This window comes from Micromonospora sp. NPDC049240 (genome assembly GCF_040647835.1).
GTDB lineage: Bacteria > Actinomycetota > Actinomycetes > Mycobacteriales > Micromonosporaceae > Micromonospora.
Window position 1 is genome coordinate 249,161 of sequence record NZ_JBEZCX010000002.1, and the last position, 57,671, is coordinate 306,831.

Sequence of the window (57,671 nt, forward strand, 5' to 3'; positions counted from 1 at the left end):
CTGCGGGACTCCGCTGCGCTGCGTTCCTCGCGCTCATCGGTGCTCACCTTCATTCGCGACTGCGGGACTCCGCTGCGCTGCGTTCCTCGCGCTCATCGGTGCTCACCTTCATTCGCGACTGCGGGACTCCGCTGCGCTGCGTTCCTCGCGCTCATTGCTCCCCCCCGATCCGGAGCTGCACGGCGGCGATCCGCTGGCGGATGCCGGTGGTGACGACGGCGGCGAACGCGAGCGCGGCGAGCAGCAGACCGGCGGCGGTCAGCCCGACCGGCGGCCAGGGCACCGTGAAGACCGCCTCGGGCACCGGCCGGCCGGCCGCCGGGGTGAGGATCACCAGCGGCACCATGGTCGCCGCCACCACGGCTCCGACCAGCAGCCCGACGCCGACCCCGATCGCGGCCAGGAACGTCTGCTCGGCCAGGTACGCGCGGGCCAGCAACCGGCTGGTCGCGCCGAGCGTGGTGAACACGGCGAACTCGGTGAGCCGGCGTCGGGTGGTGGCCCACCCGTCCACGGCCAGGCCGACCAGGGCCAGCAGCACCGACCCGAGCGCGGCGGCGAGCAGCCCGGTGCGGGCCCCCCGCCAGTACGGGTCCCGGGCGGCCTCCTCGGCCACCTGTCGCCGGTCGTGCAGGACGGCGCCGTCGGCCCCGGTGAGCGCCCGCGCGGCGGCGGTGTGCCCGCCCGGCCCGGTCCGCAGCCACCACTCGGCCACCGACCGTACGCCGCCGCGCTGCTGGAGCATCTGGCCGGCGGCGGCGGGCAGGTCGAGGAGCACCCCGTCGCCCTCGGTGCCGGGGACCGCGGCGACCTGACCGACCACTGTGACGTCAAGCGTCACCTCGGCCAGCGACAGTTTGAGCGAGTCACCGGTGCGTACGCTCAGCGCCGCCGCCACGCCCGGGGTGATCAGCACCGGCACCGGCGGGGCGTCGGACCCGGGCACCACCGCGAAACGGGACGGCGGCGTGCCCGCGTACTGGAGGAGCCCGTCGGGCACCCGGAAGCTCCGGGTGGCGTCCACGCTGGTCGGGGTGGCCTGCGCGCCGCCCTGCGGCCCGGCCGCCGGATCGACCACCCGCCAGGCGCCGGTGAGGGGCAGCGGCAGCGCGACGCCCCCGGCGTCGGTGAGCCGCAGCCCCGCCACCAGCAGCCGGTAGGAGCGGCCGACCACGTCGCCGCCGTCGGCTTCGAAGCCGACCAGCCGCAGCGGCACGCCACCGGTGTCGGGCAACGCGACGGAGAAGCGCACCGGCCGGCCGTCGCCGTCGGCCTCGGCCAGCCGCAGCCGCCAGGCGGCACCGGCGTCGGTGGTGAACAGCGCCGTCACGGCCACCGTGGGTGGCGTGTACCTGGTGTCGACCGGGGTGCTGACGGTCCCGGACAGCGTGCGCGCCGCCGCCGGCAGGAGGGTCCCGGCGGGCGTGCCCCGGCCGCCCGCCAGCCGGTCCAGCAGCGCGGCGGTGGACGCCCCGCCGTCGGCGTCGTCGAGCCGGAGCATCCCGCGCGCGGCGGCGGCGTCCAACGCGACCGCGGTGGCCGGGCGGGCCTCCCGACCGACCCGGATGTCGTCGCGCCAGGCCGGCAGCACCCGGTCCAGCCCGGGGGCGGCGGCCAGCGCGGCGGCCCGGCCGTCGGGGGCGGTGCCGTCGCGTTCGGTCAACCGCAGGTCGGTGCCGACCGTGTGCCAGGCCTGGTCCCGCTGCGACCGCTCCCAGGAGGCCACCAGCGACCAGGCCAGCGTGCTGCCGCCGACGGCGAGCGCGAGCAGCAGCACCGGCCCGGCATGCGGGCGGCGGCCCGCCTGCCACATGCCGAACATGGTCGCGTTCCACGGTCGCCGGTCGACGAGCCGTTCGGCGAGCCGGGTGGCCGGCGGCAGCAGCCGCAGCGCGATCACGGCGCCGGCCAGCACACCGATGGTGGGCGCGGCGGCGAGCAGCGGGTCGATGCCGAGGCTGCCGTTCGCGCCGGCCAGCGGCGACGAATACTGCCGCAGCTGGGTCCAGGCGAGCACGGCCAGCGCCACCAGGGCCAGGTCGACGCTGGCGCGTTGCACAGCCGCACCCCGACTCGGCCGGGAGCGGGCGGCCATGTCGGCGACGTAGGTGCCGGCCCGGCGCAGGGCCGGCACCACCATGGCGAGCAGGCAACCGACCGCGGCGGCGAGCGCCACCAGCCAGACCCGGGCGGCCCCGCCGTCGGCCAGCCCCAGGTCCGCGCCGAGGTGCCGGACCGCCTGCCCGGTCAGCACCGGGGCCAGCAGCACGGCCGGCGCCACCACGAGCGTCGCCTCACGTACGGCGAGCCCGGCGAGCTGGCCACGCGCGGCGCCCCGGGCCCGCAGCAGCGCGGTCTGGGCCCGCCGGTCCTCGTTGAGCAGCGCGGCGACCAGCACCAGCGCGTACCCGCCGAGCACCACGATCAGCAGCAGCGGGGTGAGCAGGGCGGACCGGCCCACCAGGTCGGCCCGGCCGAGCCGGTCCACCAGCCGGTCCAGGTGGCTGACCTGCTGCGCGGAGGAACCCAGGCCGGTGGCCGTGGGCAGCCGCTCGGTGACGTCGGCCAGCGCGGCGGTGACGGCTGGCAGCCGGCCCGGCTCGACGCCGGTCAGGTCCGGGACGGCCAGCCAGGCCGCCGAGACCGAGCCCGGGAAGGTACGCGCGAAGTCCGCCGGATCCAGCGCGAACGGCCCGTACGAGGTGCTCGCCGCGTCGCCCTGACTGTCGCCGACACCCGGGGCGAGCCGCCAGTACGCGTCGGCCGCGTCGCGGGGCCGCCACGTGCCGACGACGGTCACCGCGCCGGGCCGTTCCGCCGCCCGGTCGAACAGCGGCACCCGCTCCCCGACCACCAGGCCGAGCCGCGCGGCCACCTTCTCCGGCACGGTCACCTGCAACGGATCGGCGCCGGGCGTGGGCCACGTCCCGGCGGTCAGCTCGGCGCGCGCCGGCAGGCCGTCAAGGGTGGCGAGGTTGGCGAACATCGGGTCGTCGTCGGTGCGGGCGGCGCCCACGTCACCGGTCAACTCCCGCCCGGTGCCGTAACGGGCGGCGGCCACGGTGACCGGCACCCCGCCCAACCGGCCGGCGAACTGCGCCCGGACCGCGCGGTCCCGCCCCGCGAACGCCGCCGCGTCGGCGCCGCCGGAGCCGCTGACCAGCAGGCTGCGCTCCTCGGGCGGGGCGGCGTCGAGCACCGCCCGAGCGCCCGCCTCGACCGCCCGCCGGTTGTAGTCGGAGAGCCCGGTGACCAGCCCGACCGCGACGAGCGCCGCGACCGCGGCGGCGAGCAGCAGCCCGCGGGCCTCGACCGCCCGCCTCCACACCAGCTTCATCCGACGTCCTTCCCTGGCCCGGGTGAGCCGATGACCAGGAAGACCCGCCACCCCCACGAAAAGGTTCGCGCCCGTTACATGATCGTTACCCCAACCCCACCCCACCCACCCACCCCACCCCGCCCGCCCCGCCCGCCCCGCCCGCCCGCTCCGCCTCGTCGATCTTGGAGTTGTGGTGCCATGGAATGCGTTTCATGCGGCTTTTGCGAGGTGCCACAACTCCTAGATCGACGAGGCGGGGGCGGGGTTGTCCACAGGGGCGGACGGGGAGACGGGAGGCGCGGGAGGGTGGCGGGGTGTGGCGGTACGAGGAGTTGCGGGCCGGCGGGGTGAGCCGCGGGGCGGTGCGGCACCGCGTGGAGTCGGGGCGTCTGGGCCGGCTGTCGAGGGGTGTCTACGGACGTGCGGACGACGAGACGGGCCGGCTGCGGGCGCTCTTCCGCCGGTTGCCGCCCGACGCCGTGGCGGGGTTTCACACCGGTGCCCGGCTGCACCGCTTCGGTGCCGTGTCCGGCGACAAGGTGCACGTGGTCGTTCCGGCCGGTGGCCCGGTGCCGAGCATCCGGGGCGTGGCCGTTCATCAGACCGTTCTGCCGGTCAGGGACGTGGTGGAGGTCGCCGGGGTGCCGTGCGCGCCGGCCGCCCGCTGCGCCGTCGACCTGGCCCGGGTGCTCCGTCGGCCGGACGCGCTTCCGGTGCTGGACCTGTGCCTACGGGTGGGCGCGTGCCGCCGGGCGGACCTCTTGGCGGAGGTGACCCGGCACGCCGGGCTGCGCGGGGTACGCCAGGCCGGCCGGCTGGCCGAGCTGGCCGACCCGCGTGCGGAGTGCCGGCAGGAGAGCCAGCTACGCCTGCTGCTGATCGACGCCGGGTTACCCGCGCCGGAGCCGCAGCTCTGGGTGCCGGACGAGGAGGGCGTGCCGGTGTACCGGCTCGACCTGGGTTACCGCCGGCAGCGCGTCGGCGTGGAGTACGACGGCCGCTCCCACCTCGACCCCGACCGCCTGCACCACGACCGCTCCCGGCTGAACTGGCTGGCCGAGCACGGCTGGCGTATCCGGATCTACACCGCCGCCGATCTCTACCGCCGCCCGAACCACATCCGGAGGTCCGTCCGGGCGCTCCTCTGAATGCTGGGCGGGGGACGGGGTGGTCAGGACGGTTTCGGGCGGTCGCGGTCCTTGGAGGGCTGGACCCGCTTCGGCTCGCCGGGCATCTTCGGGTATTCCGGCGGGTACGGCAGGTCACCGAGACCGTCGGCGGCGTCCCGCTCGGCCCACTCCAGCAGCGGCGTGATGTCCCACGGGGCGTCGTCGATGCCGGCGTGCGGGTCACCCCGCTCGGCGAACCGCGCCGGCACCGTGCCCAGGTGGAAGTCGTCCGGGTCGACCCCGGGCAGCTCGTCCCAGTCGACCGGGGTGGAGACGGTGGCCCGCCCGTTGGCCCGCAGTGAGTACGCGCACGCGATGGTGCGGTCCCGCGCCATCTGGTTGAAGTCGACGAAGACCCGGCGGCCCCGCTCCTCCTTCCACCAGGCGGTGGTGACCAACTCGGGCCGGCGCCGTTCCAGCTCCCGGGCCAGCGCGATGGTGGCCCGGCGCACCTCGACGAACGTCCAGCGTGGCTGGATGCGCAGGTAGACGTGCACGCCCCGACCGCCTGAGGTCTTCGGCCAGCCCGGCACGCCCAGCTCGTCCAGCAGCCCGCGCAGCTCACCGGCGGCGGTCGCCGCGTCGGCGAAGTCGGTGCCGGGCTGCGGGTCGAGGTCGATGCGCAGTTCGTCGGGACGGTCGGTGTCGGCGGCGCGCACCGGCCAGGGATGGAAGACCACGGTGCCCATCTGCGCCGCCCAGGCCACGTGGGCCAGGTCGGCCGGGCACAGCTCCTGGGCCGTCCGGCCGCTGGGGAAGCTGATCTCCGCGGTGCGGATCCACGGGGGTACGCCGCGCGCGGGCACCCGCTTCTGGAAGAACATCTCCCCCTCGATGCCCTCGGGGAAGCGTTGCAGGGTGGTGGGCCGGTCCCGCAGGGCCCGGGTGATGCCCTCGCCCACCGCCAGGTAGTAGTGGAAGACGTCCGCCTTGGTGAAGCCGCGCTGCGGGAAGATCACCCGATCCGGGCTGCTCAGCCGCACGGCCCGGCCTGCGACCTCGATCTCCTCGACCGCGCTTCTGCTGCCCGCCATCAGGCGACCATATGCGATGCCACCGACAGTCGACGTACCGTGGAGCGGTGAGTCTTTCCGACAATGAACTGCCCCGCACCGAGGACGAGTGGCGGGTCCGGTTGAGCCCGGCGGAGTTCCGGGTGCTCCGCGAGGCCGGCACCGAGGCGCCCTGGACCGGTGAGTACGTCGACACCAAGACCCCCGGCGTCTACCACTGCCGGGCCTGCGGGGCCGAGTTGTTCCGCAGCGACGACAAGTTCGATTCGCACTGCGGCTGGCCCAGCTTCGACGACGCCATTCCCGGCGCGGTCAAGGAGATCCCGGACAACACGCTCGGCATGCGGCGGGTGGAGATCCGCTGCGCGCGCTGCGACAGCCACCTGGGGCACGTCTTCGAGGGCGAGGGCTTCACCCCGAAGGACACCCGGCACTGCGTCAACTCGATCTCGGTACGGCTGGAGCCGAGCGGCGGCTGACCGCGCGGTCCTACAGGCGCAGCAGGCTGCCGGCCTCGTCGACCCGGTCGGCGCTGTCGTCGTCCAGCCACACGCCGCCGGTGGCGAGGTAGCGGAAGCGGTACTCACCCGGGCCGAGCCGTACGGTCACGGTCCGGGTGCCGTCCCGGCGCGGCACCAGCTCGTGCCGGCCGGGCTCCCAGCCGTTGAAGCAGCCGACCACGCTCACCGTGCCGGCCGGCGCGTCGCGGGGCAGGGAGAACGTCACCCGGGTCTGGTTGCCGAAGAGCTTGTTGCGTTTGATCACGGTTCCTCCTGATTCTCGCCGTCCACCCGGTCAACGCGCGACACGCCGGCTGCGACACGCCGTCGGGGCCGCCCCGGGTTCGCCGTTCCGGTCGCTCCGGCGCGTCCGTTGCCCGACCCTGGGATCACAAGTCCGTTTTCGGGGGGTTTCATATGGCTGCCTGCGAGGTCTGCGGCAACGACTACTGGATGGCGTTCGAGGTGCGCACGGTGGACGGGGCCCGACACACGTTCGACTGCTTCGAGTGCGCGGTGCACAAGATGGCACCGATCTGCGAACACTGTCAGATCAAGATCGTCGGACACGGCGTCGAGGTCTCCGGCCGCTTCTTCTGCTGCGCCCACTGCGCCCGCGCGGTCGAGGGCGACCAGGGCGCCGAGATCCGCGACGCGGTCGGCGCCCGCCCCGCCTGACCGGACGGCCCGATCCGGGAGCCGGGCGTCCGCCACGCCGCCCCGTGTCGATCGACCGCTAGCATCCTCCGGTGAACCGACGGATGATCGCCGCGACGGCGATCCTCGTGACGCTGGCCGGCTGCGCCCCGACCCCCGCTCCGAGCGGGCCGACCGGCGCCGCACCGGCTCTCGCCGCACCGGCGCCCACCGACGGCGGCATCGCCCTCGCACTGCGGGACCGGCATGCCGCCACCGGCAGCCTCGCCGGCCTGGCCGAGAAGCCCGACCACGCCAGCGAGCGGCTCGACTCGGACGGGATCGCCTGCGGCCGGCCGCTGCCGCTGCTCGACCGGAGGTTGGTGGCCTCCACCCGGGTCTTCGGCACACCGAAGGGCGCTCCGCCGGAGGAGTTCGTCGAGCTGGCCCAGGAGACCGTGGTCTACCCGGACGCGACGGTGGCCGCCGACGCCGTACGCCGGATCTTCGAGGTGCTGGCGGCGTGCGACCGCGACGAGGAGGCCGGGCAGGTGACCGCCGGGCACTCCGCCGTCGACCTGCCCGCCGGGGTGGGCGTGTCGGGCCGCGCGGTCGCCGCCACCATGACGCTGCCCGACGGCACCCGTTTCCCGCACCGCTACGGCTGTCTGCACCGGGGGCGGGTGACCCAGTGCGTGGGGGTGTGGACCCGCTCGGCCGCCGCCACCGCGACGTGGTTCGACCGGGCCGCCGTCGCCACCGGCGCCGGCCTGCGGGCGGCGGCGCGCTGACCGTCCGCCCGGCGGGTCGGACCGGCGTGGATCACCCGCGGACCGCGGCCTAACCTGGCGGCATGTCCGTCGAGTTCCACCAGGCCGGCTTCGCCGAGCTGGACACCCGCACGTTCCACGACCTGCTCCGGCTGCGCATCGACGTGTTCGTGGTGGAGCAGTCCTGCGCGTACCCGGAGCTGGACGGTCGGGACGTCGAGCCCGGCACGCGCCATCTCTGGCTGGCCCGCGACGGCGTCGTCGTGGCGTACCTGCGGATCCTGGCCGACCCCGACGGCGTGGCACGGATCGGCCGGGTGGTGGTGGCGCCGACGGCCCGGGGCGCGGGCCTGGCCGGCGCGCTGCTGACCGAGGCGCTGGCCGTGGTGGGTGACCGGCCGTGCGTGCTGGAGGCACAGACGCACCTGGTGGGTCTCTACGCCGGCCACGGCTTCACGGTGAGCGGGCCCGGCTACGTCGAGGACGGCATCCCGCACACCCCGATGCGTCGGAATCCCAACTAATTGACGCCTGTCGTTTTCTGTGGCAGCGTGCGGGTCGAGCCGCCACGCGGGAGAGGGCAACTCCCCGACAGTCCGGGCGTCGTGCACCGACACCCACCCCGGAGGCTTCCCATGTCCACTCCGTACCGTCGCCGCATACCGCTCGGCGCGGCGATCCTCGGCGTCTGCGCGGTCGTCGCGGCGCTGCTCACCACCGCGTTCTCCGGCCCGGCCTCGGCGCACGGGTCGGTGGTCGACCCGGCCTCGCGGAACTACGGCTGCTGGCAGCGCTGGGGCAGCGACTTCCAGAACCCGGCGATGGCCACCCAGGACCCGATGTGCTGGCAGGCCTGGCAGTCCGACCCGGCCGCCATGTGGAACTGGAACGGCCTGTTCCGCGAGGGCGTCGCCGGCAACCACCAGGGCGCGATCCCGGACGGCCAGCTGTGCAGCGGCGGGCGCACCTCCAACGGCCGCTACAACTCGCTCGACACGGTCGGCGCCTGGAAGACCACGCCGATCTCCAACAACTTCCGGATCAAGCTGTACGACCAGGCCAGCCACGGCGCCGACTACATCCGGGTGTACGTGACCAAGCAGGGCTTCAACGCGCTGAACTCGCCGCTGCGCTGGAGCGACCTGGAGCAGGTCGGCCAGATCGGCAACACGCCGGCCAGCCAGTGGACGCCCGAGACGTCGGGCGTGTCGATCCAGGTGCCGGCGAACGCGCCGGGCCGGACCGGCCGGCACATCGTCTACACGATCTGGCAGGCCAGCCACCTGGACCAGTCCTACTACCTGTGCAGCGACGTCGACTTCGGCGGCAGCGGCCCGTCGCCGACCGCGTCCCCCACCACCTCGCCGACCGCGTCGCCGACGACCAGCCCGACCACGTCGCCGACCGCCACCCCCACCGGTGGACCGACGACGCCGAACCCGGCCGGGGGCTGCACCGCGACCTACCAGATCACCGGTCAGTGGGGCGGCGGCTTCCAGGCCGAGGTGAAGGTCACCAACGGCGGCGGTGCGATCCGCGGCTGGTCGGTGAGCTGGAACTACCAGAACGGCCAGCAGGTCACCTCGGCGTGGAACGCCACGGTCACCACGAGCGGAACGCTTGTCACCGCACGCAACGTGGCCTACAACGGCGCGCTCGCCCCGGGGGCCAGCACCTCGTTCGGCTTCACCGGCTCGTCGAGCGGGACCAACCCGGTGCCCGGCATCCTCTCCTGCACGACGACCGCCTGACCGCCAGCCGGTAGGCAAGGAGGGGCCCCCTTTTGACACTCCGGTGTGAGAGGGGGCCCCTTCTCTACCGCAGGCGTTGAAAGGGGGCCCCTCCTTTCACACCAGGCAGGTGACGATGTCGGCGACGGGGCGGCGGCGGCCGGTGTAGAACGGGATCTCCTCGCGGACGTGCCGCCGGGCCCGGGACGCCCGCAGGTCGCGCATCAGGTCGACGATGCGGTGCAGCTCGTCGGCCTCGAACGCGAGCATCCACTCGTAGTCGCCGAGCGCGAACGAGGCGACCGTGTTGGCCCGCACGTCCGGGTAGCCACGGGCCATCTTCCCGTGCTCGGCCAGCAGCTCCCGCCGCTCCCCCTCGGGCAGCAGGTACCACTCGTACGAGCGGACGAAAGGGTAGACGCAGAGGTAGGCGCGCGGCTGCTCGTCGGCCAGGAACGCCGGGATGTGGCTGCGGTTGAACTCCGCCGGCCGGTGCAGCGCCATCTGCGACCAGACCGGGGTGAGCGCCCGGCCCAGCGTGGTGCGGCGGAACCGCAGGTACGCGTCCTGGAGCGCGTCGCTCGACGACGAGTGCCACCAGATCATCAGGTCGGCGTCGGCGCGCAGCCCGGCCACGTCGTACGTGCCCCGGACCGTGACGTCCTTGCCGGCCAGCTCCGTGAAGAGCGACTCGACCTCGTCGACGACGTTCTCCCGCAGCGACGGCAGCGGACTCGACGCCCGGTACACCGACCACATGGTGTAGCGGATGGTCTCGTTCAGCTCCCGCAGCCGGGCCGCGTTGGTCTGCTCGGTCATGTCGCCGATCCTCCCAGTGCTGTGATGATCTCTTCGGCCGCCGTCTCGCCGGAGCGGACGCAGACCGGAATGCCGACCCCGTCGTAGCCGGCCCCGGCCAGCGTCAACGTCGGGTGCGCGGCGCGCAACGCCGTCCGTGCCCCGGCCACCCGGCCGGTGTGCCCGGGCGGGTACTGCGGCAGCGCGCCGCCCCACCGCTGCACGTGCCGGGCCACCGGGTCGGGCAGCGTCGTGCCCAGCGCCGCCGACAGCTCCCGGCGTACGGTGGCGGCCAGGTCGTCGTCGGTGAGCTGGAGCGAGGTCTCGTCGCCGTAGCGGCCGACCGAGGCGCGCACCAGCGCCAACCCGTCGGGCCGGCGCAGGTGCCCCCACTTGGTGGTGAAGAACGTGGCCGCCTTGATCAGCAGGCCCTCGCCGGCCGGCACCAGGAACCCGGACAGCTCCGGCAGCTCCGGCGCGGGCAGCGCGAGCGTGACCAGCGCGACGCTGGCGTAGTCGAGCGCGCCGACGGTCGCCGCCACCTCGGGCGCCTCGCCGGCCAGCAGCCGGGCCGCCGGCCGGGCCGGCACCGCCAGCAGCACCGCGTCGACCTCGACATGTTCGGCTTCGCGGGTCGGGCCGACGGTGAGTCGCCAGCCGTCCGGGGTGCGCCGCAGCTCCCGCACCGCCGCGTCCCGGCGGATCGTCGCCCCGCTGGCCCGCGCCGCCGCCTCGACCAGCGTGCTCAGCCCGCCGGCCAGGGTGCCGAAGACCGGGGCGCCGGGCGCGCGCGGCGCGGCGGCCTGCGCGGCGCGTACCGCACCGACGAGCGTGTGCTCCCGACGGGCCGCGCGGGCCAGCGCCGGCATGGTGGTGACCAGGGAGAGGTCGTCGGCGCGGCCGGCGTACACGCCGCCGAGCATCGGGTCGACCAGCCGGTCCACCACGGCGTCGCCGAGCCGCTCCCGGACCAGCCGACCGACCGCGAGGTCCTCGCCGGGGGCCAGCAGCGGGCGGCCCGCGTCCCGGTCGGCGTCCGCCGCCGGCCGGGCCACCGCCGCCACCTTCGCCAGATCCCCGGGTACGCCGACGAGCGTGCCGCCCGGCACCGGGCGCAGCCCGCCGTCGACAAGCAGGGCGGCCTGCCCGACGGTCGGGTGCACGAGCTGCGCGGCCAGGTCGAGGCGACGCGCGAGGACCACCGCTGCCGACTCCCCGCCGGCCGGGTCGCGCATCAGGAACGACTCGGCCCCGAACTCGACCGGCCCGCCGGCCAGCTCACCGGTACGCAGTTTGCCGCCGAGCCGGCCGGACTGCTCGTACACGGTGATCTCGGTGCCGGCGGGGGCGCGGTCGCGCAACCGGACGGCGGCGGCCAGCCCGGTGATCCCGCCACCGACGATCGCCACCCGCCACGGCCGCGCCACGGCTCCCCCTAGCGGGCCGGTCGCGCGGACAGCTCGTGCACCAGCGCGACCACCCGGGTCAGCACGTCGGGGTCGGTCTCCGGCAGGACACCGTGGCCGAGGTTGAACACGTGGCCGGGCGCGGCGCGGCCCTGCTCGACGATGCGCCGCACCTCGGCCTCGACCACCGGCCAGGGTGCGAGCAGCACGGTCGGGTCGAGGTTGCCCTGCACCGCCTTGTCCGGCCCGATCCGGCCGGTGGCGACGTCCAGCGGCGTACGCCAGTCGACGCCGACCACGTCGGCGCCGGCCTCGCCCATCGCGGCGAGCAGCTCGCCGGTGCCCACCCCGAAGTGGATGCGCGGCACGCCGGCGCTTTCCAGACCGCCCAGCACGTACGCCGAGTGGGGCAGCACGAAGCGGCGGTAGTCGGCCTCGGAGAGCGCGCCGGCCCACGAGTCGAAGAGCTGCACCGCGGAGACGCCCGCCTCGATCTGCACCCGCAGGAACGACAGCGTCACGTCGGCCAGCCGGGCGCAGAGCGTGTGCCACAGGTCGGGGTCGCCGTACATCAGCGCCTTGGTCTTCGCGTGGGTCCGCGACGGGCCGCCCTCGACCAGGTAGCTGGCCAGCGTGAACGGCGCGCCGGCGAAGCCGATCAGCGGGGTGTCGCCCAGCTCGGCGACGAGCAGCCGGACCGCCTCGTCCACGTAGGACACCTCGTCGCGGCCGATCGGGGTGATCCGCTCCACGTCGGCGGCGGTGCGCACCGGTTCGGCCACCACCGGCCCGGTTCCGGGCACGATGTCCAGGTCGATCCCGGCCGCCGCCACCGGCACCACGATGTCGCTGAACAGGATCGCCGCGTCCACCCCGTGCCGGCGGACCGGCTGGAGGGTGATCTCGGTGACCAGCTCGGGGCGGCGGCACGACTCCAGCATCGGCACGCTGGCCCGGATCTCGCGGTACTCCGGCAGGGACCGGCCGGCCTGGCGCATGAACCAGACCGGGGTGTGCGGGACCGGCTCGCGCCGGCAGGCGCGCACGAACGGCGAGTCGGCCGGCCCGCCGCGGCGGGGTTCTCCGTCTCGGGCGGCAGTGCCCGTGGTGTCGGTGGTCATCGCCGCAATCGTGCCACGCCCCCCGCCCACCCTCACGCCCCCGCCCCCACATGTGACGTGAAAGGAGGGGCCCCCTGTTAACGCCTCCGGTAGAGGCGGGCGCCCCGCTCAACACCGAGGCGCCCGCGACGCGCCCGGCGCGGCGTCACCCACCGCGCGGCGGAGGCGGCATAGGCTGCCGGCATGGCCCCCCCGATCGCGCTCCCGGAAACGTTCGCCCGCGCGGTCGCGGGACTGCGGTCGGCCACACCCCGGCCGGAGATCCTGCTGGAGGAGGTCGGCGCTCCGCAGCGGCTGGCCCCGTACGCGTTCGCCCTCTCCGCGGCGGTCATGCGCGACGACGACGAGATCGCCAGTGGCCGGCTGATCCTGCTGCACGACCCGGCCGGGCACGAGGCCTGGCAGGGCACGCTGCGCCTGGTCACGTACGTCACCGCCGAGCTGGAGGTCGACCTGGCCAGCGACCCGCTGCTGCCCGGGGTGGGCTGGGCCTGGCTGACCGACGCGCTGGACGCGCAGGGCGCCGGGCACCGGGCGATCGGCGGCACGGTCACCCAGACGCTCTCCACCCGGTTCGGGGAGCTGGCCGGGCCGCCCGCCGCCGGCGACATCGAGATCCGCGCCTCCTGGACGCCGCTCCGCGCCGACCTGGGGCCGCACCTGCTCGGCTGGTGCACGTTGCTGGCCTCGACGGCCGGTCTGCCCCCACCCGGGGTAACCGCGCTGCCCACCCGCCGCTCCGCCGGCGCCGCCTGACCCGGGCCCTTCGGCCAGCCCTGTCGACCATGAAGTTGGCGGCCGCTGTGGAGATCCAGCCGGCCGCCAACTTCATGATCGATCAGGTGGGTGGGGCTCAGAGGTAGTTCTCGGCCTCGTCGCAGATCTTGTCGAGCCCCTTGTTGGCCGCCTCGAAGCCCGCCTTGTCGCCACGAGACGCCGCGGTGATGGCGGTGGTCAGCTTGTTCAGGCAGTTCGCGATGACCTTCTTCTGCCGGGCCTGCTCGTCCCGGTCGTTCTTGGTGCCGGTCAGGTCCTGCTCGGTGTCGGCCAGCCGCTCCTGAACCGCCTTGACCTCACCCTTGAGCTTCTCGATCTCCCGCTGGTTCGCCGAGATGGTGCCGTCACGCTGACTGACCTGCCGCTCGGCGCTGGTCAGCTTGCCGTTGGTGGTGACGTAGAGACCGGTCATCACGCCGCCGAGGACGAGGAGCAGCCCGGCGACGAGGGCGAGGACCAGCGTGGTCCGGCCCCGGCCACCGCCGGCCGGCGTACCCGTCGGCGTGCCGTAACCGGCCGGGCCGTACGGGGGCGCGGCGCCGGGCGGACCGGACATCGGCTGGGGGCCGAACCCGGGCCCGGCGACCGGCGGCCCGGACATCGGCTGCGGGCCGAAGCCGGGCCCGGAGACGGGCGGCGCCGACATCGGCTGCGGGGGGTAGCCGGCGCCGGAGACCGGCGGCGCGGACATCGGCTGCGCCGGGACGGAGGCGGCGCCGGGCGCGTAGGCACCTGGGGCGGGACCACCCGCGCCGTACGCGCCGGAACCGTACGCGCCCGGGCCGGAACCGTGGTCGCCGGGGCCGGACACGGGCGGCTGGGGCCGGGTGGGGTCGGGGTGCGCCGGGCCGTACGGCGGGGGCGAGGGCTGGCTCCCGTACGGGTTGCCGTAGACCGTGCCGCCCGGCGGCTGGGGCGGGTGGCCCTCCGCTCCGGTGGGTGGCTGGGACATGTCGTTCCTCCAGTTGTGCTGGTCCCCGCGGGGTGGCCCGGTGGGCCGGGGTCGAGGGGGCGTGGTCGGGGCCACACCCGCACGGCGCGCCGCGCTGAGCCGCGACTCAGCAGAGTCTGAAGCGGTCGCAGGCGGTCTTGATCGGCACCGCCAGCCCGATGCCCTCGGCGTCACGGGCCTTGGCCGTGGCGATGCCGACGACCTCCTTCGAGCCGTTGATCACCGGGCCGCCGGAGTTGCCGGGATTGATCGGCGCGTCGAACTGGATCACCGGGCCGGAGCCTCCCTCGTCCTTGCGGAACGCGCTCACCACCCCGGTGGTGACGCTGTCCTGCAGGCCGAGCGGGGCACCGACCACCACGATCTGCTGGCCGGACTTCACCGGCGTCCGGGCCGCGATCAGGCCGCCGAACGTCGCGGTGGTGCGCAACTGCGCCAGGTCCTTTTCCTTGTCGGTGTCGATGATCGTCGCCTCGAACCGCTGGTCGGTGCGCTCCAGGAACACCTTGCGCTCGCCGGCGGCGAAGACCGACTCCACCACGTGGAAGTTGGTGAGCAGCGTGGTGCCACCGCCGGCCGGCGCCTTGCCGACCGCGAACGCCGTGCCGGTGAACTGGCCGGCCCGGACCCGGAACACGCTGGGCAGCACCGCGCTCGCCACCGCTTCGGGATTGAACGCGGCGCCGGCCTGCTTCTCCAGGCTTCCGGCGCGCTGCTCCAGCCCGTCGAGCCGGCGGGCGTCCGCGCCCTGGGCCTCGGCCGTCCGTCGGTCGGCGGCGGCGAGTCGGTCGTCGAGCCGGTGGATCTGGTACGCCTGCACGCCGGTGACCACGGCCAGCACACCGGCCAGCACGAGCGCCACCACCGGCAGCCGGCCCCGGCGGCGGGACGGGTCGGGGCCACCGGCGAGCGGCGAGCCGCCGAATCCGGTCTGGCCGGATACGCCGGCCGGATACGCCGACCCCGGTGTGGGCTGACCCGGCCAGGCCGACCCGGAGCCCGACTGACCCGGCCAGGCCGGCCCGGACGTCTGCTGACCGGGGAACGCCGGACCGGACGGCGACTGACCGGGAGACGCCGGACCAGACGGCGACTGACCCGGGAACGCCGGGCTCGACGTCGGCTGACCCGGATACCCCGGACCGGACGGCGACTGACCCGGGCTCGACACCGGCTGACCCGGATACGCCGGACCGGAGACCGGCTGGCCCGGATACGCCGGACCGGACGGCGACTGACCGGTCGACGGCGCGGCCGGGGCCGGTCGGAACGGGTGGGCCGGCCCCGCCGCCGGCTGGCCCGACCAGGCCGAACCGGCATTCGGCTGGGTCGGCACGGGCGATGCCGCGGGTGCCCCGCCGAACGGCGGGTGACCGGCGTGGCCCGCCCCGCCGCCCCAGGCCGAATCCGGCGTGGCAACGCCCCGACCCGGGTCGGGCGCGGCGGCGTCCCAGGCCGAGCCGGACGCGGCGGCGTCCCAGGCCGGGCCGGGCGCGGCGGCGCCCCGGGATGCTCCAGGCGCGACCGCAGTGCCCCAGGTCGGACCGGACGTGGCGGCGCCCCGAGCCGCTCCGGGCGCGGCAGTGCCCCGGGCCGGTTCCGGTGCCGCGACGCCCCGGGAGAAGTCTGGGCCGGTGGGCGCACCGGGGAACGGGGCCGCCCGGCCGGGCGGAGCGATGCGTGGCGGCAGTGGCCCCGGTCGGCCGGCCGTTCCGTCGCCGCCCTGCCCCGGCACGCCGTCGCCGGTCTCGTACCCGCCTGACATGATCGCCTGTCCTCCCCCGCCGGCTCCGCCGGCGCGCCGACCGTTACCCGGCCGCCCCCGCGCCGCCCACGGCTCGATGGACCGTACCGGCGGGAACGGGGTTTGTCTTCCCCGATGTCCGACCCTCTCACCCCCGCGCAACCCGGCGCGTTCCGGACACCTGGCGGACATCTCGTCGACACGCAACGGACCGGCTGCGCGCACCGGATCGTCCGGCCTACTAGGGTTGTCAGGTGACCGACGAACCACCCCTGCGCCGTCGGGCCGCCGAAAGCCGTACGGGAGAGGTGTCTCCGCATCCGTCGACGGCCGTGCCGGAGCCGGCGGGCGCGGGGACCGAGACCGACGCGAGCGCAGCCGTCCCGCTGACCGCACCGCGCGACGGCACCCCCGCGCCGGTGGCCACCCCCAGTGAGCTGGACGCGGTCGTGGCCCGCTTCGCGGCCGGCACCGGCCCGGTGGCCCTGGACGCCGAACGCGCCTCCGGCTACCGCTACAGCCAGCGCGCCTACCTGGTGCAGCTGCGCCGGGCCGGCGCCGGCACCACGTTGATCGACCCGCTGCCGCTGCCCGACCTGTCCGCGCTCGACGCGGCGATCGCCGAGGCGGAGTGGGTGCTGCACGCCGCCAGCCAGGATCTCGCCTGCCTGGCCGAGTTGGGGCTGCGCCCGCGCCGACTGTTCGACACCGAACTGGCCGCCCGGCTGGCTGGTTTCGAGCGGGTCGGCCTGGCCGCGCTGACCGAACAGCTGCTCGGCTTCAGCCTGGAGAAGCACCACTCCGCCGCCGACTGGTCCAGCCGGCCGCTGCCGGAGTCCTGGCTGACGTACGCGGCCCTGGACGTGGAGCTGCTCGTCGACCTGCGCGACGCGCTCGACGCCGAACTCGACAGGCAGGGCAAGTCCGGCTGGGCGGCGGAGGAGTTCGCCGCGCTGGTGCGCAACGGCGCCCGCCCGCCCCGGGTCCGCGCCGAGCCGTGGCGACGCACGTCCGGCATCCACCGGGTCCGCGGCGCCCGCGCCCAGGCCCGGGTGCGTTCCCTCTGGTACGCGCGGGACCAGATCGCCGCCCGTCGGGACGCCGCGCCGGGGCGGGTGCTGCCCGACTCGGCCATCGTGGCGGCGGCCGAGCTGGACCCGAAGGACGAGAAGACGCTGCTGACCCTGCCCGGGTTCGGTGGTCGCTCGGTGCGCCGGCTGGCGCGTACCTGGTTGGCGGCGTTGGACGACGCACGCCAACTGCCGGACGACGCGTTGCCGGTGAGTCCGACGGTGGAGGGCCCGCCGCCGCCGCACCGGTGGGCGGAGCGGGACCCGGTCGCGGCGGGCCGGCTGGCCCGCTGCCGGGAGGTGGTGGTCGGCACCGCGTCGGCGCACCGGCTGCCGGCGGAGAACCTGATCGCGCCGGACTCGATCCGCCGGTTGGCCTGGCAGCCGCCGGAGGAGGTCACCGACGACACGGTGGCGGAGACCCTACGCACACTGGGTGCCCGCGAGTGGCAGCTCGGCCTGCTCCTGCCGGCGCTCACCGAGGCGTTGCGCATCCCGGCGTCCTGAGCCGGCCCGACGCGGGTTGTGAGGTGGGCCACACGGGGGGTGGTGACGCCGCTGGTTACTGGCGAGTAGCATCCGGAGAAATGGCCAGTGCCGAGGGAGGCTCCAAGTGCCCCGTGAAGTCCGAGATGTCGTCTTCGTCGACGGCGTCCGAACGCCGTTCGGCAAGGCGGGTGGGATGTACGCCAACACCCGCGCCGACGACCTGGTGATCCGCTGCATCCGCGAGCTGATGCGCCGCAACCCGCAGCTGCCGCCGGAGAAGGTGGAGGAGGTGGCGATCGCCGCCACCACCCAGATCGGCGACCAGGGCCTGACCATCGGCCGCACCGCCGCCCTGCTGTCCGGCCTGCCCAAGACCGTGCCCGGCTTCGCCATCGACCGGATGTGCGCGGGCGCGATGACCGCCGTCACCACGGTGGCCGGCGGCATCGCCATGGGCGCGTACGACGTGGCCATCGCCGGCGGCGTGGAGCACATGGGCCGCCACCCGATGGGCGAGGGCGTCGACCCCAACCCGCGGATCGTCGCGGAGAAGCTGGTCGACCCGTCCGCCCTGGTGATGGGCGCCACCGCGGAGAACCTCCACGACCGGGTCCCGCACATCACCAAGGAGCGCACCGACGCGTTCGCGCTCGCCTCGCAGCAGAAGACCGCCAAGGCGTACGCCAACGGCAAGCTCCAGGGCGACCTGGTGCCGGTGGCCATCCGCGACGCCGACGGCGGCTGGGGCCTGGCGACCGTGGACGAGGCGCCGCGGGACACCTCCCTGGAGAAGCTGGCCGGCCTGAAGACCCCGTTCCGCCCGCACGGCAAGGTCACCGCGGGCAACGCGGCCGGCCTGAACGACGGCGCCACCGCCGCGCTGCTGGTCGCCGAGGAGACCGCCCGCGAGCTGGGCCTGCCGGTCGGCATGCGGCTGGTGTCTTACGGCTTCGTGGGCGTCGAGCCCGAGGTGATGGGCGTCGGCCCGATCCCCTCCACCGAGAAGGCGCTGCGCATCGCCGGCCTGAGCATCGACGACATCGGCCTGTTCGAGCTGAACGAGGCGTTCGCGGTGCAGGTGCTCGCGTTCCTCGACCACTTCGGCATCGCCGACGACGACCCCCGGGTCAACGCCTGGGGCGGCGCGATCGCCATCGGGCACCCGCTCGCGTCCTCCGGCGTGCGGCTGATGACCCAGCTCGCCCGGCAGTTCGCCGAGCACCCCGAGGTCCGCTACGGCCTCACCGCCATGTGCATCGGCATCGGCATGGGCGGCACGGTCATCTGGGAGAACCCGAACTGGAAGGGTGAGGACAAGTGAGCGCGCTCGCGGCACCGAACGAGGTCGTCACCAGGGCGCTGCTGCGTCAGGTGGCCGTACCGGGGCTGGACCGCCCGGCCGCCCTGATCACCCTCGACAACGGCTTCGACCACACCAAGCCGAACAGCTTCGGTCCGGGCGGCCTGACCAGCCTGGACGAGGCGATCACCGCCGCCCTGGCGGCGAACCCGGCGTTCGTCGCGGTCACCGGCAAGCCGTACATCTTCTGCGTGGGCGCGGACATCACCAGCCTGCCCCAGCTGGAGAACCGCGAGCAGGCGCTGGAGGTCGGCCGGCTCGGCCACCGGGTCTTCGCCCGGCTCAAGGACAGCGACGTCCCGACGTTCGCGTTCGTCAACGGCGCGGCCATGGGCGGCGGCCTGGAGCTGGCGCTGCACTGCCACTACCGGACGCTGTCGGCCGGCGCGGCGGCGCTGGCGCTGCCCGAGGTCTCGCTCGGCCTGGTACCCGGCTGGGGCGGCACCCAGCTGCTGCCGAACCTGATCGGCATCCCGGCCGCCACCCAGGTGATCCTGCAGAACCCGCTGATGCAGAACCGGATGCTCAAGCCGAAGCAGGCGGCCGAGATGGGCATCGCGGACGTGCTGCTGGAGCCCGCCGACTTCCTGGAGCGGTCCCTCGAATGGGCCGCCGGCGTGGTCCGGGGCGAGGTCACCGTCACCCGCCCCGAGGTCGACAAGGACATGTGGGCGGGCGTGCTCTACTTCGCCCGGCAGACCCTCGACCAGCGGCTGCACGGCGCGGTCCCGGCCGCGTACAAGGCGTTGGACCTGCTGGAGACCGCGAAGGACGCGGACTTCGCGGCCGGCACCGCGGCGGAGGACGAGGCGCTCGCCGACCTGGTCTTCTCCGAGGAGCTGCGCAGCGGCCTGTACGCGTTCGACCTGGTGCAGCGGCGGGCCAAGCGCCCGGCCGGCGCGCCGGACAAGGGCCTGGCCCGGCCGGTGACCAAGGTCGGCATCGTCGGCGCCGGCCTGATGGCCAGCCAGCTCGCGCTGCTGTTCGCCCGCCGGCTCCAGGTGCCGGTGGTGCTGACCGACCTTGATCAGTCCCGGGTGGACCAGGGCGTCGCCTACGTGCACACCCAGATCGAGAAGGCCGTGAGCAAGGGCCGGATGGACAAGGGCACCGCCGCCAAGCTGTACGGCCTGGTGTCCGGCTCGGCAAAGGCCGACGCGTTCGCCGCCTCGGCACAGGGTCAGCGCACTTCGTTTGCCGACTGTGACTTCGTCATCGAGGCCGTGTTCGAGGACCTGGGCGTCAAGAAGCAGGTCTGGGCCGAGCTGGAGAAGATCGTCGCGCCGGAGGCGGTGCTCGCCACCAACACCAGCTCTCTGTCGATCACCGAGATGGCGGCCGACCTGGAGCACCCGGAGCGGGTCGTCGGCTTCCACTTCTTCAACCCGGTGGCGGTGCTGCCGCTGCTGGAGATCGTCCGCGGCGAGCGCACCGACGACGCCACGCTGGCCACCGCGTTCGCGGTTGGCAAGCAGCTCAAGAAGTCGTCGGTGCTGGTCAAGGACGCCCCGGCGTTCGTGGTGAACCGGCTGCTGACCCGCTTCCTCGGCACCGTCTTCGCCGCCGTCGACGCCGGCACCCCGCTGGACGTCGCGGACAGCGCGCTGGACCCGCTGGGCCTGCCGATGCGCCCGCTCGCGCTGCTCCAGCTCGTCGGGCCGGCGGTGGCGTACCACGTGGGCGGCACCCTGCACGAGGCGTTCCCGGAGCGGTTCACGGTCAGCGAGAACCTCAAGCGGATCGCCGACTCCGGCCAGCCGATCGTGGTCGACGACCAGGTCAACGAGGAGGTCGCCAAGCTGCTCGTGGTCGGCGACCAGCCGCTCACCGCCGAGCAGGTGCGGCAGAACGCGCTCGACGCGCTGGCGCAGGAGATCGGGCTGATGCTCGACGAGGGTGTCGTCGCCGAGGCGCAGGACATCGACCTGTGCATGATCCTCGGCGCCGGCTGGCCGTTCCACCTGGGCGGCGTCACGCCGTACCTGGACCGGACCGGCACCTCCGAGCGGGTGACCGGCCGACGGTTCCTGCCGCGCGGTGTGGCCAGCCTGCGCTGACCGGTCCACGCATCGATCGCGGTGCTCGCGCCGTCCGTTCCGGACGGTACGGGCACCGCGATCGGCGTTCCGGGGCCGGTCACGGGACGGTTCCGGTTTGATCACACCGCCCCTGACCGGACGGCGGGGTGTCGGCGGCTCTGGCTACCATCACGCGTCCAGAATCTTCACAGGAGCTGCCTTCATGTCCCAGCCGCCGTCCAATCCCTACCCCGGCCACAACCCCTCCCCCTCCGCACAGCCGGGTGGCTACCAGCCGCCGCAGCAGTACGGCGGTGAGCACCCGCCGGCGCCGCAGCAGCAGTACGGCGGTGACTACCCGCAGCAGCCGCAGTACGGCGGCGACCAGTTCGGCGCCCCGGTCCCGCCGAAGAAGAAGTTCGGGGTCGGCAAGATCCTGCTGATCGTCCTGGCCGTGGTGCTGGTGCTCTGCGTCGGCGGTGGCGTCGCCTTCTGGCTCGCCGCCGGTGACGACGTCAAGGACGTCGTCACCGCCACCAAGACCCGGGTCGTCGAGCCGACGACGCTGGGCGGCCGGCCGAAGGCGACCGAGCCGCAGCTCCAGTCGACCGCTCTCCAGATGAAGTCCGAGCTCGGCAAGGACGTGCCGAACGCGACCAGCACGGCGGGCGCGTTCTACGGCGACCCGGCCAAGAAGGACCTGGTCATGATCGTCGCCGTCTCCGGCGTCATCGCCGACCCGAAGAAGGAGATGGCGGACGCCATCGCCGCGGTCACCCCGGACCTGGGCACCAAGGAGTTCAAGACGGTCGACGCCGGCCCGCTCGGCGGCGACGCCAAGTGCGGCGACGGCAAGGCCCAGGACATCCCGGTCGGTGTCTGCATCTGGTCCGACAAGGGCAGCCTCGGCATGGTGGTCGTCTACTTCAAGTCCGTGTCCGAGCTCCAGTCGGAGTTCGTCAACATGCGCGGTGAGATCGAGAAGCAGGACTGATCCCGCTCGGAGCGCCGGGCCCCCGCCGACGGCGGGGGCCCGGCGCCGTTTCCGGGTCAGGCCGACACGACCCGTTTCCGGGTCAGGCCGACGCGGCGCGTTCCGCCGTGGAGCGGCACACGCAGAACTCGTTGCCCTCCGGGTCGGCCAGCACCACCCAGCCGCTGCCGTCCGGCCGGCGCCGGTCGGCGACAAGCGTCGCGCCGAGTTCGCGCAGCCGGACGACCTCGGTGTCCCGGGTGCCCTCGGCCGGCTGGAGGTCGAGGTGGAACGCGCCCTTGCGGTGGCGCTCACCCACCTCGACGAAGAGCAGGTCGGGGCCGTGCCCGTCGGGCGAGACGAGGACGGCCTCCGGGTCACCCGGGTGGTCGTCGGCGTGCCGCTCGCGGTCGAGCACGCGGCCCCACCATCCGGCCAGGGCGTACGGGTCGTCGGACTCCACGGTCACGCAGTGGATGTGTGCACTCACGATGTTTCCTCCGATGGGGAATGCGCCCCGGCGGAGTGCGAGGGTCAGCGGGGAACGCGGGGCGCGGGATTGTTGAGAACGGACATCACCACACCCCCTTCCACCTCTCGGCTGACGCCATGATCCTGCCATCCTCCACCGTCCCCCGACAAGACCTGCCCGGGGCGGTGAGATGGGGCCCCTTCTCTACCGCAAACGTTAAGAAGGGGCCCCTCCTTACACCGCTCAGGGGGCGAGGAACACCGCCTTGGCGCGCCAGTCGGTGCCGTCGACGGTTGGGCCGCTGCGCACGGTGAACGTCGCGGTCGGCGCGCCGTTGAGCCAGTCCGTCGCCAACAGGTCACCGGTGCTCCGGTTGACCTTGTAGAGCGTGCCGCCGGCCAGGAACACCGCGCCCGCGTCGGCGAGCCCGCCCGCGCCGGCCACCGTGAACCGGTCCGCGCCGACCGTGCCGCTGTCCGGGGTGAACCAGCGCCAGAACAGGCCGCTCTGCCCGGCGAGCGTGTAGTAGAGCCGACCGCCGGAGTGGAACATGCCGGTCACGTTGGGGATCTCGGCGTAGAAGCCGGTGGTCACCCCGGCGTACGTCTGACCGGCCGGCCCGGAGTCGGTCTCCACGGTGTCCCAGTAGGCGTCGTGGTACGGGTCGACGAGCGCCGGCGTGCCGAACGTGGTCCCGTCGAACGTGCGCCGCCACAGCGCGCCGTCCATGCCGTAGAACAGCGTGCCGCCGACCCAGAACGCGCCCCGCGCGGTGGACCAGGCGGTGCCGTCCGGGTTCGCCACCGGGCTCGGCGCGCCGACCGTGGTCGTCCCGTCGTACGAGCGGGCCTGCACCTCGTCGCCGGTGCCGGCCGGCGGGGGGCCGGTCTTGACGATCTCGATGCCGTCGATCAGCGGGTTCTCCACCACGTGCCGGAACTCCAGGTCGACGGTGCCGTCGCTGACCACGGTGAACTCGCGCATGGTGCCCACGTTGTGCCCGGCGGCGGCGGACAGGTCGAGGTCGTCGAGGACGGTGGCGCCCTCCAGCGCCACGTCGAAGACGCGGGCGCCGACGGCGGCGGTGCCGTCGTACCGGTTGGCCAGGTAGAGCCGGACCCGCACCTCGGTACCGGTGGGCACCGGGAACTGCCAGGTCATCTCCGGCGCGCCGGCCGGGTCGTACCGTTCGTCGCTGTAGAGCGCGGCCGGCGTGCCGGCCGGCACGGTCGTGTCCAGCGCGCCCACCGCGGCGAAGCCGGCGGCGGAGCTGCCGCTGTTGTGGTATGGGCTGGGGTTACCGCCGTCGTCGGCCGCCCAGTCCGGTCCGCCGTCGGTGGCGGCGACCAGCGGGCCGCCCGCGTTGACCCGGTACAGCACGTTGGTGGGCTTCGGCACGCCGGCCTGGTAGACCGTGCCGGGCAGGGTGGGCTCGGTGGTCGGGTGCGGGGCCGTGCCGCCGGCCAGCGGGAAGAACGCGATCCGCTCCCGGCGGTACTGGAAGTTGCCGATCCACGAGGTGTCGCCGCCGACCCACAGCCCGGCCGGGGTGACAAGCATCTCGGAGGCGCCGATGCCGCGCGGGTGGCGGCCGGGGTTCCAGGACAGCGGCAGGCCGGTACGCGGGTCGAGCGCGGCGATGCTGGCCCGGCCGACCGCGCCGGCCCGGGCGTTGTCGCCGCCGGCGCTGTTGTTCAGCCAGCGGAAGTGGCCGCCCACGTAGACGGCCTGCTCGCTGACCGCGACCGAGAGGAACGTGTCGCCGCCGGTGTAGTCGATCCAGGTGGGCTGCGCGTCGGTGGCGGTCGTGCCGCCCTCGAAGCGGGCCGCGGCGTCGCAGAGCGTGCCGCCGTTCGGCGCGCCGGTGGTGACCACCACGAAGTAGCTGCTGTCCGGCGCGTACGCGACGTCCCGCATGTACGAGTCGAACGCCCACCACGCGCAGCGCGGCGTGTAGCGGCTGGTGTTCCAGTCGGCCACGGTGGCGGCGGTGGCGCCCAGGTCGAGCTGGACGATCTGGTCGTGCAGCACCCCGTCGGCCTTCTTGAAGTTGCCGATCACCACGAGCCTGGTGCCGTCCGGGGCGAGCGCCATCTTCTCCACCCCGACGCCGGCGTTGGAGCCGCTGACCCCGTCGTAGTTGTGGTGCTCGGTGAGCGCGGTGGTCAGGTAGCTGTCCACCGCGCCGGTGGTGGCGTTGAGGGAGGCCAGCCCGCCGCGCGGGTTGGGGTTGCCGGCGGTGGTGAAGATGCCGCCGACCAGCAGCCGGGTGCCGGCCAGCGCGATGTCGTTGACCAGCCCGTTGAACGCCGGCGGGGCGAAGCTGGTGACAAGCGCGCCGGTGGCGACGTTGAGCAGCGCCACCTTTCGCCGGGTCACCCCGTTGACGGTGTTGAACTTGCCGGCGACGAAGACCGTGCCGGCGGTCGGGCCGGCGACGACCGCGTACACCTCGTTGTCGACCGACGGCGCGAACGCGGTGTCGACCGTGCCGGTGGCCTTGTCGAAGGCGAGCAGGTAGTTGCGGGTGATGTCGGTGTCGGAGTTGCGGTTCTGCACGGTGCTGAACGAGCCGGCCACGATGATCTTCGAGCCGGCGTCGTGGATCGCGTCGACGGTGCCGTCCATGATGTCCGGCGAGGTGGTGGCCGGGACGGCCTTGACCACGGTGGTGTGGTCGGGCGCGGCGCCGGCGGGCGCGGCCGGGGCCAGGCCGGCCGCGGTGAGCGCGACGGCGGCGAGGGCCGCGAGGGCGCGGCGGCGCGGGGCCGAGGGGTGGGTCACGGGCAGCTCCGTAGATTCGGCGGTGAGGCGTGTCGCACCGCTCACCCTGAGCCACGTCCGCGGCGGCGTCCAGCGCGCGGCAAGCTTTCTGACCGACCACCGCGCCGCCACGCCCGACCACCGTCGCGGGCGGGCGGGACAGCGTGCCCGGCCGCACGAACAGGTGAGGGCGGATGTCCGGCCGGGCGGTCACGGATCGGCGGTCAGGTGGCCGCCGGCGGGTCGGCCGACGGGAGCGTGACGGTCACCTCCAGACCGCCGCCGGGCTGCGGGACCGCCTTCACCGTGCCGCCGTGCGCGTCGCAGACCGCCCGGACGATGGACAGGCCGAGACCGGAGCCGCGCGCCCCGGTGCGTTCCTGCCCGCCGCGCCGGAACGGCTCGAACAGGCCGGGCACCTCGGCCGGGGCGACCTCGAAGCCGGTGTTCCCCACCACCAGCCAGGACCGCTGCCCGTCGGTGCCGGTGCGCACCCACATCCGGCCGTGCAGGTGGTTGTAGCGGACCGCGTTCTCCACCAGGTTGCCGGCCAGCCGGTCGAGCAGCCCCGGGTCCCCGACCACCGGCGCGGGGCGCAGCGAGGTGTGCACCCGCAGGCCGATCCGCTCCACCTCGCGGGCCACCGCGGAGAGCGCGTTGGCGGTGCCGACGGCCAGGTCGCTCTCGGCGCGGCGGGCCAACCGCCGGCCGGTCTGCGCCTCGCTGCGGGCCAGCACCAGCAGCGCGTCCACCAGGCCGTTGGCCCGCTCGGACGCCTCCCGCACCACGCCGGCCATCCGCCGGTACTCGGCCAGGTCCGCGTCGTCGTCGCTGAGCGTCACGTCGATCTCGGTACGCATCACCGCAAGCGGGGTCCGCAGCTCGTGCGAGGCGTTCGCGACGAACCGCTTCTGCGCCTCGAACGCGGCGGTGATCCGGTCCAGCATCGCGTCGAACGTCTCCGCCAGCTCGGCCACCTCGTCGTCCGCGCCGGACCACCCGATCCGCTCGTCGAGCGTGGTCTCGCCGAGCCGGCGGGCGGTGGCGGTGACCTGGTGCAGCGGGCGCAACGCACGGCCGGCCACCAGGTACGCCCCGGCCACCCCGACGACGCTGATCGCCAGCAGCGCCAGCAGGCCCTTGAACAGCAGCTCCCGGGACGCGGCGTCGACCAGTTGCCGCTGCCACTGCCCGGCGTCGAGGGTGCGGCCGTCGGTGAGCACCACGGTGGTGCCGGGCAGCAGCTCGTCGGTGGGGCGCAGCGCGTCCCGGACCAGCAGCCAGGCCAGCAGCACCAGGATCGCGCCGGCGCCGACCAGGAGCACGCCGTTGAGCAGCGTCAGCCGCAGCCGCAGCGTCGGCCGTACCCGCGCGGAGGTCACTTGGCGCGCTCGATCCGGTAGCCCGCGCCGACCACGGTGTCGATCAGCGGGGGGTCGCCGAGTTTCTTGCGCAGCGTCATCACGGTGACCCGGACGATGGTGGTGAACGGGTCGGTGTTGGCGTCCCAGACCCGTTCCAGCAGTTCCTCGCTGGACACCACCACGCCGCGGGCCCGGAGCAGCTCGGCGAGCACGCCGAACTCCTTGTTGGTCAGGTCGAGCGGCACGCCGCCCCGGGTCACCACCCGCCGGGCCGGGTCGAGTTCCAGGTCGGCCACCGCCAGCACCGGCGGCGCGGCCGGGGTGGCCCGCCGGCCCAACGCCTGCACCCGGGCCACCAGCTCGTCGAAGGCGAACGGCTTGGCCAGGTAGTCGTCGGCGCCGAGCTGCAACCCCTCGACCCGGTCGGCGACGGTCCCGCTCGCGGTCAGCATGAGCACCCGGGTCAGCGTGCCGGAGGCGGCCAGGTCGGCGCAGATCCGGTCGCCGTGCACGCCGGGCAGGTCCCGGTCCAGGACCACCACGTCGTAGCGGGTGACGAACGCCGCCTCGTGCCCGGCGTCGCCGTCGTAGGCGACATCCACCGCCATGCCGCGCTTGCGCAGCCCGCGCGCGATCGCGTCGGCGAGGTTGCGCTCGTCCTCGACCACCAGTACCCGCATTCCGGCCTCCCGCCCTCGTGACCTCCCACAACCTAGTGCGCGGCGCCAACCGGACGGCACGGCCCGCCGTTGCAGAAAACCTTCGGGTACGCGATGCTCGCCGGCAACGATCGCCCACCGCCCCGGCTGCCGGCCGGGCCGAGCCGAGCGGAGCCGCCGATGACCGCCGCCGCCCCCGGCCGGAACGTCGCGTACCGCCGTTTCCGCTTCCCGGCGGACCGGGACCTGGGTCGCGCCGCCGGACTCTCCGCCGGCCCGGCCGGGCTGACGCTCGACGCGGACGGCCCCACGCCCGACGCGAACGGCCCCACGCCCGACGCGAACGGGTCCACGCCCGACGCGGCGGCCCACCGGCCGGCGCGCCCCGATCCGGTTCCCGGGGCCGCCGCCGGCACCTGGACCTCGCCGGTGACGGAGGTCGGCTTCGCCGCCGCCGAGCTGGTGCCGTCCTGGACCGCCGACACGCCGCCCGGCTGCTGGCTCCGGGTGGAGGTACGCGGCTGGGCCGGCGACGCGGCCACCACCGGCTGGTACGAGCTGGGCCACTGGGCGGCCGACGACGGCACGGTACGCCGCGCCTCGGTGCCCGGCCAGTCCGACGACCGGGCCCGGGTGGACGCGGACACGCTCCGGGTGACCGGGGCACGGGTGACCGGCTGGCAGGTCCGGGTGACGCTGCTGCGCCGGCCCGACGCGCCGGCCGGCCCGGTGCTGCGCACGGTCGGCGTGGTCGCCAGCGCCGGCAGCCAGGTCCCGGCGTCCCCGTCGCCCGAGCAGGTTGACAGCGGCCCGGCCGGCGGGGACGCGCACGACGACGCCGGGGCAGCGGGCCGGGCGTGGGGGCGGGTGCTGGACGTGCCGCGTTACGCGCAGCGGCTGCACGCCGGCGGGGAGACCCGCTGGGGTGGCGGCGGCGACTCCTGGTGCAGCCCCACCTGCGTGTCGATGGTGCTGGACTTCTGGGGCGCCGGCCCCACCCCGGACCGGTACGCCTGGGTCGACCCGCCCGGCCCCCGCCCGGTGGTGGTGCACGCCGCGCGGCACTGCTACGACCACGCGTACGCCGGGGCCGGGAACTGGCCGTTCAACACCGCGTACGCGGCGACGCACGGGGTGGACGCGTTCGTCACCCGGCTGCGCTCGCTGGCGGAGGCGGAACGGTTCGTGGCCGCCGGCATCCCGCTCGTCGTCTCGGCGGCGTTCACCCGTGGGCAGGTTCCCGGGCTGGACTACGACACCCGGGGCCACCTGATCGTGCTGGCCGGCTTCACCACCGACGGCGACCCGGTGCTCAACGACCCGTACGCGCCGGACGACGAACGGGTCCGCCGGACCGTGCCGCGCGCGCCGTTCGAGGCGGCCTGGCAGGCGGGCAGCGGTGGGATCGCGTACGTGCTGCGGCCGGAGACGGTGCCGCTGCCGGCGCCGCCCGCCCAGGCCAACTGGTGATCACCGCCGCGCCGGCCACACCGCCAGCCCGCCGGCCGGGCGCAGGCACACCAACACCGCCTCGGCGTCCGCGCACTCGGCCCAGGAGCCGGGCAGGACCGCCCGCGGTCGCGCCTCGCCGGCCGCCACGTCCAGGTCACCGACGAGCGTCCGGTCCCCGGCGAGGTGCCGGAGCCCGAGCAGCCTGAGCAACCGGCCGGACCCGTCGTCCCGCCCGCTGACCCGCCAGCGGCCCAGCCGCCCGAGCACCCGGCCGGTCGCCGGTTCCAGCACCGACAACTCCAGTTCCGGCCCGTCCCCCGCCGCGGCGGCGATCAGCCGGTCGCCGACCGGCCCGAACCCCGCCCACCGCTCGTCCGTCCAGGCCGGGCGGCCGGTGGCGGGGTCGAGCGCCTGCGCGTCGCCGACCTGGTCGCGGAGGCAGACCATGCCGGCGCAGTCGGTGAACCACGACCCGGCGCGCGGGTCCACCGGCACGCTCCAGCGCCGGTCCAGCCGGTCCACCCCGTACGCGGTGATCTCACCGGAGACGCCCTCGACCAGCAGCAGACCGGCGACGACCTGCGCGAACCGGTAGGCGACACCGTCCGGCGCGGACGACACCCGGCCGGCGCGCACCCGGGCGCCCGAGTCCGCGTCGTGCACGGCGACCCGGCCGTCCGGCTCGATCAGCAGGAGCTGCGTCACTCCCCGGTCGTCCCGCCGGTACGCCACTCCCTGCGGGGGCACCGCCAGCGACCAGCGCGTCGCGCCGGAGGCTGGGTCGACGGCGAGCACCCGGCCCGTTCCGCCCGGCCGGGGGTTCTCGAACAGCACCCCGCCGGACGCGGTCGGGACCGGGTAGCCGACCTGCTGCCAGCGCACCGCGCCGGTCGCCGGGTCGAGCAGCGTGGCGCGCGCGTCCCCGACCCCGGTCGGGCTGCTCGACACCAGCAGGCCGCCGGCCGCGCCGGTCAGCCCCAGCACGTGGTCCCCGGTGGGCAGCGCGAACCGCCACGCCGGCGCGCCCGCGGTGAGCCGGTAGCCGGTGACCACCCGACCGCCCTGGTGGAGCGCGCTCGGACCGTCCGCCACCATCAGCCGGCCCGCCAGCACCACGAAGAGGGCATCCGGCGCGGCGGGCACCCGGACCGGCGCCGGCGGCCGGGCCGGCGCCGCCGCGCCGGCCAGCGTGAGCAGCAGGCACCCGAGCGCCACCGCGCGGGCGGCCCGGCCCGGCGGTCGCCGCGGCGGCGCGGGGAGCGGCTCGTCGCCGTCCTCGGGACGGCGCAGCTCGCCCAGCTCGATGACCGGGCTCACGGCAGCCGCCGCACGGTGAAGTCGCCGCCCCGCTCCCGGCAGACCAGCAGCGTCCGGCCGGCGGTGCAGTCGGTGCCGGTCAGGACGTCCCGCACCACGGGTGGGCCGCCGGACAGGTCCGGCTCGGCGAGGAGCCTCCGGTCGCCGCCCAGCGGCCGGCTCAGGAACAGCCGGTCACCGCTCTCGCCCTGCGGGAGCACGTCCCAGTCGCCGACCTCGGCGATCAGCCGGCCGTCCGACTCCGCCAGCACCGACAGGCCCTCGCCGCCCTCCCGGCCGGCGGCGACCAGCAGGCGTCCGCCCTCGGCCCGGAGCACGCTCGACCACAGGTCGCTGGCCCAGCGCACCGCGCCGGTGGCCGGGTCCAGCGCCCACATCCCGCCGGTCTGCCGGCTGGCGCAGAGCAGTGACCCGCACGGTTCCAGGTAATCGACAAGTGGCAGCTCGGCGGTCCAGCGTGGCCGGAGCGTGTCCATCTCGAAGGCAGTGACGACGTCGCCGGCCAACCGGGTCTCCAGGAACAGCCGGCCCGCGCCCTGCATGGCGCGCGCGCCGGGCACCTCCCCCGGATGCAGGTCGCGGGCGGCCAGCCGGGTGCCGGTCGCCGCGTCCAGCACCACCGTCTCGCCGGCGGCCGGCAGCAGCAGGATCCGGTCCACCCCGGACCGGCCGTAGCTGAACTGCACGTCCCGACCGGTGGTGGGCACGGTCCAGAGCGTGCGCCCGTCGGCCACCGCCAACCGGCGGACCGACTGGGGGCCCGGCCCGCCGGACGGGCGCAGCAGCAGCGCGTCGCCGGCCGGGAACACCACGCCGTCCTGCCGCCAGCGCGGCGCGCCGGTGCCCGCGTCGAACACCGTCGTCTCCCAGCGGCCGCCGTTTCCGGCCGGTCCGACGGCAAGCACCCGCCCGCCCTGCTCCCACACCGCGACCACGTCGTCGACACCGTCCACCCGGGCCCGCCACCGCTCCCGCCCCACCCGGTACGCGACGAGGTCCCAGCCCGGTTCCGACGCGGCGCGTCGCACCACGTACACCCGGTTGTCGGAGAGGAACGCGGAGGCCCCGGTGCCGCCGGGGATCGTGACCGGGCCGGACCGCGCCGGAGGCGCGGCGGCGGCGAGCGTGACCAGCGCCACCAGCAGCGCCACCACGACGCGGAACGGGCGGCCGACCGCACGCGGCGGGCGGGGCGCGGCGTCGGGCGCCGCGTCGTCGCCGCGCAGGTCACCCAGATCGATGACGGTCACGACCACCCCTTTCCGCGCCGCCGGACCGCCGCCCGACCGTGACCGGACCGACGCCGGACCGCCTGTACGATGGCCCGTCGTGGCCGTGCCGGTGGTGGACCCCTCGCTGAACTCCTCATCCGTCGAGGTGGACGCCGTCACGGCGGATCCGCCGCGACGGCCCCGTCGCCGGCCGGCTCGCGCCGACCTGCTGGCCCTCGGAGCCTATGCGTTGCTCGGCGTTCTCGTCTGCCTCAACTACTGGGGCGACGTGCAGCACCGGGTGTCCTCGCACCTGCCGACCGACCACAGCTGGTTCGAGTGGCTGTTCGCGCACGGCGCGTACTCGGTGCGGCACCTGGAGAACCCGCTGTTCACCGCCCGGCAGAACGCGCCGGACGGGGTGAACATGATGGCGAACACCTCGCTGCTCGGGGTGACGCTGCCGCTCGCGCCGCTGACCATGCTGCTCGGTCCACAGGTGATGTACGCGCTCTACCTGGGCGCGGCGTTGTCGGCGACCGCCGCGACGTCGTACTGGACGCTGTCGCGGCACCTGGTCCGCTCCCGCGGCGCGGCGTTCGTCGGCGGCGCGTTCCTCGGGTTCGCCCCGGGCATCGTGCACCACGCCAACGGGCAGCCGAACTTCGTGTCGAACTTCCTGCTCCCGCTGATCGTGGCCCGGGTGCTCCGGCTCGGCGAGCCGGGCCGCTGGCGACGTAACGGGGTGGCGCTCGGACTGCTGGTGGCGTACCAGATCTTCATCAACGAGGAGATGCTGCTGCTCACGGCGCTGGCCTGCCTGGTCGTCGTGCTGGCGTACGCGGTGCAACGGCCGCGCGAGACGCGGGCGCGGGCCGGGTCCTTCCTGGCCGCGATCTCCGTCGGCGGCGGGGTGGCGCTGCTGCTCACCGCGTACCCGATCTGGTTCCAGTTCAACGGCCCGCAGTCCTACCGAGGGTTGCAGGGCGGCGTCTTCCACAACTGGGGCGAGGACCTGATGGCCTTCGTCACGTTCGCCCGGGACACCGCGGCCGGGGACGAGGCGGTGGAGAAGACCATCGGCCTGACCGAGCAGAACACCTGGTTCGGCTGGCCGCTGGTGCTGGTCGCGCTGGCCGCGCTGGGGCTGCTGGTCCGCCGGTCGGTGCCGGCCCGGATCCTGGCCGTGCTGGTGGCGCTCTTCACGATCGCCTCGATCGGGCCCGTGGTGCGGTTCGACGGCGTGGAGACGAGTGTGGCCGGCCCGTGGGCGTACGTGCCGGACGACCTGCCGCTCGTCGAGATGATGATGCCGACCCGGTTGAGCCTGGTGGTGGTGGCCGCCGTGGGCGTGCTGCTCGCGCTGGCCTGGGACGCGTTGTCCCGGGCCGGCCGGCCCGGGACCGCCCCGGTGCCCGCACCCCGCGCCGGCGACCACGACAACGAGCCGACCGACGACGGGCGGACCGACGACGGGCGGACCGACGACGCGGGCCGGGCCGCGTCCGGCCGGCGGCGGGCGCTGCGCCTGGTCGGGTACGCCGCGATCGTGGCCGCCCTGCTGCCGCTGGTCCCGCGCCCCCTGCCGGCGCAGCGGATGGACCCGCCGCCGCACTTCATCACCGCCGGTGGCTGGCGACCGTTCGTGCCGGCCGGCCGGACGCTGGTGCCGGTGCCGATCCCGAGCAACGTGCACGGGCTGCCGACACTGCGCTGGAGCGCGCTGACCGGGCAGGAGTTCCCCATCCCGGGGGGATACTTCATCGGCCCGAACGAGCTGGGCGAAGGCGTGTTCGGCGCCCCGAACCGCCCGACCAGCACGCTGATCTACGCCACCATGGACCGCAACGCGCTGCCCGAGATCACCGCGGAGAACCGCCGGCAGGCCGTCGAGGACCTGCGCTTCTGGCGGGCGTCGGTGGTGGTGCTCGGCGCCGGGCCGCGCGAGGCGGTGCTGCGTGACCTGATGACCGCGCTGCTCGGCCCCCCGCAGCGGATCGACGACGTCTGGCTCTGGGACGTGCGCGACCGCGTGTAAGGGTCAGCCGCCGAGCAGGGGGCGGACGTCCCACAGGTGCCCGCCGGGGACGTCCCGCCCGGGCCCGACCAGGGCGTCCACGGTGACCCGTACCGGGTCGCCGGGCGACGAGTCGGCCTGCACCAGCGCCGCTGCCCGCCAGTGCCGCAGGTCCTCGACCGCCTGCCGGCGTTCCGCCTCGCCCACCGGCGGCACCTGGCCGGTCTCGGCGGCCCGGCGCAGCAGCAACGACGTGGGACGGTCCGGCGCGCCCCACCGGGCGGTCGGGTCGGCGGCTGAGCGCGGCCCGATGAAGTAGCCGCCCGGCGCGTCGAAGGCCAGCCCGGCGCGCGCCGACCAGAACATGGCCGGGCTGACCGCCGCGCCGGTGACCGGTGGCACCGGCACCAGCGTCCGGCCCGGCGGAACGTACGCCCGCCAGCCGCCGCCGGTCACCACGGCCGGCACCGGCGGGACCGGCACGGTGCGGATCGGGGTCGGGACGAGTGGCAGCAGCGCGACGGCGACCGCGCCGGCCCACAGCGCCCGCCCGCGCGCGGTGCCGCCCGGGGCCCGGTCCACCGCCAGCGCCAGCAGCACCCCCAGCACCGGTACGCAGACCAGCGCGAACCGCGCCGGTACCACCAGGTCCAGCAGCGGCACGCCGGCGACCAGCCGGTACGGGCCGGGCAGCCCGGTGTCGTGCCGCCCCACGATCACCGTGGTGCCGAGCGACAGCAGCGCGAACAGCAGGCCGCACGCGGCGAGCGCGCGCACCAGCGGTCGCCGCCACAGCCGCACCGCCACCAGCAGCGCCAGCGCCGGCAGGAACGGGCCGAAGAACGAGTTCTGTTCGGTCGGATTCGGCGACAGCAGCCCGGCCCGGTGGCCGTCCCCGCCCACGGTCTGCCGGGCGGTGGCGGTGAACGAGACCAGGTCCAACCGGTAGCCGCGGGTGTGGAACGGCATCCCGGTGTAGTGGCCGGGGCCGAGGAACTGGACCCACAGCGGGTACGCCAGCAGCACGCCGGCGACCAGCGCGCCGAGGCCCAGCCGGCGCGCCACCACGGGCGCCAGCCGGCGTGCGGTGTCCCGGTCGGCCAGCGCGTACGCCCCGGCCAGCACGCCGGCGGCCAGCGCCAGGAAGACCAGCACCTCCTCGCCGAGGAAGACCTGGTACGCGACCGCGAGCCCGAGCAGCACGCCGTCGCGCCGGATCCGGTCGGTGGCCGGCCGGAACACCAGCGCGAGGATCACCGGGACCAGGAACTGGGCGGCCATGTGCAGGTGCGCCCCGGCCTGCGCCACCATGCCCGGGGCGAACCCGCAGACCAGCCCGCCGACCGCGGCGGCGGCCCGGGAGCGGACCAGCCGGCGGGCGAGCAGCGCGTACCAGGCGGTGGCGGTGCCGGCGAGGCTGAGCGCCACCGCGACCAGGAACGCGGCCTGGCTGCCGAACGCCACGGTGACCGGGGTGAGCGGCACGCCCAGCCCGAGCACCGAGGTGTTGGCCATCAGGTTCACCCCGTGCGGGGCGTTGAGCGCGGCGCTGTGCAGCGGGTTCTCGCCGTCGGTCACCGCGCGGGCGGCCCGGGCCAGCATCCATTCGAACAGCATCTGGTCGCCGGCCTGGTGGAACAGCCGATCCGGGCGGCGCCACTGGTCGGCGGTGAGCAGCACGGCCAGGGCGAGGTAGCCGGCCACCACGAGCGCGTCGACCGGCCGGGGCCGCCACCACCGCCGGGGCGCGGGCCCGGGGCGGGCCGCCGGGCTCAGGCGGACCGGTCGGTCAGTGTCCGGACGTCCCACACCCACACGTCCAGCTCCTGCCGGGCCGGCCCGACCAGTTGCTCCACGGTGCGCCGCAGCGGCTCGGCGTTCTGCTCGTCCAGCGGCAGCACCACCACCGCCGCGTGCCAGTGCCGCAGTTCGTCCAGGAAGCGACGGCGCTGCCGGTCGTCGAGTTTCGGCGTACGCCCGGTGGACGCCACGTCGGCGAGCAGCTCGCCGATGCCGCTACGCCGGCCGCCGAAGCGGCCCGGGTCGCCGGTGACGCCGTTGCGCGGCGCGAGGAAGTAGCCGCCGGGGATCTTGAACGCCAGGTCGGTGCTGGCCGCCCAGCGCATCGGGTCGGTGTTACCCATCGCCGGCACCGGCACGGAGACCAGCGTCTGGTCCGGCCCGACGTACTGCCGCCACCGGTCGGCGGTGATGAACTCCGGCACCGGCGGTCGGGTGGTGACGCGCAGCGGCATCGGCGCGATCGGCAGCAGCGCGAAGACCAGGCCGGCGGCGGTCAGCGTCCGCGCGGTCCGCCGCTGAACGCCGCGCAGCACCCAGGCGCTGCGCACCGCGTACGCCAGCAGGACCGCCACCGTCACGCTGGTGATCAGGCCGAACCGGGTCGGCACCACGGCGTCCAGCAGCGGCAGCCGCACCAGCAGCTCCCACGGGCCGGTCACCAGTTCCCGGTCCCACCAGGAGATCCGCTCACCGAGCGAGAGCACCGCGAAGAACAGCCCGGTCGCGGCCAGCGCCCGGACCATCACGTCCCGGCGCAGCCAGACGACGATGCCGACGGCCAGCAGCGACAGGCTCCAGCCGAAGAACGCGTTCTCCTCCGAGTAGTTCGGGGCCAGGTTGACGTTGGCCCGCTCGTTGCCGCCGAACGTGGGCGAGCCGGGGGCGACGAACGCGGCGATGTCGTTGCCGTAGTCGCGGACCGCGTCGCTGAGCCCGTGGTACGCCATCGGGCCGGCGAACTGCACCCAGAGCGGGTACGCCAGCAGCGCGCCGGCCAGCACCGCGCAGACCGCCAGGCCGGTGCCGAGCGGTCGCCACGCGGTGGCCCACCGGTCCCGCTGCTGCACCAGCACGGCGATCAGGAACACCCCGAGCGCCAGCGCGGTGAAGAGCAGGATCTCCTCGTTGATGAACGCCTGCACGACGACCAGCAGGGCGAGCAGCGCGCCGTCGCGGACCGGCCGGACCGACCGGGTCAGCACCAGCACCCGCCAGACGATGAACGGCAGCAGGAACTGGCTGATGATGTTCGGGTGCCAGTTGGCGTGCGACAGCATCGCCGGCGAGAACCCGCAGAGCCACGCGCCGACCGCGGCGGCCGGCCGGTGCCGGACCAGGTGCCGGGAGAGCACCCGGTACCAGGCGGCGGCGGTGCCGCACAGGCCGAGTGTGACCAGCGCGACGAAGGAGACCGCCGGTCCGAACAGGAGCGTCACCGGCACCATCGGGATGCCGAGCGCCAGGATGGCGGTGTTCGCCATCAGGTTGACCCCGTCGGGGTAGTTGAACTGGTCGGTGAAGAACGGGAACTCGCCGTGCAGCACCACCCGCACCGAGTGGGCCAGGAAGAACTGCACCTGGGCGGGGTCGCTGCTGTAGAGCGCGGCCACCCGGCCGGCCGGGTCGGCCCAGATGCCGCTGGTCACCCAGATCGCGGCGAGCAGGAAGGCGGCGTACACCACCAGGTCGATGCGGCGGCGCGTCCACCGCCACCGGCGTCGGGCGGCCGGCGCGGCCTCCTCGGTGGTGGATGCGGCCGGCGGTTCGGTCCGGGTGACCGGCGGTGGGGGGTCGAGGGTGACGGATCGGGAGCCCGTCGGGGCGGCGGCGGCCGGCGTCGAGGCGCCGCGGGTCTCGGCAGGCGTCACAGTCGGCGGAGTCTACCGGAGCCGGATATTGAGCCACGAATCGCACGTCACGTTCCGCGACGAACGGGTGAGCCGGGCTCCGCCCGGTGACCGCACGTCTCGTACCATGTGGGCTTCCGACCGACGACCGCCGAGGGGATCAGTGTGGTTTCAGCCCGCCGAAACGCGGTGACGGGCGCCGCGCTGGCAGCGTTGGCGCTGGCCACAGCCGGTTGCGGGCCGGTGACCGAGCGGCAGCCGACAACCCTGCGGGTCGGCTACGACAGCCTGGACGGCTCGCTCGCGGTCTGGCCGCCGCGCGGCAGCCTCGCCGGTGACGCCGCCGCCACCGCCGCGATCACCGCTGCGGTGCGTGACTGGCGCTCACCGGTCGACGACCGGGTCCACCTGCCCTCCTCCGGCATCCTCTTCTCCGGCGAGGTGGCCGGCGCGCCGCTGGCACTGGTCGCCGCCGACGTGCCCGGCGAGGCCGCCTCCTGGCTGCTGCAACTGGACCGGGACGGGCAGCGGTGGCGGGTGTCGCACGCCACCGAGTACACCGAGGCCGGCTACCTGGTCTACGCCGACGTGCTGCCGGTCCGGCAACCCACCGGGCGCCGCTACCTCACCTCCGCCCGCGTCGAACGCCTGCTCGGCCCGGACGGCCGCACGGTGCCCGGCGCCGACGGCATCACCGAGCCGGTCGCGGTGCCGGCCTGCCGGGCCGTCGCGCTGACCGCGACGCTGCGGCCCACGCCGTCGCTGCCGCGCGGCCGGGCCGCGGACCGCGTCCTCGACCTGGGTACGGCCACCGAAGCGCCCCGCTACCCGCTGGTGCGCGACGAGACCGGTGCCGGCAAACGCGCCCTGACCGGCCTGGACACCTGCGCGCTGACCGGCGGACGGGGCCCGTTCGGCAGCGTCCCGCGCCGTCTCGGTGACCGGGAGGCGCCCCGTTCCGTGCCCGAGTCCTGGCCGATGGCGAAGATCGCCACGCGCTCGCTGGGCGAGGTGGCGCTCGGCGACGGGGAGCCGGGCGACCTGGAGCAGTTGAGTTGGGACAGTCCCACCGGGACGATGACCGCCGTGCTCTACCGCCCGTCCGGCGGCGGTGCGCCCGTCGTCTCCCCGGCCGACCGGTCCACCACGCTCCAGGCGTACCCCCTGCCGGTGCCGGGCCAGCCGCTCGCGGTGCTCACCTGGCGCACCCGGGACGCCTCGTTCGCCGCGCCGCCCGGCACCACCCGCCTGGTCGACCGTCCGGGCCTGGTGGTGGTCGAGCAGACCGACGCCAAGCAGACGTTCAGCCTGGCCGGCACCGAGAAGACCTGGTACCGCTCCCTCTCCTCCCCCCGCTGACCCCCGTCCTCGACGCCGCCTGAGATCTTGGAAGGAAATGGCCCCCGGAGGGGCACTTTGCTTCCAAGATCTCTCCGACCATCCCTCCTGCGTCCGCTCCACACCGCCGACGTGGCGGCGGTCCCCGGAACAGCGTCCGGGCGGCCCCGCGACAGCGGGACCGCCCGGACACGTGACCGGGATCAGTTCTGCGCGGTGGCCCCGTCGGTGGCCGGGTCGACCGGGGCGGCGTCCAGGCCGGAGATCCAGCCGGTGACGTCGCGCGCCACGTCCTGGGCGGTCAGCCCCAGGTCGGCGAGGATCTGCGCGCGGGTGCCGTGCGGGTGCCAGTCGGCGGGTACGCCGAGGTCGCGGACCGGCACGCGGACGTCGGCGTCGCGCATCGCCTGGGCCAGCGCGGAGCCGACGCCGCCGACCCGGACGCCGTCCTCGACGGTGACCACGAGCCGGTGCCCGGCGGCCAGCTCGACCAGCTCGGCCGGGACCGGTCGGACCCAGCGCGGGTCGACCACGGTGACGCCGTAGCCCTGCTCGGCGACCCGGGACGCGACCTCCATGCCGAGGCCGGCGAACGAGCCGACCGCGACCAGCAGCACGTCGGTACGCGCCGACTCGGTCAGCACGTCGACCGGGCCGACCCGGCGCACGGCCGGCAGGTCGGCGGCGACGGTGCCGGTCGGGAAGCGCAGGATGGTCGGGCCGTCGTCGACGGCGATCGCCTCGCGCAGTTCCTCGCGCAGCGTCGCGGAGTCGCGGGGCGCGGCGATCCGCAGGCCGGGCACCACGCCGAAGACCGACATGTCCCAGATGCCGTAGTGGCTGGGCCCGTCCGGGCCGGTGATGCCGGCCCGGTCCAGCACGAACGTGACCGGCAGCTTGTGCATCGCCACGTCCAGCAGGACCTGGTCGAACGCCCGGTTGAGGAACGTGGCGTAGACCGCGACCACCGGGTGCAGGCCGCCCATGGCCAGGCCGGCGGCGGACGTGGCGGCGTGCTGCTCGGCGATGCCGACGTCGTAGACCCGCTTCGGGTACTTGCGGGCCAGCGCGGCGATGCCGGTGGGCTCCGCCATGGCGGCGGTGATGCCGACCACGTCGGGGCGCTCGTCGGCGATCGCCACCAGCTCGTTGGCGAACACGTGGGTCCACTTCACCGACGGCGCGGCGACGAGTTGGCCGGTCTCCACGTCGAAGGCGCCACCCGGGCCGTGCAGGCAGTCGGCCTCGTCGTCCTCGGCGGGACGGTAGCCGTAACCCTTGCGGGTGACCGCGTGCACGATCACCGGGCCGCCGAAGTTCTTCGCCGCGCGCAGCGCCGCCTCGACCGCCGGCACGTCGTGGCCGTCGACCGGGCCGACGTACTTGATCCCGAGGTCCTCGAACATGGCCTGCGGGGCGACCGCGTCCTTGATGCCCTTCTTGACCGCGTGCAGCACCTCGTACATCGGCTTGCCGACGAACGGCGTGTTGCCCAGCGCATCCTTGACGGTGTCGAGCACCTTCTCGTAGCCGGGGTTGAGCCGCAGCGACGACAGGTGGTCGGCGAGGCCGCCGATGGTCGGCGAGTAGGACCGGCCGTTGTCGTTGACCACGATGATCAGCGGGTTGCCGGCGGTGGCGATGTTGTTGAGCGCCTCCCAGCACATGCCGCCGGTGAGCGCGCCGTCGCCGACCACGGCCACCACGGAGCGCTTCTCGCCGCGCAGCGCGTACGCCTTGGCCAGGCCGTCGGCGTACGACAGGGCGGTGGAGGCGTGCGAGTTCTCGATCAGGTCGTGCTCGCTCTCCGCCTGGCTGGGGTAGCCGGAGAGGCCACCGCGCTGGCGGAGCTTGTCGAAGCCCTCCTGCCGACCGGTGAGGATCTTGTGCACGTAGGCCTGGTGGCCGGTGTCGAACAGGAGCCGGTCGCGCGGGGAGTCGAACACCCGGTGCATGGCCAGCGTCAGCTCGACGACGCCGAGGTTGGGGCCGATGTGCCCACCGGTGCGGGAGACCTTGGCGATCAGAAAGTCACGGATCTCGGCACCGAGGATGTCCAGCTGCTCGGCGGTCATCCGCTTCACGTCCTGCGGGCCACGGACGGCGCCCAGCAGCCGACCGTGGTTGGCCGTGCCCTCTTCAACACTCATGACCGGAGAGTCTATCGGTCGTGGCACAGTCCGCAGCCGAGCCGTGGCTCAGGACGCCACCGTCAGCCGACGTGGTGGCGTCGGGGTCGGCGCCCCGAACGGAGGGCCGGCCGGGGTCCAGGAGCCGAGCACCGCGGCCCGGGACGCGCCGGTCACCGACGGCACCGCGCCGGGCAGCCCGTGCCAGCTCAGCCAGCCCAGCAGCGCGAACGCGTACGCCTCCTTGGCCTGCGCCGGGACGCCCAGCTCGTCGGTGGTCCGCAGCCGCCAGCGGCCGGCGCCGAGCGCGGCCAGCCGGGCCCGGAGTGTGGGATTACGCACTCCCCCACCGGCGGCCACCACCTCGGTGACGCGGTGCCGGTCGCACGCGTCGGCGACCGTGCGGGCGGTCAGCTCGGTGAGCGTGGCCAGCACGTCGTCGGCGGCCACCGGCTCGCCGAGCGCGGCCAGCGCGGCGTCCAGGTAGCCGCCGTGGAACAGCTCCTTGCCCGTCGACTTGGGCGGCGGCGCGGCATAGTACGGCTCGGCGAGCAGCCGATCCAGCAGTGCGCCGTGCACCCGGCCGGCGGCGGCGCGCGCCCCGTCGACGTCGCAGGAGCGGCCCAGGAGGCGCCGGGCGGCGGCGTCCAGCAGCGCGTTGGCCGGGCCCACGTCGTACCCGAGGACCGGTGCCCCGGGGGCGACCACGGTGAGGTTCGCGATCCCCCCGAGATTCAACGCCGCCCGAGGGCCGGCGGCGGCGTCGAGCAGCAGCGCGTCGAACGCCGGGACCAGCGGCGCGCCCTGCCCGCCGGCCGCCACGTCCGCCGAGCGCAGGTCGTGCAACACCGGTACGCCGACGCGCGCGGCAACCCGGGCCGGCGCGCCGAGCTGGAGCGTGCCGCGCGCCCGGCCGGCCTCGACCCAGTGGAAGACGGTCTGACCGTGGGACACGACCGCGTCGACGGCGCCACCGGCCAGCTCGACGCCGACGGCAGCCGCCTCGGCGAACACGTCGCCGAGCCGGTTGTCGAGCCGGCAGACCGCCTCGATCGTGGTGGCCGCCGGCGGCAGCAGCGCCCCGATCTGCGCCCGCAGGTCGTCCGGGTACGCCAGCTCACGGTGCCCGAGCGGCCGTAGCCGCAGCGTGTCCCCGTCGAGCGTGAACTCGCCGGCGGCCACGTCCACCCCGTCGTACGACGTCCCCGACATCAACCCGACGATCTTCATCGGACCAGGCTAGTCACTGTGCCGGGGGCAGGAACAGGCCGACCAGCTCGACGTGCTGGGTCATCGGGAACAGGTCGAACCCGCGCAGCGCGGCCAGCCGCCAGCCCGCCTCGGCGAACGTGCGCACGTCCCGGGCGAAGGCCGCCGGGTCGCAGGCCACGTACGCCACCGCCCGCGGGTCGGCGGCCACCACGCCGTGGACCACCGCCGCGCCCGCGCCGGAGCGCGGCGGGTCGAGCACCACCAGGTCGACCGGGCCGGTGACCCGGCGGCGGGCCAGCGCGGTCTCCACCCGGGCCGCGACCACCTCCACGGCGGCCAGGTCGGCCAGGTTCGTCCGGGCCGCGGCCACCCCGTCCGGGGCGGACTCGACGACTGTCACCCGGGCCCCGTCGACCCGGCCGGCGAGCGCGGCGGCGAACAGCCCGGCCCCGCCGTACAGGTCCCAGGCGGTCTCGCCGGGACGCGGGTCGAGCAGGTCCAGCACGGCGCCGACCAGGGCGTCCGCCGCGGCCGGGTGCACCTGCCAGAAGCCGGACGCGGGCAGCGTGAACGATCGCCCGGCCGCCGTCTCCCGGACCCGCTCCGGCCCGCTCACCGCGGTGGCGACCCCGTCGGCGTACGCGACCACGGCGACGTCCCCGCCGCTGCTGGCGACCGCCTCCACCGCGTCGGCGTCCGGCCAGCGCGCCCCGGTGGGCGGCAGCACCGGCAGCTCCCGGATCGCCGGATGGGCGATCAGGCAGCGGTCGATCGGCACCACCTCGTGCGAGCGGTGCTTGAGCAGCCCGGCCCGGTCGGCGGCGTCCACCGCGTAGCGGACCCGGGAGCGCCAGCCCAGCGGCCCGCCGGGCAGCGCCTCGACCCGGACGCCGAGCGCGTCCACCTGCGCGTCGGTGAGCCGGCCCAGCCGGGTGAGCTGCTCGCGCACCACGGCGAGCTTCCAGTCGAGCTGGGCGGCCGGGGCGACGTGCTGGAGGTCGCAGCCGCCGCATCCACCCGGCCGGGCGTACGGGCAGGGCGGGGTGACCCGGTCCGGCGAGGCGTCGAGGATCTGCACCGCGTCGGCGCGGGCGAAGCCCCGGTGCAGCTCGGTCACCTCGGCCACCACCCGCTCGCCGGGCAGCGCGTGCCGGACGAAGACCACCTGGCCGCCGACCCGGGCCACGCAGTGCCCGCCGGGGGCGACCGCGTCGACGGTCAGCTCGACCCGCTCGGCCTCCACCAGCCCGGGACGTTCCGGCGCGCTCACGGCGCCACCCTTCGTTCCCGACTGCGGGGCTCGCCGGGCCGGCTCACTCCCCGCGCTCACGAACGCTCCCCCTGCTCGCCGGAGGGCGTGGCGTCGACCGGCGGCGGCAGGGTGCTGCGCGGCGCGACCCGGGGACCGCGCGCCGGTCCGCGGCTGAGCGTGGCGTCCAGGCGGTCCAGGTTCTTGCTGGCGGTGGACGCGAGCTGCCAGGGCACGCTGGTCACCATCACGCCCGGTTCGAACAGCAGCCGGCCCTTGAGCCGTAGCGCGCTCTGGTTGTGCAGGAGGTTCTCCCACCAGCGGCCCACCACGTACTCCGGGATGAAGACGGTGACCACGTCGCGCGGCGACTCCCGGCGGACCGAGGCGACGAAGTTGAGGATCGGCCGGGTGATCTCCCGGTACGGGGAGTCGATCACGGTCAGCGGCACCGGAAGCTCCCGCCGTTCCCAGTCGGCCTGGAGGTCCCGGGTGTCCTTCTCGTCCACGTTGACGGTCACCGCGGTGAGCGTGTCCGGCCGGGTGGCCCGGGCGTACGCGACGGCCCGCAGCGTGGGCTGGTGCAGCTTGCTGACCAGCACGATGGCGTGGTTGCGGGCGGGCAGCACGGCCCGCTGCTCGGTCGGCTCCAGCTCGGCGGCGACCCGGTCGTAGTGCCGGCGGATGCCCAGCATGACCACGTACATCACGGCCATCGCGACGATCGCGATCCACGCGCCGAGCAGGAACTTGGTGACCAGCACGATGACCAGCACCACGCCGGTCATGGCCATGCCGAACGCGTTGATGGCCCGGGACCGGATCATGCGCCGGCGGGCCTCCGGGTCGCGCTCGTTGCGCAGGTGCCGGTTCCAGTGCCGGATCATGCCGGCCTGGGAGAGCGTGAACGAGACGAACACGCCGACGATGTAGAGCTGGATGAGCCGGGTCACCTCGGCCTGGAAGCCGACGATCAGCACCACCGCGGAGACGGCGAGGAACACGATGCCGTTGGAGAACGCCAGCCGGTCGCCCCGGGTGTGGAGTTGGCGGGGCAGGTAGCGGTCCTGCGCGAGGATCGAGCCGAGCACCGGGAAGCCGTTGAACGCGGTGTTCGCGGCCAGGAACAGGATCAGCGCGGTCATCCCGGCGACCACGTAGAGCAGCACCGATCCGCCGCCGAACACGGTCTCGCCGAGCTGCACGGTGACCGTCTTCTGCACGTACCCGTCCGGACCGGAGACGATCTGGCTGGGGCTCTCGACGAACTGCAGGCCGGTCCGGCGGGCCAGCAGGATGATGCCGACCAGCATGGTGACCGCGATGCCGCCGAGCAGCAGCAGCGTGGTGGCCGCGTTCTTCGACTTCGGCGACTTGAACGCCGGTACGCCGTTGGAGATCGCCTCCACGCCGGTGAGCGCCGCGCAGCCGGAGGAGAACGTCCGCAGCAGCAGGAAGATCAGCGCGAACCCGGTGACGCTGTGCTCGGCGTGGATCTCCAGGCCGGCGCTCGGCGCGCGCAGGTCGTCGCCGAGCACGAAGATCCGCACCGCACCGGTCAGCAGCATGCCGCCGATGACGATGACGAAGCCGTAGGTGGGGATGGCGAACGCGGTGCCCGACTCGCGCAGGCCGCGCAGGTTGATCGCGGTGAGCAGCACCACCGCGCTGACCGCGATGAGCACCTTGTGGGTGGCCACGAACGGCACCACCGAGCCGAGGTTCGCCACCCCGGAGGAGACCGACACGGCGACCGTCAGCACGTAGTCGACGAGCAGCGCGCTGGCCACCGCGAGGCCGGCCCGCGGACCGAGGTTGACGGTGGCGACCTCGTAGTCGCCGCCGCCGGACGGGTAGGCGTGCACGTTCTGCCGGTAGCTCGCCACCACGGTGAGCATCACCACGACGACGGCGAGCGCGACCCACGGCGAGAAGAAGAACGCGGACGCGCCCGCGATGGAGAGCGTCAACAGGATCTCGTCCGGCGCGTACGCCACGGACGAGAGCGCGTCGGACGCGAAGACCGGCAGCGCGATGCGCTTCGGCAGCAGGGTGTGCTGGAGGCGGTCGGACCGGAACGGTCGACCGAGGAGGAGTCGCTTCAGCAGCGAGGTGGGGCTGGCCACAACCGACAAGCGTACGGCCCCTTGGCGCGGGACGGTGGGGTGGCTGATCACCGCCGCGCGCACCCGCGCGGTACCGTCGGTGCCCCGCCGGACGCGGGGACGTGGCAGGCTCGCAGACGACGGGTCGGCGGGCGGCACCGTGGGAGGAGCGGACACCGTGCATGTCGTGATCATGGGTTGCGGCCGGGTCGGGTCGACCCTGGCGCACAGCCTGGAGTCCCGGGGGCACTCGGTGGCGGTGATCGACCAGGACGCGGACGCGTTCCGCCGACTCGGGCCCGACTTCGCCGGCATCACGGTCACCGGCGCCGGCTTCGACGGCGAGGTGCTGCGCGAGGCCGGCATCGAGCGGGCCGACGCGTTCGCCGCGGTCTCCAGCGGCGACAACTCCAACATCATCTCGGCCCGGCTGGCCCGCGAGACGTTCGGCGTCTCCCGGGTGGCGGCCCGGATCTACGACCAGCGCCGCGCCCAGGTCTACGAGCGCCTCGGCATCCCGACCGTGGCGACCGTCCGGTGGACCGCCGACCGGATGCTGCGCCACCTGGTCCCCGAGGGGAACGTGGAGATCTTCCGCGACCTGACCAGCACCGTGTCGATCGTCGAGGTGCCGGTGCACAAGGACTGGATCGGCCGGCCGTTGCGGCAGCTCGAGGAGTCCGCCGGCGCCCGGGTCGCCTACCTGACCCGCTTCGGGATCGGCACGCTGCCCACCGCCTCCACCGTGGTGCAGGAGGGCGACCAGGTCTTCATGCTGGTGACCGACGACATCGTCGCCTCGGTCACCTCGGTGGCGGCGGCGCCGCCGGAAGGGGGGCACTGAGTCATGCGGATCGCCATCGCCGGCGCCGGCAACGTGGGCCGCTCGATCGCCCAGGAGCTGATCGACAACGGTCATCAGGTGATGCTGATCGAGCGGCAGCCGAAGATGCTGCGGCCCGACCGGGTGCCGACCGCCGACTGGGTGCTGGCCGACGCGTGCGAGCTGGCCAGCCTGGAGGAGGCCAACGTGGCCGGCTGCGACGTGGTGGTCGCGGCCACCGGCGACGACAAGGTCAACCTGGTGGTCTCGCTGCTGGCCAAGACCGAGTTCGCGGTGCCCCGGGTGGTGGCCCGGGTCAACCGGGCGGAGAACGAGTGGCTGTTCACCGAGCAGTGGGGCGTGGACGTCGCGGTCAGCAAGCCGCGGGTGATGGCCGCGCTGGTCGAGGAGGCGGTGACCGTCGGGGACCTGGTCCGGCTGATGACGTTCCGGCAGGGCGAGGCGAACCTGGTGGAGATCACCCTGCCGCCGACCGCGCCCTACGTGGGGCAGCCGATCCACGCGGTGCCGATCCCTCGGGACGCGGCGCTGGTGGCGATCCTGCGCGGCAAGCGGGTGCTGGTGCCCACGCCGGACGACCCGATCGAGGCCGGCGACGAGCTGGTGTTCGTGTGCACCGCCGAGGTGGAGGACGCGGTGCGCGCCGTGATCCTCGGGCCGGACAGCACCGAGCGGAACCGCGAGCGGTCCTGAGCGGGCTCAGGCCCCCGGCAGCGGCGTGACGGTGGTGCCCTCCCGGGTGACCCGGCGCACCACCCACACCGTGATCAGCAGCAGCAGCGCGTACGGCGGGTAGCCCAGGGCGAGCCGGGCCACGCCGAGCGCGGTGTCCTGGTGGGCCAGGTAGAGCCCGGCCTGCACGCCGACCTTGGCCAGCCACACCACGCCCCAGAGCACGGTGAGCTGGGTGAACGTGCGCACCAGCTTGGGGTCGTCGCGCCACTCGGAGCGGCCCTTGGCGACCAGCACCGACCAGATCCAGCCGACCAGCGGCTGCCGGATCGCGGCGGAGAGCAGCAGCGCCAGGCCGTAGCCGATGCCGTAGAGGATGCCGGGCAGATAGAAGTCGCGCGCGTCGCCGCTGCGCAGGGCGAAGAACGCGCCGACGCCGATGCCGAACAACCCGTTCAGCGCGTGCCGCACCGGTTTGCGCTGCGCCAGCCGCATCGCGGCGATCAGCAGCGCCACCGCGATCGAGGCGATCAGCGCCGGGCGCAGCTCGCCCACCACGTTGGCGATCACGAAGACCACCACCGGGATGCTCGACTCGACCAGGCCGCGCCAGCCGCCGAGCTGGTCGGCCATCTGCTCGGCGATGCTGGGCAGCCGCTCCTCGTCCTGCGGGTCGAGGCCCGACGGGGTGTGCTGCTGTCCGGTCGTCACTTCGGCGGCTCCAGCTCGTAGTACGGGTTGTAGATCACCTTGCGGTCGTCCCGCACGGCCACCCGGCCGTGGGCGGTGAGGTGCCGGCCCGGCTCGATCCCGGCGATGTGCCGCCGGCCCAGCCAGACCAGGGTGACCACGTCGTTGCCGTCGTAGAGGTCCGCCTCCAGCGTGGGCAGGTTGGTGCGCGGCGTGTAGACCACGGTGCGCAGCCGCCCGGCCACCGAGACCACCTGGCCCCGGTTGCACTGGTGGGTGGGGGTGCCGCCGGATTCGGCGCTCTCCCGGCGCAGCTCCTGCGCCTCGATCTCGGCCTCGCTCGCGGTGAACCGTTGCAGCAGCCGCCGCAGCGACACCCGGCCCTGGTCGGTCGTCATGACCTCCGCGTCACCTCTCCGCACCGGGGTCCCGCGGATGGCGGAACCGTCCCGCCAGCGTACGCCGGTCCGGCCGGCGTGCGGGATCGGCGGCATGCCGGGCGGACACGCCGCGGGCCCGGTCCCGCCGGCTCGGAGCCGACGGGACCGGGCCCGGCGCGTGCCTCAGACCTCCTGCGGACCGGCCGCCTGCTGCTCGGCGGCCTGCTGCTCGGCCACCTCGCGCGGCAGCCGCAGCGGCAGCGGCTCGCGGACCGGCTTGGCCTCCTGGCCGCGGTCCACCACCAGGCCGTCCAGGCAGGCCGCGAGCGGGCCGCCGGCGGCCGGGTCGACGGCCGCCTGGCCCTGGAAGACGCCCCGCACCATCCAGCGCGGCCCGTCGATGCCGATGAACCGCAGGTCGGTCACGCCGTCCGGGGTGCGGACCTGGGCCCGCAGCTCGGTGCCGCGCTCCCCCTCGACCTCCTGGGCGGCGGCGCCGTCGTTCAGCAGCGAGGTGCGGATCTCGTCGCGCACCTCGTCCCAGATGCCCTCCGAACGGGGCGCGGCGAACACGCCGAGCTGCAACGCGTTCTGCCCGTGCACCAGCACCACCTGCTGGATCACGCCCTGCGGGTCGGCCTGCACCCGCACCTCCACGTCCGGCACCGCCGGGATCTGGAGGCTGCCCAGGTCGAGCCGGGGCGCGTCGGGCGCCTCGCTGACGTCGTAGGGGCCACGAGCCGGCGCCGCCGGGGTCTCCCCGGCGTCGAGGACCCCGTTGTCACGCGCGTGCCGCGCCTCGTCGGCCCGCTTCCGGGAGAAGATCACTGCGCCCACCCTCCGCTGTTCGCACTCACCCTGCCACCTCTTCGCTCTGCCCGCCGCCCGGAGCCGGAACCAGCCCGGCGTGCCCGCCGGTGGACCCGTGCCCACCGGTCCCGCGCCGGGAGCCGGGCAGCTCGGCCACCGGCCGGAACTCGGCACGGGCGACCCGCTGGACCACCAACTGCGCGATCCGGTCGCCCCGGCTGATCCGCGCCGGCGTGTCCCGATCATGGTTGATCAGGTTGACCAGGATCTCACCCCGGTAGCCGGCGTCGACCGTACCGGGCGCGTTGAGCACCGTCACGCCGAGCCTGGCGGCCAGCCCCGACCGGGGGTGGACCAGCCCGACGTACCCCTCCGGCAGCGCCACCGCCACGCCGGTGGGCACCAACGCGCGCCCGCCTGGCGGCAGCTCCACGTCCGCGGCGGCCACCAGGTCCGCGCCGGCGTCGCCGGGATGGGCGTACGCCGGCAGCGGCAGCTCCGGGTCGAGCCGCCGTACGGGCACGGGTACGACATCTGTCACGGTCATCCTCTTCCGTCCGGTCCTCGGGGTGCCCCTGCCATCCTGCCGGTTGGCCGGCCCGCCACGCGCCGTACCCTCGCAGTGTGCGTCAGTCGTCATCCCCGGCCGCCCCGACGGCCACCCCCGCGCCGTACGCGGAGCGCCTGGGGCTGCCCTGGTGGGCCTGGCCCGCCGGGCTGGCCGTGGCCGGGCTGCTCGCCGCCGAGCTGTGGCTGGGCGCGACCGGCTTCCGGGCCTGGCTGCCGTTCGTGCTGCTGATCCCCGGCACGGGGGCCGCCCTGTGGTGGCTGGGCCGGATCCGGGTCGAGGTACGCGACGGCGAGCTGCGGGTCGACGACGCCCACCTCCCGGTGCGCCACGTGGCGGACGCGGTGCCGCTGGACGCGACCGGCCGGCGCGAGGTGCTCGGCGTCGGCGCCGATCCGCTCGCGTTCGTGGTGCAGCGCCCCTGGATCGGCGGCGCCGTGCAGGTGGTGCTGGACGACCCGGCGGACCCCACCCCGTTCTGGGTGGTCAGCACCCGGCACCCGGTGGAGCTGGCGACCGCGCTGCTGGCCGCCCGCGACACCGCCTGACGCTTCCCCGCCCCGGCCGTCAGCCCCGCTTGTGGGGCAGGCCGCGGGACGTGTGCCGGAGGTCCTTGCGGAGCTGCTCGCCGAGCGTGCGGGTGGCCCGCCGGTTGAGGTAGCCGGCCACCGCGGCGCCGGTCAGGAACGGCCCGAGCGTGGTGAGATTGCGGCCGAAGCGGCGCAGCATGCTGTCCCGCAGCTCGCGGCGGGCGGCGGTGCCCAGCACGGCGCTCACCCCGACGCCGGGCATCATCGGGTTGATCCCCCGCTGGCCGGCCCAGGACTGCACCAGCGCCACGGCACGCGCGGTGCCGCCGGTGGGCAGCGGCATCCGGTGGAGTTCGTGCAGTTCCCCGATGAGCTTCAACTCGATCGCCACCACGGCGACCGTCTCGGCGGCCAGCAGGACCGGGGCGGAGAGCAGGGTGGGCGTGACCGCCCACTCGACCGCGGCGACCCCGCCACCGGCCGCGCCGACCCCGGCGGTGGCCCGGGACGCGTTGCGGACCAGCCGGTCGGCGAGCGCGTCGTCGTCCAGGCCGGGGAAGTGCCGCCGCAGCGTGGCGAGGTCACGGATCGGCACGTGCGGCGCGACCTCGGCGACGGTCTCGGTCATCCAGCGCAGCGCGGCCTTGGGCTTGAACAGGTCGGTGAGGCCACGCGCCCGGGCCTGGCCGACCAGCCGCACCAGCAGTTGCCGGCGGCGGGCCGGGGCGATGTCGTCGGCGGTCAGGGCCGCGACCGTGGCGCCCAGTTCCTCGCCGGTCGGCGTCGCGGCCGGGTCGACGGTTTCCTCCGCCCGCGCCGGAGCGGTGGTCGGGTCCGGCATGGACGACGTCGGTCCCGTCTCCGGGACTCGCGTCCGGTCATCCCGCTCGCTGCGCTCGCTCACCCGTCCGCCCTCCTGCTCCGCGCGGCCGGCAGCCGCCCGTACGAGTCAAGCAGCTTCCGGCCACCGGCGCACGGCGGCTCGAACAGCGGCGGCCCCGACGAGGAGGCCGCCGCCGGTGTCCCGGCTCGGGATCAGACGCACTCTCGGCAGATCAGGTCGCCGTTGCGCTCGACCGCGAGCTGGCTGCGGTGGTGGACCAGGAAGCAGCGCGCGCACCGGAACTCGTCCTGCTGCATCGGGAGGACCTTGACCGTGAGCTCCTCGTCGGCCAGGTCGGCGCCGGGCAGCTCGAAGCTCTCGGCCACTTCGGCCTCGTCGACGTCCACGGCGCCCGACTGTGAGTCGACCCGCCGGGCCTTGAGCTCCTCGAGGCTGTCCTCGCCGAGGTCGACCTCGTCGCGACGCGGGGCGTCGTAGTCGGTGGCCATCGGTTTCACTCTCCAATATCGATATGGTCGCTGCCGGTTGTAACGCCGGACGACGCCGTTTCGGTTCCCCTGGCCGGCCACCAACTGTGTCGGGCACCCGACCCGACGACCGGTGGGCCGGGTTCGCCGGAGCGGAACCCTCCGGCGAGCGCGGAACCTTACCCCCCCTTTGGGCGAGGCATGTATACCGCCCTCGCGGGAGAGATGTACGCCCCTGCGCCCGAAGTTGTTCCCAATGTGACTCAGGCGACACGAAGATAGGGGTAGTCCTACCCGTTCCCCCCGTGGCGCGCCGGCATGTCGGACTGTTTCCACGCGGGAGCCGGACAAGGGTTAACCTCAGCGGCGTACTCCGACGGTCGACAGACGCGGCCCGACCGCGCCGGCCGCCGCCACCCAATCACTGTCCGGGGAGCGCCCAGGATGAGTTTTGCGCGAGTGCGGGCACTCGTTGTCGTCGGACTGCTGGCGGTCATCGCCCTGGTCTTCGTGATCGTCGCCGTGGTCAAGGACAGTCAGGGCTCGGCCGGCACCGCCGCCGACTGCCCCGCCGGCTGGCCGCTTGTCGACCTGCGACTGCGCGAGCAGAAGGACGTGAAGATCAACGTCTACAACGCCACCGACGAGTCCGGCCGGGCCGGCGGCGTGGCGGACGACTTCCGCAACCGCAAGTTCCAGGTCAAGAAGGTCGGCAACGAGTCGAAGGAGGTCGACGGCGTGGCGGTGCTGCGCTTCGGCCCCAAGGGTGTCGGCTCGGCCCACCTGCTCCGGGCCTACTTCCTCAACAACGCCGAGCGGGTGTTCCTGCCGGACCGCAAGGACGACACCGTCGACGTGGTCCTCGGCAACGGGTTCCAGCAGTTGGCCACCACCACCGAGGTGAACCAGTCGCTGGGTGACCTGGGCGCTCCCGAGGCGCCGCCCGAGACGTGCCCGATGCCGGTCGAGAAGTGACCCGTGGGCCGGTCCGCCGGCCCGACGACGCAGGGCGGTCTCCGCGGTTCGGGAGGCCGCCCTCGTCGCGTACCCGTGGGGTGGGTGACAGGTCGTCACGGCCCGCCGGCGGCGTCCAGGTCGGCGAGCCGGGCGTGCAGCGGGCCGTGCAGCGCGGGCGGCGCGGCGAGCGCCAGGTCCGGTCCGGCCGGCCGGCCGGACAAGCCGGTCACCAGCAGCCCGGCCTCCCGGGCGACCAGCCCGCCCGCGGCGAGGTCCCAGTCGGCCAGCCCCTTCTCGAAGTACGCGTCCACCCGTCCCTCGGCGGCCAGGCAGAGGTCGAGCGCGGCCGCACCCATCCGGCGGATGTCGCGCACGTGCGGGATCAGTTCGGCGACCACCCGCGCCTGGTGCGCGCGGCGGCCCGCGGCGTACCCGAAGCCGGTGGCGACCAGCGCCTGCCCGAGGTCGGCCTCGGCGGAGCAGCGCAGCCGCCGACCGTCCCGCCAGGCGCCGCCGCCCGCGGTCGCGGTCCACTCCTCGCCGGTGAACACGTTGCGCACCACGCCGGCGACGACCTCGCCGGCCACCTCGGCGGCGAGCGAGACCGCGCAGTAGGGCAGCCCGTAGAGGTAGTTGACGGTGCCGTCGATCGGATCGACGATCCAGCGCACCCCGCCCCCCGCGACCGGACCGGCCACGCCGTACTCCTCGCCCAGCACCGCGTCGCCGGGCCGCCGGTCCCGCAACGCGGCCAGCACCTGCCGCTCCACCGCGCGGTCGGCGGCGGTGACCACGTCGGTCGCGGTGCTCTTGGTCGCGGCCACCGAGACGCCCTCGGCGCGCATCCGGTGGGCGGTGGCCGCGGCGTCCCGGGCCACCTCGACGGCGATGGTGAGCAATTCCCGCGGCGTGGGCGCCGAGGCGATCATGTTCGTCCCCTTCCCGCGCGGCCCGGACCGGCCTGGCCGTGCGTGGGTATCATCCTTACAAAGTCCACATCTGCGTCGAATCGGCGGTCCGGACCGCCGGTACGCCGTGCTGCGCAGGATGATCGCGGCAGACGGCGTTACAATTCACCCTGCCCACGCGCCACGGACCGCCAACGACCGGACGGACCGGGACACGGGGGTCCCTCAACGACTCGCCCGGCACGGCCCCGTGCTGCGCCGGACGACCCGGCCGTGCTCGCTCTTCGCCTCCGGAAGGTCATTCGTGACAGAACCCCGCCAGACCGGCGCCGACGTTCGCTCGCTCACCGACACCCTGATCGCCCACGCCCAGAGCGCCGGCGGTCAGCTCACGTCGGCCCAGCTCGCGCGCACCGTCGAGTCCGCTGAGGTGACCCCGGCCCAGGCCAAGAAGATCCTCCGCGCGCTCTCCGAGGCGGGCGTGACGGTCGTGGTGGACGGCTCCGCGAGCACCCGCCGCCGGGTCGCCGCGGCCCGGTCCGCCACCCCGGCCTCCCGGGCCACCACCGCCAAGACCACCAAGAAGGCGGCCGCACCCGCCCCCAAGCAGGCGCCCGCCGCCGAGGAGTCCCCCGCGCCGGCGCCCCGGAAGGCGACGGCCCGCAAGGCCGCCGGCACCACCGCCGAGGTGGCCGGCAAGGCCGCCGTCCCGGCCAAGGCCACCAAGACGACCCGGGCCACCAAGGCCACCGTGGCCGCCAAGACGGCCGCGGCGAAGCCGGCGAAGGCCGGCGAGGGCGCCGAGGGTGAGGTCGACCCGGAGGAGCTGGCCGCCGAGATCGAGGACGTGGTGGTCGAGGAGCCGGCCGAGCTGGCCCAGGCCGCCGAGGCCGACGCCGCGAACTCCGCCACCGACAACGACTTCGAGTGGGACGACGAGGAGTCCGAGGCGCTCAAGCAGGCGCGTCGGGACGCCGAGCTGACCGCCTCCGCCGACTCGGTCCGGGCCTACCTCAAGCAGATCGGCAAGGTGCCGCTGCTCAACGCCGAGCAGGAGGTCGAGCTCGCCAAGCGGATCGAGGCCGGCCTCTACGCCGCCGAGCGGCTGCGCGCCGCCGACGAGGGCGAGGAGAAGCTGGTCCGCGATCTGCAGCGCGACCTGATGTGGATCTCCCGGGACGGCGAGCGGGCCAAGAACCACCTGCTGGAGGCGAACCTCCGACTCGTGGTCTCGCTGGCCAAGCGCTACACCGGGCGCGGGATGGCCTTCCTCGACCTGATCCAGGAGGGCAACCTCGGCCTCATCCGGGCCGTCGAGAAGTTCGACTACACTAAGGGCTACAAGTTCTCCACGTACGCCACCTGGTGGATCCGCCAGGCCATCACCCGCGCCATGGCCGACCAGGCCCGCACCATCCGCATCCCGGTGCACATGGTCGAGGTGATCAACAAGCTCGGCCGGATCCAGCGCGAGCTGCTCCAGGATCTGGGCCGCGAGCCCACTCCGGAGGAGCTGGCCAAGGAGATGGACATCACACCGGAGAAGGTGCTGGAGATCCAGCAGTACGCCCGGGAGCCCATCTCGCTCGACCAGACCATCGGTGACGAGGGGGACAGCCAGCTCGGCGACTTCATCGAGGATTCCGAGGCCGTGGTGGCGGTCGACGCGGTGTCGTTCTCGCTGCTGCAGGACCAGCTCCAGCAGGTCCTCCAGACGTTGTCCGAGCGTGAGGCGGGCGTGGTGCGCCTGCGCTTCGGCCTCACCGACGGCCAGCCGCGCACCCTGGACGAGATCGGTCAGGTGTACGGCGTGACCCGGGAGCGCATCCGGCAGATCGAGTCCAAGACCATGTCCAAGTTGCGGCACCCCTCGCGTTCCCAGGTGCTCCGCGACTACCTGGACTGACCGCACACGTCAACCAGACGTGTCGGTTTGATCACCACCCGTAGAACACCGATCCTTGATCGGTCGGTTGCCTGTTTGTGATCGTTGACGTGGCACCCTTGGTGCACGGCACACTGTCTTCCACGCCAGGTGTGACCTCGGTCCCCCGCGGGCACACAGGGAAGGCAGGGCCCGAGATGGGTGTTGCAGGATAGGTGAGCAACGACCGACGAGTGTGTTCATCGGTGACGACCAGAGGAGGAAGGCGATGACCCCGACCCTCACGCCGCCGCCCGAGACGGTGAGCCCCCCGGCCGCCGATGAACGGTGCGACCGCTGTAATGCTGCCGGCAAGCTCCGGATCACCCTCTCGGGTGGGAGCGAGCTGGTGTTCTGTGGGCACCACGCGAACAAGTACGCGGAAGATCTCGTGAAGATCACCGTGCGGTACGCGACGGACCCGGAGTTCAGTTGGCGCGGCACCGATCTCATGGCGAACTGAGTCCGACAGACAACGAGTAACTCGACATAACCGGCCGGAGACACCGCACGAGGTGTCTCCGGCCGGTTTCTGTCACAACGTCTGCACGGTGGCGATGCGCTCCTCGAGCTGCTCGATCGTCGCCTGGGCGCTGGGCGGGCCGCCGCAGAGCCGGCGCAGCTCGGCGTGGATCTTGCCGTGCGGCTGGCCGGTGCGATGGTGCCGGGCGGCCACCAGGGCGTTCAGTTGCCGCCGTAGCGCCACCCGACGCTGGGCCGCGCTCATCGGTGGGGGTGCCGCCGCCGGGGCCGCAGCGGCCGGCTCAGCGGCCCGCTGGGCCGCCCGGCGCTTCTGCGCGGCGAGCTGGTCGGCCTGCCGCTTGGTCAGCAGCAGCGAGACCTGGTCGGCGGTGAGCAGGCCGGGGAGGCCGAGGTATTCCTCCTCCTCCGGCGTGCCGGCCTGGGCGGCGGTGCCGAACGACGCGCCGTCGAAGATGACCTGGTCCAGTTCGGCGGTGGCGGAGAGCGCCGCGAACCGCTTCTCCAGCTCGCCGCTGGCCCCGTCGTCGCGCTGGGCGCGCTCCAACAGGTCGTCGTCGAAGCCGTCGGAGTCCTTGGGCTTGCCGAGCACGTGGTCCCGCTCGATCTCCATCTCGCTGGCCAGCCCGAGCAGGTGCGGCACGCTGGGCAGGAAGACCGAGGCGGTCTCGCCCGGTCGGCGGGCCCGGACGAAACGGCCGATCGCCTGCGCGAAGTAGAGCGCGGTGCTGGCGCTCGTCGCGTACACGCCGACGGCCAGCCGGGGGATGTCCACGCCCTCGGACACCATCCGCACCGCGACCAGCCAGCGCTGCTCGGAGGCCGCGAACGTCGCGATCCGCGCGGACGCGCCCTGGTCGTCGGAGAGCACCACGGCGGCCTTCTCGCCGGTCACCTGCTCCAGCAGCTTGGCGTACGCGCGGGCGACCTGCTGGTCGGTGGCGATGACCAGGCCGCCCGCGTCGGGCATGCCGTTGGCGCGCAGCGTGCTCAGTCGGGCGTCGGCGGCGCGCAGCACCTGCGGCATCCAGTCGCCGGCCGGGTCCAGCGCGGTACGCCACGCCTGCGCGATCAGATCCTGCGTCATCGGCTCGCCCAGCCGGGCGGCCAGCTCGTCGCCGGCGTTGGTGCGCCACCGGGTCTCCCCGGAGTAGGCCAGGAACAGCACCGGCCGGACCACGCCGTCGCGCAGCGCGTCGGCGTAGCCGTAGACCGAGTCGGCGCGGGAGCGCAGCAGCCCGTCCCCGCCGCGCTCGTAGCTGATGAACGGGATCGGGTTGTCGTCGGAGCGGAACGGCGTGCCGGTGAGCATCAGCCGGCGTACCGCGGGTTCGAACGCCGCCTTGACGCCGTCGCCCCAGGTGCGGGCGTCGCCGGCGTGGTGGATCTCGTCGAGGATGACCAGTGTCCGCCGGGTCATGGTGCGCCGCCGGTGCACCTGCGGCGCCATGCCGACCTGGGCGTACGTGACCACCGCGCCGTGGAAGTCGGCGGCGGAGTGCAGGTCGGCGTTGCGGAACGCGGCGTCGAGCTGGATGCCGACCCGGGCCGCGGCCTGCGCCCACTGGGTCTTCAGGTGCTCCGTCGGCGCGACCACGGTGACCGCCTCGACGGTGCCGTCGGCGAGCAGCTCGGCGGCGATCCGCAGGGCGAAGGTGGTCTTTCCGGCGCCGGGGGTGGCGACCGCGGTGAAGTCCTCGGCCCGGCGGCGCAGGTATTCCACCATCGCCTTGCGTTGCCAGGAACGCAGTGGTGGGAACGTGTCGAGCGCCGGCAACCGCGGTGGCACGGGTAGCTCCTCTCCGCCGCGGACGGCGACGGGCCCGACCGGGGCCACGGGGGCCGCCGCCCATGAAAACGCCCTCGCGCGTCCGTGCCGCGAAGGCCGACTCAGCATAACCAGCGGGCCCTGGCCGCCCCACCCGACGCCACGCTGGTCACATCCGCCCACCCGGGCGGACCGTCGGCACCGGGGCGGACCAGCGCCGGCGCAGCGAGATCAGCCGCAGCCCGAAGACGAAGACCGCGGCACCGGTCAGCGGTGCCGCGGTGGCGTGCCCGTACGCCGACAGCAACGCCACCGCGATCGAGCCGGCGAGCGCGGCCACCGCGTAGATCTCCCGGCGCAGCACCACCGGGATCTCGCCGGTGAGCAGGTCGCGGCCCAGCCCGCCGCCGATCGCGGTGAGCATGCCGATCATGCAGGCGCCGACGGCCGGCACGTGCGCGTCGAGCGCCTTGAGCGTGCCGGTGACGGTGAACAGGGCCAGCCCGGCGGCGTCCAGCACCAGCACGGTGGTGCGCAGCCGGGCGAGCTGCGGATGCAGTCGGAACACGGCGGCGGCGGTGACGGCCGCGGTGACGGCGTACCGCCAGTCGGCGAACGCCAGCGGGGGCACCTCGTCGATGACCAGGTCACGGAAGATGCCGCCGCCGAGGGCGGCGACCACACCGACGAAGACCACCCCGAACAGGTCGAGCCGTTTGGCCACCGCCGCGGAGGCGCCGGAGGCGGCGAAGACCGCCACGCCGGTGAGGTCGGCGAGGAGCAGGGCGGTGGAGGTGGTCACCGGCGCAGGTTACGTGGGCGGGCGGCGGAGCCGCCCGCGATCACTCGCCCCAGGACTCGTAGATCTCCTTGCACTTCGGGCAGACCGGTGAACCGGGCTTGGCGGCCTTGGTCACCGGGAAGGTCTCCCCGCACAGCGCGATGACGTACGTGCCCATGACCGCGCTCTCGGCGATCTTGTCCTTGCGCACGTAGTGGAACATCTCGGGGCCGGTGTCGGCCTCCTTCTGCTCCGGGCGCTCCAG

At 74.5% G+C, this 57,671-nt stretch carries 50 protein-coding genes (1 of these 50 cut by a window edge); 20 read left to right on the forward strand and 30 right to left on the reverse strand.

The annotated features are described in order from the left end of the window. Positions 1-151 precede the first annotated feature (151 nt). Positions 152-3,337: an FtsX-like permease family protein gene (locus tag AB0B02_RS04435; RefSeq protein ID WP_357296719.1), complete on the reverse strand. Its 3,186-nt coding sequence runs from the start codon at positions 3,335-3,337 to the stop codon at positions 152-154. Positions 3,338-3,633: 296 nt separating this feature from the next. Here AB0B02_RS04435 and AB0B02_RS04440 point away from each other — a divergent pair, with 296 nt between their 5' ends. Further along, entirely contained in the window at positions 3,634-4,467 is an 834-nt protein-coding gene (locus AB0B02_RS04440) for a hypothetical protein (protein ID WP_281935271.1), read from the forward strand. A gap of 23 nt (positions 4,468-4,490) precedes the next feature. Here the strand turns inward: AB0B02_RS04440 and ligD are convergent, their stop codons facing one another. Continuing rightward, a complete protein-coding gene (gene ligD, locus AB0B02_RS04445) occupies positions 4,491-5,522 on the reverse strand; it encodes a non-homologous end-joining DNA ligase (RefSeq protein ID WP_281935272.1) in 1,032 nt (343 codons plus the stop codon). A 47-nt stretch (positions 5,523-5,569) separates the two neighbouring features. Between ligD and msrB the strand changes: the two genes are divergently transcribed. Continuing rightward, the gene (msrB, locus tag AB0B02_RS04450) at positions 5,570-5,980 is read left to right on the forward strand and encodes a peptide-methionine (R)-S-oxide reductase MsrB (RefSeq protein ID WP_107159259.1); all 411 of its coding nucleotides are present in this window, start codon (positions 5,570-5,572) and stop codon (positions 5,978-5,980) included. A 10-nt stretch (positions 5,981-5,990) separates the two neighbouring features. On the opposite strand, the gene AB0B02_RS04455 is transcribed toward msrB, so the two are convergent. Further along, entirely contained in the window at positions 5,991-6,266 is a 276-nt protein-coding gene (locus AB0B02_RS04455) for an isoamylase early set domain-containing protein (protein WP_281935274.1), read from the reverse strand. A 152-nt stretch (positions 6,267-6,418) separates the two neighbouring features. Here AB0B02_RS04455 and AB0B02_RS04460 point away from each other — a divergent pair, with 152 nt between their 5' ends. The 4 genes from AB0B02_RS04460 (at position 6,419) to AB0B02_RS04475 (ending at position 9,158) form a co-directional block, all read left to right on the forward strand. Beyond that, positions 6,419-6,679: a Prokaryotic metallothionein gene (locus AB0B02_RS04460; RefSeq protein ID WP_107159255.1), complete on the forward strand. Its 261-nt coding sequence runs from the start codon at positions 6,419-6,421 to the stop codon at positions 6,677-6,679. Between the two features lie 71 nt (positions 6,680-6,750). Then, entirely contained in the window at positions 6,751-7,428 is a 678-nt protein-coding gene (locus AB0B02_RS04465; RefSeq protein WP_281935275.1) for a hypothetical protein, read from the forward strand. Between the two features lie 62 nt (positions 7,429-7,490). Continuing rightward, a complete protein-coding gene (locus AB0B02_RS04470; protein ID WP_357296728.1) occupies positions 7,491-7,931 on the forward strand; it encodes a GNAT family N-acetyltransferase in 441 nt (146 codons plus the stop codon). Between the two features lie 111 nt (positions 7,932-8,042). After that, positions 8,043-9,158 carry a lytic polysaccharide monooxygenase gene (locus AB0B02_RS04475; RefSeq protein WP_281935279.1) on the forward strand — a complete coding sequence of 372 codons (1,116 nt, stop codon included), beginning with the start codon at positions 8,043-8,045 and terminating at the stop codon, positions 9,156-9,158. Between the two features lie 96 nt (positions 9,159-9,254). Here AB0B02_RS04475 and hemQ read toward each other — a convergent pair whose 3' ends face one another. Genes hemQ through hemE form a run of 3 tightly spaced genes read right to left on the reverse strand, consistent with a single transcriptional unit; the run spans position 9,255 to position 12,462 of the window. After that, positions 9,255-9,956: a hydrogen peroxide-dependent heme synthase gene (hemQ, locus tag AB0B02_RS04480; RefSeq protein ID WP_281935281.1), complete on the reverse strand. Its 702-nt coding sequence runs from the start codon at positions 9,954-9,956 to the stop codon at positions 9,255-9,257. Beyond that, positions 9,953-11,362 (reverse strand): protoporphyrinogen oxidase, encoded by a 1,410-nt coding sequence (hemG, locus tag AB0B02_RS04485; RefSeq protein WP_357296738.1) that lies wholly within the window; start codon positions 11,360-11,362, stop codon positions 9,953-9,955. Before hemG ends, hemQ begins: the two co-directional genes overlap by 4 nt. An 8-nt stretch (positions 11,363-11,370) precedes the next feature. After that, a complete protein-coding gene (hemE, locus tag AB0B02_RS04490) occupies positions 11,371-12,462 on the reverse strand; it encodes a uroporphyrinogen decarboxylase (protein ID WP_281935283.1) in 1,092 nt (363 codons plus the stop codon). A gap of 183 nt (positions 12,463-12,645) precedes the next feature. On the opposite strand from hemE, the gene AB0B02_RS04495 reads away from it, so the two are divergent. Beyond that, positions 12,646-13,218, forward strand: coding sequence for a DUF3000 domain-containing protein (locus AB0B02_RS04495; RefSeq protein ID WP_281935285.1), 573 nt, complete (start codon positions 12,646-12,648; stop codon positions 13,216-13,218). 97 nt (positions 13,219-13,315) lie between these two features. On the opposite strand, the gene AB0B02_RS04500 is transcribed toward AB0B02_RS04495, so the two are convergent. Both AB0B02_RS04500 and AB0B02_RS04505 read right to left on the reverse strand, forming a co-directional pair. Then, positions 13,316-14,191 carry a hypothetical protein gene (locus AB0B02_RS04500; protein ID WP_281935287.1) on the reverse strand — a complete coding sequence of 292 codons (876 nt, stop codon included), beginning with the start codon at positions 14,189-14,191 and terminating at the stop codon, positions 13,316-13,318. Between the two features lie 106 nt (positions 14,192-14,297). Then, the gene (locus AB0B02_RS04505) at positions 14,298-15,527 is read right to left on the reverse strand and encodes a trypsin-like peptidase domain-containing protein (RefSeq protein ID WP_281936258.1); all 1,230 of its coding nucleotides are present in this window, start codon (positions 15,525-15,527) and stop codon (positions 14,298-14,300) included. A gap of 662 nt (positions 15,528-16,189) precedes the next feature. Between AB0B02_RS04505 and AB0B02_RS04510 the strand changes: the two genes are divergently transcribed. From AB0B02_RS04510 to AB0B02_RS04525, 4 genes are all read left to right on the forward strand, one after another. Continuing rightward, positions 16,190-17,512: a ribonuclease D gene (locus AB0B02_RS04510; RefSeq protein WP_281935289.1), complete on the forward strand. Its 1,323-nt coding sequence runs from the start codon at positions 16,190-16,192 to the stop codon at positions 17,510-17,512. A 106-nt stretch (positions 17,513-17,618) separates the two neighbouring features. Then, a complete protein-coding gene (locus tag AB0B02_RS04515; protein ID WP_281935291.1) occupies positions 17,619-18,815 on the forward strand; it encodes an acetyl-CoA C-acyltransferase in 1,197 nt (398 codons plus the stop codon). Further along, complete coding sequence (locus AB0B02_RS04520; protein ID WP_357296744.1) at positions 18,812-20,911, forward strand: 3-hydroxyacyl-CoA dehydrogenase NAD-binding domain-containing protein; 2,100 nt, start codon at positions 18,812-18,814, stop codon at positions 20,909-20,911. Before AB0B02_RS04515 ends, AB0B02_RS04520 begins: the two co-directional genes overlap by 4 nt. Before the next feature lie 184 nt (positions 20,912-21,095). Next, positions 21,096-21,866 (forward strand): hypothetical protein, encoded by a 771-nt coding sequence (locus tag AB0B02_RS04525; protein WP_281935295.1) that lies wholly within the window; start codon positions 21,096-21,098, stop codon positions 21,864-21,866. 82 nt (positions 21,867-21,948) lie between these two features. Here the strand turns inward: AB0B02_RS04525 and AB0B02_RS04530 are convergent, their stop codons facing one another. The 4 genes from AB0B02_RS04530 to AB0B02_RS04545 form a co-directional block, all read right to left on the reverse strand. Continuing rightward, positions 21,949-22,335, reverse strand: coding sequence for a VOC family protein (locus AB0B02_RS04530; protein WP_281935297.1), 387 nt, complete (start codon positions 22,333-22,335; stop codon positions 21,949-21,951). 225 nt (positions 22,336-22,560) lie between these two features. Next, a complete protein-coding gene (locus AB0B02_RS04535) occupies positions 22,561-25,101 on the reverse strand; it encodes a malectin domain-containing carbohydrate-binding protein (protein WP_281935298.1) in 2,541 nt (846 codons plus the stop codon). A 203-nt stretch (positions 25,102-25,304) separates the two neighbouring features. Beyond that, positions 25,305-26,462, reverse strand: a complete 1,158-nt coding sequence (locus AB0B02_RS04540; protein ID WP_281935299.1) for a HAMP domain-containing sensor histidine kinase — start codon at positions 26,460-26,462, stop codon at positions 25,305-25,307. Beyond that, positions 26,459-27,124, reverse strand: a complete 666-nt coding sequence (locus AB0B02_RS04545) for a response regulator transcription factor (protein ID WP_357296747.1) — start codon at positions 27,122-27,124, stop codon at positions 26,459-26,461. The genes AB0B02_RS04540 and AB0B02_RS04545 overlap by 4 nt, the downstream gene beginning before the upstream one ends. Before the next feature lie 69 nt (positions 27,125-27,193). Here AB0B02_RS04545 and AB0B02_RS04550 point away from each other — a divergent pair, with 69 nt between their 5' ends. After that, a complete protein-coding gene (locus AB0B02_RS04550; RefSeq protein WP_357296749.1) occupies positions 27,194-28,573 on the forward strand; it encodes a C39 family peptidase in 1,380 nt (459 codons plus the stop codon). On the opposite strand, the gene AB0B02_RS04555 is transcribed toward AB0B02_RS04550, so the two are convergent. Both AB0B02_RS04555 and AB0B02_RS04560 read right to left on the reverse strand, forming a co-directional pair. Continuing rightward, on the reverse strand, positions 28,574-29,872 hold the full coding sequence (locus AB0B02_RS04555; protein ID WP_281935303.1) for a PQQ-binding-like beta-propeller repeat protein: 1,299 nt from the start codon (positions 29,870-29,872) through the stop codon (positions 28,574-28,576). It abuts the gene before it with no gap. Beyond that, complete coding sequence (locus AB0B02_RS04560) at positions 29,869-31,122, reverse strand: PQQ-binding-like beta-propeller repeat protein (RefSeq protein WP_281935305.1); 1,254 nt, start codon at positions 31,120-31,122, stop codon at positions 29,869-29,871. The genes AB0B02_RS04555 and AB0B02_RS04560 overlap by 4 nt, the downstream gene beginning before the upstream one ends. 79 nt (positions 31,123-31,201) lie before the next feature. Between AB0B02_RS04560 and AB0B02_RS04565 the strand changes: the two genes are divergently transcribed. Then, on the forward strand, positions 31,202-33,121 hold the full coding sequence (locus AB0B02_RS04565) for a hypothetical protein (protein WP_357296752.1): 1,920 nt from the start codon (positions 31,202-31,204) through the stop codon (positions 33,119-33,121). 3 nt (positions 33,122-33,124) lie between these two features. On the opposite strand, the gene AB0B02_RS04570 is transcribed toward AB0B02_RS04565, so the two are convergent. Together AB0B02_RS04570 and AB0B02_RS04575 are read right to left on the reverse strand one after the other, a co-directional pair. Continuing rightward, on the reverse strand, positions 33,125-34,915 hold the full coding sequence (locus AB0B02_RS04570) for a hypothetical protein (protein WP_357296753.1): 1,791 nt from the start codon (positions 34,913-34,915) through the stop codon (positions 33,125-33,127). After that, positions 34,873-36,771, reverse strand: a complete 1,899-nt coding sequence (locus tag AB0B02_RS04575; RefSeq protein ID WP_357296754.1) for a hypothetical protein — start codon at positions 36,769-36,771, stop codon at positions 34,873-34,875. The genes AB0B02_RS04570 and AB0B02_RS04575 overlap by 43 nt, the downstream gene beginning before the upstream one ends. Positions 36,772-36,915: 144 nt before the next feature. Between AB0B02_RS04575 and AB0B02_RS04580 the strand changes: the two genes are divergently transcribed. Then, positions 36,916-38,109 (forward strand): hypothetical protein, encoded by a 1,194-nt coding sequence (locus AB0B02_RS04580; RefSeq protein ID WP_357296756.1) that lies wholly within the window; start codon positions 36,916-36,918, stop codon positions 38,107-38,109. 182 nt (positions 38,110-38,291) lie between these two features. Here the strand turns inward: AB0B02_RS04580 and dxs are convergent, their stop codons facing one another. Genes dxs through AB0B02_RS04600 form a run of 4 tightly spaced genes read right to left on the reverse strand, consistent with a single transcriptional unit; the run spans position 38,292 to position 44,804 of the window. Continuing rightward, positions 38,292-40,238, reverse strand: coding sequence for a 1-deoxy-D-xylulose-5-phosphate synthase (gene dxs / locus AB0B02_RS04585; RefSeq protein ID WP_281935313.1), 1,947 nt, complete (start codon positions 40,236-40,238; stop codon positions 38,292-38,294). Positions 40,239-40,286: 48 nt separating this feature from the next. Next, positions 40,287-41,447, reverse strand: a complete 1,161-nt coding sequence (locus AB0B02_RS04590; RefSeq protein WP_357296759.1) for an anhydro-N-acetylmuramic acid kinase — start codon at positions 41,445-41,447, stop codon at positions 40,287-40,289. 13 nt (positions 41,448-41,460) lie between these two features. Then, positions 41,461-42,699 (reverse strand): TRAM domain-containing protein, encoded by a 1,239-nt coding sequence (locus AB0B02_RS04595; RefSeq protein ID WP_281935317.1) that lies wholly within the window; start codon positions 42,697-42,699, stop codon positions 41,461-41,463. A gap of 56 nt (positions 42,700-42,755) precedes the next feature. After that, positions 42,756-44,804, reverse strand: a complete 2,049-nt coding sequence (locus AB0B02_RS04600) for an APC family permease (RefSeq protein WP_281935319.1) — start codon at positions 44,802-44,804, stop codon at positions 42,756-42,758. A gap of 157 nt (positions 44,805-44,961) precedes the next feature. On the opposite strand from AB0B02_RS04600, the gene AB0B02_RS04605 reads away from it, so the two are divergent. Both AB0B02_RS04605 and AB0B02_RS04610 read left to right on the forward strand, forming a co-directional pair. After that, positions 44,962-45,627, forward strand: a complete 666-nt coding sequence (locus tag AB0B02_RS04605; protein ID WP_107159279.1) for a TrkA family potassium uptake protein — start codon at positions 44,962-44,964, stop codon at positions 45,625-45,627. Positions 45,628-45,630: 3 nt separating this feature from the next. Next, positions 45,631-46,320 carry a TrkA family potassium uptake protein gene (locus tag AB0B02_RS04610; RefSeq protein WP_281935321.1) on the forward strand — a complete coding sequence of 230 codons (690 nt, stop codon included), beginning with the start codon at positions 45,631-45,633 and terminating at the stop codon, positions 46,318-46,320. Positions 46,321-46,326: 6 nt separating this feature from the next. On the opposite strand, the gene AB0B02_RS04615 is transcribed toward AB0B02_RS04610, so the two are convergent. The 4 genes from AB0B02_RS04615 to dut form a co-directional block, all read right to left on the reverse strand. Continuing rightward, positions 46,327-47,010 (reverse strand): DUF3159 domain-containing protein, encoded by a 684-nt coding sequence (locus tag AB0B02_RS04615; RefSeq protein ID WP_281935322.1) that lies wholly within the window; start codon positions 47,008-47,010, stop codon positions 46,327-46,329. Further along, on the reverse strand, positions 47,007-47,387 hold the full coding sequence (locus AB0B02_RS04620) for an OB-fold nucleic acid binding domain-containing protein (RefSeq protein ID WP_107159277.1): 381 nt from the start codon (positions 47,385-47,387) through the stop codon (positions 47,007-47,009). The genes AB0B02_RS04615 and AB0B02_RS04620 overlap by 4 nt, the downstream gene beginning before the upstream one ends. A gap of 165 nt (positions 47,388-47,552) precedes the next feature. After that, on the reverse strand, positions 47,553-48,197 hold the full coding sequence (locus AB0B02_RS04625; protein WP_357296764.1) for a DUF3710 domain-containing protein: 645 nt from the start codon (positions 48,195-48,197) through the stop codon (positions 47,553-47,555). Positions 48,198-48,222: 25 nt separating this feature from the next. Beyond that, a complete protein-coding gene (dut, locus tag AB0B02_RS04630) occupies positions 48,223-48,720 on the reverse strand; it encodes a dUTP diphosphatase (protein ID WP_199199859.1) in 498 nt (165 codons plus the stop codon). Positions 48,721-48,803: 83 nt separating this feature from the next. Here dut and AB0B02_RS04635 point away from each other — a divergent pair, with 83 nt between their 5' ends. Further along, positions 48,804-49,295, forward strand: a complete 492-nt coding sequence (locus AB0B02_RS04635; RefSeq protein ID WP_281935327.1) for a DUF3093 domain-containing protein — start codon at positions 48,804-48,806, stop codon at positions 49,293-49,295. A gap of 19 nt (positions 49,296-49,314) precedes the next feature. Here the strand turns inward: AB0B02_RS04635 and AB0B02_RS04640 are convergent, their stop codons facing one another. Further along, entirely contained in the window at positions 49,315-50,118 is an 804-nt protein-coding gene (locus tag AB0B02_RS04640; RefSeq protein WP_281935329.1) for a hypothetical protein, read from the reverse strand. A 194-nt stretch (positions 50,119-50,312) separates the two neighbouring features. Further along, a complete protein-coding gene (locus tag AB0B02_RS04645) occupies positions 50,313-50,609 on the reverse strand; it encodes a DUF4193 domain-containing protein (protein ID WP_013284790.1) in 297 nt (98 codons plus the stop codon). A gap of 438 nt (positions 50,610-51,047) precedes the next feature. Here AB0B02_RS04645 and AB0B02_RS04650 point away from each other — a divergent pair, with 438 nt between their 5' ends. Continuing rightward, a complete protein-coding gene (locus AB0B02_RS04650; protein ID WP_199199858.1) occupies positions 51,048-51,563 on the forward strand; it encodes a LytR C-terminal domain-containing protein in 516 nt (171 codons plus the stop codon). A gap of 95 nt (positions 51,564-51,658) precedes the next feature. On the opposite strand, the gene AB0B02_RS04655 is transcribed toward AB0B02_RS04650, so the two are convergent. Then, positions 51,659-52,474 (reverse strand): inositol monophosphatase family protein, encoded by an 816-nt coding sequence (locus tag AB0B02_RS04655; protein ID WP_281935334.1) that lies wholly within the window; start codon positions 52,472-52,474, stop codon positions 51,659-51,661. Between the two features lie 283 nt (positions 52,475-52,757). Between AB0B02_RS04655 and AB0B02_RS04660 the strand changes: the two genes are divergently transcribed. After that, entirely contained in the window at positions 52,758-54,359 is a 1,602-nt protein-coding gene (locus AB0B02_RS04660) for an RNA polymerase sigma factor (protein WP_281935336.1), read from the forward strand. Between the two features lie 247 nt (positions 54,360-54,606). Continuing rightward, on the forward strand, positions 54,607-54,840 hold the full coding sequence (locus AB0B02_RS04665) for a hypothetical protein (protein WP_091070720.1): 234 nt from the start codon (positions 54,607-54,609) through the stop codon (positions 54,838-54,840). Between the two features lie 72 nt (positions 54,841-54,912). Here AB0B02_RS04665 and AB0B02_RS04670 read toward each other — a convergent pair whose 3' ends face one another. From AB0B02_RS04670 to AB0B02_RS04680, 3 genes are all read right to left on the reverse strand, one after another. Next, on the reverse strand, positions 54,913-56,646 hold the full coding sequence (locus AB0B02_RS04670; RefSeq protein ID WP_107159178.1) for a DEAD/DEAH box helicase: 1,734 nt from the start codon (positions 56,644-56,646) through the stop codon (positions 54,913-54,915). 148 nt (positions 56,647-56,794) lie between these two features. Beyond that, a complete protein-coding gene (locus tag AB0B02_RS04675) occupies positions 56,795-57,427 on the reverse strand; it encodes a TRIC cation channel family protein (protein WP_281935341.1) in 633 nt (210 codons plus the stop codon). Positions 57,428-57,467: 40 nt separating this feature from the next. Next, positions 57,468-57,671 carry the 3' portion of a DUF3039 domain-containing protein gene (locus tag AB0B02_RS04680; protein WP_107159174.1) on the reverse strand. The gene runs 15 nt beyond the window's last position, so the window shows 204 of its 219 coding nt (coding positions 16-219); the start codon falls outside the window, past its right edge; its stop codon occupies positions 57,468-57,470.

Excerpts from the sequence above, each read along its gene's own strand:
- AB0B02_RS04435 (WP_357296719.1), bottom strand. The coding sequence starts at position 3,337 with ATGAAGCTGGTGTGGAGGCGGGCGGTCGAGGCCCGCGGGCTGCTGCTC.
- ligD (WP_281935272.1), bottom strand. The coding sequence starts at position 5,522 with ATGGCGGGCAGCAGAAGCGCGGTCGAGGAGATCGAGGTCGCAGGCCGG.
- AB0B02_RS04460 (WP_107159255.1), top strand. The coding sequence starts at position 6,419 with ATGGCTGCCTGCGAGGTCTGCGGCAACGACTACTGGATGGCGTTCGAG.
- AB0B02_RS04470 (WP_357296728.1), top strand. The coding sequence starts at position 7,491 with ATGTCCGTCGAGTTCCACCAGGCCGGCTTCGCCGAGCTGGACACCCGC.
- AB0B02_RS04475 (WP_281935279.1), top strand. The coding sequence starts at position 8,043 with ATGTCCACTCCGTACCGTCGCCGCATACCGCTCGGCGCGGCGATCCTC.
- hemQ (WP_281935281.1), bottom strand. The coding sequence starts at position 9,956 with ATGACCGAGCAGACCAACGCGGCCCGGCTGCGGGAGCTGAACGAGACC.
- hemE (WP_281935283.1), bottom strand. The coding sequence starts at position 12,462 with ATGACCACCGACACCACGGGCACTGCCGCCCGAGACGGAGAACCCCGC.
- AB0B02_RS04495 (WP_281935285.1), top strand. The coding sequence starts at position 12,646 with ATGGCCCCCCCGATCGCGCTCCCGGAAACGTTCGCCCGCGCGGTCGCG.
- AB0B02_RS04500 (WP_281935287.1), bottom strand. The coding sequence starts at position 14,191 with ATGTCCCAGCCACCCACCGGAGCGGAGGGCCACCCGCCCCAGCCGCCG.
- AB0B02_RS04525 (WP_281935295.1), top strand. The coding sequence starts at position 21,096 with ATGTCCCAGCCGCCGTCCAATCCCTACCCCGGCCACAACCCCTCCCCC.
- AB0B02_RS04545 (WP_357296747.1), bottom strand. The coding sequence starts at position 27,124 with ATGCGGGTACTGGTGGTCGAGGACGAGCGCAACCTCGCCGACGCGATC.
- dxs (WP_281935313.1), bottom strand. The coding sequence starts at position 40,238 with ATGAGTGTTGAAGAGGGCACGGCCAACCACGGTCGGCTGCTGGGCGCC.
- AB0B02_RS04590 (WP_357296759.1), bottom strand. The coding sequence starts at position 41,447 with ATGAAGATCGTCGGGTTGATGTCGGGGACGTCGTACGACGGGGTGGAC.
- AB0B02_RS04610 (WP_281935321.1), top strand. The coding sequence starts at position 45,631 with ATGCGGATCGCCATCGCCGGCGCCGGCAACGTGGGCCGCTCGATCGCC.
- AB0B02_RS04620 (WP_107159277.1), bottom strand. The coding sequence starts at position 47,387 with ATGACGACCGACCAGGGCCGGGTGTCGCTGCGGCGGCTGCTGCAACGG.
- AB0B02_RS04640 (WP_281935329.1), bottom strand. The coding sequence starts at position 50,118 with ATGCCGGACCCGACCACCGCTCCGGCGCGGGCGGAGGAAACCGTCGAC.
- AB0B02_RS04645 (WP_013284790.1), bottom strand. The coding sequence starts at position 50,609 with ATGGCCACCGACTACGACGCCCCGCGTCGCGACGAGGTCGACCTCGGC.
- AB0B02_RS04655 (WP_281935334.1), bottom strand. The coding sequence starts at position 52,474 with ATGATCGCCTCGGCGCCCACGCCGCGGGAATTGCTCACCATCGCCGTC.
- AB0B02_RS04665 (WP_091070720.1), top strand. The coding sequence starts at position 54,607 with ATGACCCCGACCCTCACGCCGCCGCCCGAGACGGTGAGCCCCCCGGCC.